Below are 57,671 nucleotides of genomic sequence, written 5' to 3'. Positions count from 1 at the left end.
GCAATTGGTTAGAAGCCAGTAACCAAAGTTTAAGTTAAAAAAACACCTATAAATACATCCTCCAATGATTCCAGATTCACGACTATGAGATGAAAATAAAATGAGAAACTATCGAGCAAAACCCGGAAGCAAATTGAGTCTGTCTCATTTTGACGCTGACGATACTGGTGACTACAAGAAGACCGACAAAAGCAAAGAAAAAGCTAAGGCTGTCACAGAAAAATTGATCGACAAACTTGGGGAACTGCAGGAACGCCTTTATGCCAACGGCAATCGGTCGTTGCTGATCGTGTTACAGGGGATGGATACCAGCGGCAAGGACGGAACGATCAAGCACGTGATGTCCGGCGTGAATCCGCAGGGTTGCGAGGTGGTGTCCTTCAAGACGCCATCACCGGAAGAACTTGATCATGATTTCTTGTGGCGCGTACATCAAAAAGCACCTGCCAAAGGCCAGATCGGTATTTTCAACCGTTCGCACTATGAAGATGTACTGATTACCCGTGTGCATGGATTGATATCGGACAAAGTGGTGAAACAACGATTTAATCAGATCAAAGAATTCGAGGAATTATTGTCCGAGAGCGGAACAGTGATTCTCAAGTTTTTCCTGCATATCTCCAAGGATGAGCAAAAAAAAACGACTGGAGGAGCGTATTTTTAATCCGGAAAAACGTTGGAAGTTTAACGAGGCGGATCTCGAAGAACGCAAATTATGGAAAAACTATTTGGATGCGTTCGAGGCCATGATGGCCGCCACGAGTACCGATCGAGCACCCTGGCATATCGTACCAGCCAACCACAAATGGTATCGTAACTGGGTTATCGCTGATCGTATCGTTAACGCATTGGAAGATATGAAGCTGAAAACACCTTTTGCACCGGCAGGAATCAATTTTGATAAGTTAAAGATTGAATAGTAAAGTATCTGTCCCTACTGCTGCACGCAGTGGCATTAGACAAGGAATCGATATGGAAATTGAACTGAAACTGGCCTTGCATCCACGCCACACTGCGCGTATCCGGCGACATCCCTTGTTGAACAAAATCGCGCCCAAGCAACGCCCGCTGCTCAGCATTTATTTCGACACGCCCAAGTTTGATCTGATGCGGCGCGGCATCGCGTTGCGTGTACGCCGGGTGGATGATCAGTGGATTCAAACATTGAAAGCCGAGGCACAATCCGTCAGCGCGTTGTCGACCCGCCCGGAATGGGAAATAGCGATCACCAACGGCAACCATCCGGATTTTTCTGTGCTGCCAAAAACAGCACTAGATTTACTGACTGGAATCAAGCTAAAGCGCATTGCGCCGGTATTCACGACCGAGTTTGAACGCACTACCTGGCAAATTGGCAATTCTGCCGCGCAAGCCGAAGTCGCGCTCGATATCGGAAAAATCTATGCGGGAGAAATGTGCCGGGATATTTGTGAAGTGGAAATTGAGCTTAAATCCGGAGAGCCTACATTTTTGTTCGATGCCGCAACACAATTACTCGAACAGGTGCCGCTCCACATCGAACCGCGCAGCAAAGCGGAACGCGGCTATATCCTGAGCGGCGCGGTGATTCCTGCGCCAATCAAAGCAACGCACGCGGTAATTCGCAAGCATCAAACTGCCGGTGAAGTTTGGAATGCGACGATGCAAACTGCGCTGGTGCAATTGGTCGCCAACCTGCCCGGTTTTCTGGAAAATGCGCACGACATCGAATATCTTCACCAACTTCGCATCGCATTGCGCCGTCTGCGGACCGGCGTACTGCTGACGAAATCGATAGGCATGGAATCTCCAAACTGGGATCAGCCGTTACGTGAATCACTGCATACGCTCAATCCGGCGCGCGACTGGGATGTGTTCTTACAGGAGGCTCTATCTCAAACCTTGGCGGCACTGGGAGGATCACCGGGGAATGCACCAGTTCAGGACACAACGTTTGCTCTGATGCGTGACGCTGCTGCGCACGCTCGCCAGCGGGCACAAACATTGTTGCTCAAACCCATTTTCACCCGGCTTGTACTCGACATCGGCCGCAGTCTTCTGGTTACGTCATCCAGCGTGGAAATAGGAGATGCTAAGGCCTGGGCAGAGAGAGTTCTTGAGAAATGCTGGCAAAAGCTAAGCAAACGCTGCCACGGCTTTGCCAGACTGGATGCTTCCGAACGTCATTTGGCACGTATCGCCGCCAAGAAGATGCGTTACACGGTAGAAGCTTTCGCGCCGCTCTACGGAAAACACGCTCACCATTTCATTACCGCTTTGTCGGCATTACAGAATGAGTTGGGACGTGAAAACGACATGCGGGTCGGTGTGCAATTACTGCGCGCATTGCCCAAAAAATCCGTCACACACAGCTTCGAGTTGGGCCGGCTCAGCGGCGCGTTAGAATTGAAAGCCTCTCAGCAGGCGCATTTATCCAATTCTGTCTGGCGGCGATTGGCAAGATCGAAATTGTTCTGGCACTAGCTGTTAACTGAATTACCCATGCACATGCACTAACCAAGCAATAGTGCAGATTAATGTAATACACGTTGCCAGTGACATAAACGCGTTGCGGCGATATTTTTGCGCCAATAAGGCTTGCGGATATACCGAGATAATAAATGGCTGTGCTGCGTTTCCCGGTTTTGCAATGATATTAGTATCCGGTTCCAGAACCAGTTGGTCATGAATTTTCTGCGCTTCTGACTGCGCCACTTGGCGAGCGGATTCCCACTCTTCCTGATCGATTCTGCCATCCTTGTTGGTATCGAACCGGTTTCGCAATGCTTGCTGATCTTGTTTCCAATTGTTAATCAGATTAATCATCACATCCTTGGCTGATTGCTGCGTCGTCGCAGACCAGGTGCTGAATTGCCCTAAGATATACAGCGGCTGGCCCGGTAGTATCAACCATTCACTGTAGCGGCAGTTGTTTGTCATCGCATTCACAATCGACTGGCTTTCCAGTATCTGAGTTCGGGTTGGCCATTCGGTATTGCCATACCAAACCAATTTCTCGTTGCCGTTGACTTCCGCGTCATCCGGATCCACATAGCAACTGCTTACACCATCTGTCAGCTTAAACCGGTAATCACTGTTATTTTTGTAAACAACATTCCAGCGTGTTTGTGTGCGGCCATTCTCTGTAAACGATTCCTGTTGTTCGATCAGACTGCGATACCAGAGACACGGGTGGTTCGAAAGCGGCGCGTAAATCGCCTGGTCATCAACAAGCTGTCCTTTTCCTTCCAGCTCAATATAACCTTGGTGCGCGGAACGTAGTTTGGCGGTAGGCGTATCCTCAATGATTCGCAGTCGCTTTCAATTGCGAACAAACAAGTAAAAGCTGATCAAGACGGTCAGTAGCAATGCCTCCACAACAAACTGATATTCTTCCGGTGAAAGCTCTGCTACCAGGATATTCATCTAGGAATCGTGCGTTAGCCAAACAATTTGCCGATACTGATATCCTGTTTGTCCGCATAACTAAACTCGAGCAAATCGCGTGGCTTGAATTTAAACCAATTGGCGATAATGGCATCGGGAAACTGCTCAATCCGTACATTGTTAATTCTGACCGCCTCATTGTAGTACTCACGGCGATCCGCGATGCTATTTTCCAATCCGGAAATCCGCGCCTGCAAGTGCCGGAATTTCTCACTGGCTTTCAACTCCGGATAATCTTCCACCACTGCGAACAAATTTCCCAACCCAACCCGCAGCATATTTTCCGCAGAACCCAATGCACCGATGTTGCCAGCCTCTCGTGCAGAGGCAACCTGCGAACGGGCTGCAATCACTTGTTTGAGTGTTTCCTGTTCAAACCCCATATACTGCTTACAGGTTTCAACCAGCTTGGGAAGTTCATCGTGGCGCTGCTTCAACAAAATATCAATATTCGACCACGCCTGGGAAACGCTATGCTTAATATCAACCAAGCTGTTATACAGCATGATTCCGTATACGAGGACCATGGCTATCCCTGCCAGGGAAATATAGATGGTGATATCCAATGTATACTCCAGTAAGTTACATTGACGCAATATACCTGAGTAAGAATCCAGGAAATAGCTCGAAAAGAAGCCACTAGTGGCTTTATTTCCTTTTTTTGCATACCAATACCTTGCACTGCTTGCGAAAATGCTATTGACGGATGACACAGAGCTTATCTATGCTACGCCGGCTTAAGAAAAATACAATCACGTATCAGGAGTCACCTATGAGTGTTTCAAAAGAAATAAGTCAATTAATCCAAAGAGTAATGCTGGCATTACTCTTCATCGGCTGCTCGGAATTGTCAGCGCAACCGGAAGACGCCAAAGCAGTAACGATCATACTCGGCGAACAAGGCCCTGATGGATGCGAATTACTCGGCAAGGTGAAAGGTTCATCCATAGAGAACGATAGCGAAGAAGACAATACTCCCTATGTCGACCGGCTGATTAAAGCCAGAAACAACTTAAGAAGCGAAGCGCAGAAACTGGACGGCAATAACGTGCATATTATCTATTCCAATAACACCGGGAAATATGATATTCCCGGGGTTGATAAGGAAATCATATTCATTGGAAATGTTTATCGTTGCGAATAACCCCGGAGAATATTGGTTAATTTAGGGAATGCTGGATTAACCTTCTCAATCTTTTGCTTTACTTTGGTAATCCGTCAACACACCCACTGCGATAATGACCAGACCGGCGGCGATATAAAAATTCCGCGCGATCTCTTCATTGGCAAAACCGAGAATAAAAGGCACCGCAATCAGCGAAGGGCCGACGATGCGTTCAATCCAGCCATGGATGGGAAATGGAATGATCTTGATGACGCCGAACGGAAAATCAGAAGCCAATGTAACGATCAGATGAATTACCGCCAGGCCATATGCAAGCATCGCTGGTACTTGGCTTAAATCTAATAGTGTTGGGGCAAGTAAAAATAGAATGACAGTCAGAAAATCAAGATAGCCGTGCAACGAGGTGAAATCACTTTCATGTTAATACTCCTTTGTATTAATGGGTGGTTCCCCCAATGGAAACCATGTGCCATACAGTAATACAACGCTGCCGCGGTGTCTGTTCGCTATCAAACAAACTAGAAATTACTTGGTTTGATAGGAATCACTGAGCGCAGCGTCATTGATACAAATCTGATCACGCGTATAGTCGAGCATACCGCGGTTCCTAAAATCATTCAGAATTGTGTTCACAACCGAACGACTGGCACCGATCAAATCCGCCACATCCTGCTGTGTTAAGTGAATTTCCAATGCATAGCCATGCGTGCACTGGATTCCAAACATATCGGCCAGCTCCAATAACGTTGCGGCAAGGCGCATCTCAACCGGTTGCGTCAGAATTGTCCGGAGTTTGCGTTCGATTTTCTGCTTGCGGACGTATGTCTCCTCAAAAACATGCCACGCCAATTCCGCATGGTTTGACAGCAATGCTTTGAAATCGACATAGGCCAAACGATAGTAACTCACTTCCCCAAGTGCTTGTGCAGTCTCTTCCATTTCCTGGTGAACGGAATCGCCCTGCAAATGGCCAATGACATCCCCTTTTCTCAGCAGCACAATGGTAATTTCGGTTCCCTGCGCTGTCAGATGAGAGAGTTTCACGATACCGCTTTTTATCCAGAAGACGTAGGTGCAATGATCCCCCTGACGATAAAGGAAATCTTTACTTGCCGCATGGATTTCCTGGATCGAAGGATAATCCTGCTTTAATTGCTCGAAACCATGCTCAAAAAACGTATCTATTGATCCCGATTTATCGCTGTGTTCTGACGAAGACACTCACCGCTCCCTTGAATTCTGAATTTAACAACTTACGCGCTCTTAATGACTGGAAGATTCACAAGCACAATACAATCTTACAATGAAAAGCGCTATTATCCTGCAAAACGCAATGAACGTGAAAAATAGAACAATGCAAGATAATAATAAACAAGCAGAACTACCGCCGTCACTGGATCGCGTACTTGTATAAGTGTCAACATGACTGTTACTGCGCCTAATTTACGATCCGGCAGGAGGAAACCATAATGTCAAAATTTGTTGTTTGTGCACTGTATAAATTTGTATCCTTACCTCAATACAAAGAGATACAACAGCCGTTGCAGGCGAAGATGGTTGAGAATCAAGTGAAAGGAACGTTGCTGCTGGCGGAGGAAGGGGTCAATGGCACCATTTCTGGCAGCCGGGCAGGTATTGATTCTGTTTTAGGCTGGGTGGAGACGATACCAGCGTTTGCTGGCATCTCGGTCAAGGAGTCCATGACCGACGAGATGCCGTTCAAACGCAGCAAGGTAAAGCTAAAGAAAGAGATCGTCACAATGGGGGTTGAAGGAATTGATCCCAAGCAATTGGTTGGAACCTATGTGGTACCTCAGCAATGGAATGAATTAATTAACAACCCGGAGGTTTTGTTGATCGATACACGCAACCAATATGAGGTTGCAGTCGGTGCGTTTGCCAATGCAATAAACCCCCACACCACAACTTTTCGTGAATTTCCACACTATGTATCCCAACACCTGGATCCCTCTGTGCATAAAAAAGTGGCAATGTACTGCACCGGTGGAATTCGTTGTGAGAAATCCACTGCGTATTTAAAACAGCAGGGATTTGAGGAGGTATACCATTTGCAGGGCGGCATTCTAAAATACCTGGAGGAAATTCCACAGGCGGAATCCTTATGGCAGGGTGAATGCTTTGTGTTTGATGAGCGGGTTACCGTGAATCATCAGCTTGAGAAAGGCAGCTATGATCAGTGTCACGCTTGCCGTTTGCCGATTTCAGAAGAAGATAAACTCAGTGAGCACTATCAACAGGGAATTAGTTGTCCCACTTGTTACCATGACCGCTCGAAAGAAGACAAAGCCCGCTACCGAGAGCGAGAAAAACAAGTAAAGTTAGCTGAGATCAGGGGCGAGATTCATATTGGGGAAATCAACTGCAAAAGCAAGTGATTGCTGCGCTTGATTTAAAGCGTTTGTGCCTTGGTTTACTTATGCCGCATAGGGTGTTGCGAAGGCCTCGGTACAGCATGGCACGCATGATCGCTGAATTGGGTGTCAAACCACTTTCTGAATCTGCAACCATTCTTCAGGAAAGTAGAATACCAACAGAAAACGCCCCAAAGCTGAAATATTTTTATCTTCATCCTGCATTAGCTCGTCAAGATGCTGAACAGACTCAGAGAATGCAGGAAAATCACCTTTCTCGGCCATGCGTTTCGTCAATAGTGCGGAAAAATTATCTTTTTCATTTTTGGGCATCGAAATTAATACTGTCATGCCAGGTGTTGTTCTCTAAACATTTCGGAGTTTACCGGCCTGCCGGTCAGATATCCTTGTATCAGATTACACCCTTCCTGCCTTAAGAAACCCAATTGCGCATCATTTTCTACTCCCTCAGCTACTACCAGCAGGTTCAGCCCTTCCGCCAGACTCAGAATCGTGCCAACAATGGCCATATCTTCAGCGCTATTAATCACATCATCTACAAAAGATTTGTCAATTTTTAATACCGATAACGGAAATTTCTTTAAATAAGCCAATGATGAATAACCGGTGCCAAAATCATCAATCGCAATTTTTATTCCTGCCGCGTGCAGCTGAGCCAGAATCGCCCCTGATTTCTGCGGATTATCCATTAACACGCCTTCCGTAATTTCCAGCATCAGGTTTTCCGGCAGCAATCCGGATTCACTCAATGCCCCGTCAATCATTTCCAGAAAATCTTCCTGTACAAATTGACGCGGAGATACGTTGACAGAGATATAAAAATCTTCGAGACCGGTTTCCTGCCACTTTTTTGCTTGATGACAAGCACTGCGCAAAGCCCAAGCACCGAGAATCTTTATCAAGCCACTGTTTTCCGCCAACGGAATAAATCGCATCGGTGAAATAAAGCCGTGATTTGGATTCTGCCATCGCATCAGCGCTTCGGCACCTCGTAATTGGCCGGTTTGTGCACAAAAAATCGGCTGGTAATGCAACATGAACTCACCATTCTCAATACCTTCATACATGGCTGACTCAAGCGACAAATCACTTCTCTCCGTATCATCAACCTGATCGCTATAAATATTCCAGTTATTTTTACCCTGTGTTTTCGCTCTATACATCGCCATCTCTGCATTTCTATATAAGTACACAGAATTATCGCCGTGCTCTGGGTACATTGAAATGCCAAGACTAGTACTGATGTGTAATGCATGTTCACGGATACGAAAAGGCTGCTGCATAGCTGTCAATATTTTCCTGACTATCAATTCAATATTGGATTGCCCAACCCCCATCATGATCAAGGAAAATTCATCGTCACTCACGCGAGCGACCGTGTCACTATGCCGCACAGCATTCTGCAAGCGCTCCGCAACAGCTTTAATTAATTCATCGCCAATGCTGTGTCCCAACAAGTCGTTAACTTTCCTGAATCCATCCAAACTTAAAACGATCAATGACAGAAAGTTCTTTTCCCTGTGCGCAGTATGAATACTCATACTGATACGATCGTCTAGTAATACCTTACCAGGTAATCCAGTCAGCGCATCATGCGTGGAAAGGTAAACCAGCTGATTCTCTTTATCCTTCCAGTGTGTCGCATCGAACGCTGCGATAAAATACTCATCTTCTGGCAACTGGAGTACGTAACAATCCACCCACACCGGCAATACACGCTGCCGCAGGAGACGGCAAACAAAAGTCTGTCTCTCTCCACTATGCTTCGCTTTCTCCAGAACTTCCGTAAATATCCCCCTATCTTCAGGTTGGATAAATAGCTCAATAGACTCTTGCAGCAACTCTGCAGGTAATCGCAGAAATACTTGTGACGACGCGGATGCTTGCTGAATGACTCCATGCGCATTAATGCGCGCGGCAAAATCACTTATACATGAAAGTAAATCGTAAAAAGCATGTGAACTCACTATCAAAAAACTCCCTATCGGCCGGCAACTTAGTTAAGTATGAAAGCTGCCTTATAATTACTCAGACATACCCGATTGATATTTTGGTAAATACAACAACACCAATAACTTATGGAACAATCCCATTACCGCACTTAATGATTGCTGGCTAAAAATATGAATGATTCAGTTTCACACCGCTTCCAGAAACATTTCAAATACGCATACGACACAACGTATATTACGGCGTGCAAGTCGATTCACTTGAGATTTGGCACTACAAATACTGGAATGATTAAGAGAACATAGGACATTCTCTTAAGGGCCTAAAATAAAGAATGTTAATTTGCGCTCGGAATAAGCATGAACGATATCTTAGCGCTTAAATTAGCGCCAATCTCTTGGAAGACCCAAGACGTATAAGTTCTCTTTGACATACATTGGACAGGAATTTCCGCTGTGACTTTTTTCACAAAACTTTTGTGAAAATTCATACCAGAAGCTAAGTAATTCTCCTTAAACTACAGTATTTTAATAAATTTTCTCCGCGCGCTCCTGCACCTATCCCCGCGGCAAGATCACGGGGAATCGCAAGGTTGATATTGATCTATGCGCTTAAAGCGCTTCAAACACACCTGCTGCACCCATGCCGCTGCCAATGCACATAGTTACCATGCCATACTTTTGTTTATGGCGACGCAATCCATGCAGTAGCGTTGCCACACGAATGGAACCGGTAGCGCCCAACGGGTGGCCCAGTGCAATTGCACCACCCAGAGGATTTACTTTACTGCGATCCAATCCCAGATCATGAATCACAGCAAGACTCTGCGCAGCAAATGCCTCATTCAATTCAATCCAATCCAGATCACCCAGTTTGATACCCGTTTGCGCCAGCACTTTGGGTATGGCTTTGATAGGTCCAACGCCCATAATCTCCGGCGGTACGCCCGCTACCGAGAATCCGATAAAACGCCCCAACGGGGAAAGATTAAAACGTTTCATCGCCGCTTCGCTCATCAACACCACAGCACCCGCACCATCGGACATCTGCGAGCTATTCCCTGCGGTCACGGAGCCTTTGGCAGCAAAAACCGGCCGCAATTTAGCCAGCGCGGGCAGATTCGTATCGGCGCGTGGGCCTTCGTCCGTATCTTTGACAACAATCTCTTCATGCACTTGATGTGTGACTAAATCAGGGCGTTTCTCGTCTACCCGGTACGGTGCGATTTCCTGTTGAAACTCACCCGTTTCAATGGCTTTTAAGGCGCGCAGGTGGCTGGTCAAGGCAAATTCATCCTGATCTTCACGCGACACTTTCCATTGTTCGGCTACTTTCTCGGCCGTCATACCCATACCATAAGCGATTGCGACATTTTCTTCATGTTGGAACATGGCCGGATTCATGGAAACTTTGTTGCCCATCATCGGTACCATGCTCATGCTCTCCGTACCCCCTGCAATCATCACGTCCGCTTCCCCCAGCCGGATACGGTCCGCTGCCAGTGCAACGGATTGCAGACCGGATGCGCAGAAACGATTGACCGTCATACCGGCCACACTGTTCGGCAAACCTGCCAACAACAATGCCACGCGCGCGACATTAATGCCCTGCTCCGCCTCCGGCATGGCGCAACCGACAATCACATCGTCAATCGCCGCCGGATCCAATCCTTCGCATTGTTTCATTACAGCATGTAACACATGCACCAGCATGTCATCGGGACGTACATTCTTGAACATACCGCGCGGTGCTTTGCCAACCGGTGTACGTGCAGCGGCTACAATATAGGCTTCTTGAGTTTGCTTAGTCATTGGTTTCTCCGTGGATCATCGATCTTGGAATACGTCTAAAGTGAATCCTGTCGTAAATTTAGTTTCTCAGTGGCTTACCGGTTTTAAGCGTATGTTCGATACGCGCCTGGGTTTTTTCGGTTGCAAGCAATTCCATGAAGGCAGCACGTTCCAGCTCCAGGAACCAGTCTTCATCGACCAGGCTACCCGGTGTCAAATCGCCACCGCACATCACATGTGCCACCTTATTAGCAATCAGATTATCATGCTCGGAGATAAATCCACCTTCGCGCAGGTTAACAAGCTGACTTTGGATCGTCGCAATCCCGGTGTTACCAGCCACCGGAATTTCCCGGGCTCGCAATGGCGGGCGATAGCCTGCTTCGGCTAAAGCCAGCGCCTGCGCTTTGGCGACATGCAGCAACTCAAAACGATGCATCACCACGGTATCGGCAAGGCGCAGATAACCCAGTTCTTTCGCCTGCTCGGCGCTTTTCGCCAGTTCCGCCATTGCTACCGTCTGGAAATAATATTTCAATTGCGGAAAAGGGTCGCCGTCTTTGGCATTTTGCGCGGCTCTCATGGCAAACTCTTTACACCCGCCCCCAGCCGGCAACAATCCAACGCCCACTTCCACCAAGCCGATATAAGTTTCCAGCGTAGCCACGGCGCGGTCACAGTGCATGACAAACTCGCAACCGCCGCCCAATGCCAGCCCATCTACGGCGGCAACGGTTGGAATCATCGAATAACGCAGTGCTTGCGAAGTTTGCTGAAACAATTTGATCATTCCATCAACTTCAGCCAGTTTCTTGGCCATTAATACATCAGCAAAATCCAGCTCACGTGCCACCTGAAGCACGGTCGCCTGGGTCGACTTCCTTAATTTCTTTAAGAATGACTGAAAAGCGGTGGGTGGCTGATGTGGAGCAGGCGGCGTGCTGCCCTGTTGCACATCCGGTTTAGGCCGTTCAGTGGCCTTCTGCAAATTAGCACCGGCTGAAAATGGTGGTTCCGTTTGCCAGATCACCAATGCGCGCCAGTTTTGTTCGGCTTCTTTGATCGCCTGTTGCACACCTTCCAGTACATCCACGCCTATCGTATGCATTTTGCTCTTGAAGCTGAGAATGGCGATTTGATCGCCGGTATGCCATAGCCTTACCGCATCGGTTTCAAAGATGGTTTCGCCGTAAACCGCTTCCTCGCCGATTAACCGGTCTGGAAAAAGCTGACGTTGATACACCGGCAGTTCTGAACGCAGTTGTGTTTTTCCAGATGCCGGGGCAAAAGAGCCTTGCGCCGTGTGCACGCTTTGCGTGCCGCTTTCGGCAATTGCCGTCACCCATTGCGGTAATGGCGCTTGGCTCATGCTTTTACCGGCCGCAATATCCTCTTGAATCCAGTCGGCAATCTGCTTCCAACCGGCTGCCTGCCAAATTTCAAAAGGTCCCTGATTCCAGCCAAATCCCCAGCGCACGGCCAAATCCAGATCGCGCGTATTATTGGCAATCGTTTCCAGTTGCACAGCACAATAATGAAACAAATCGCGAAAAATTGACCACAAAAACTGCGCTTGCGGCTGCTGACTATTGTGTAATGCAGCAAACTTTTCAGCCGGGCTGCTATATTTCAGCAAACGTTTCAGATCCTCATCCACTTCCGCAGCCGATAAACGATAAGTTTGTGCCACCCGATCATGCACATGGATTTCACTTTTTATTTTTTGATACACACCGCGTTTAACTTTCTCTCCCAATGCACCAATCTCAATCAATCCTTGCAGCCAATCCGGCACAGCAAAATAAGAATGCCATGGATCTTCCGGTAAAGTATCGCGCATCGTATTGATGACATGCGCCAAGGTATCCAGACCGACGACATCCGCGGTGCGGAATGTAGCGCTTTTTGGGCGGCCGATCAGTGCACCGGTCAGTGCATCGACCAGATCAAAACCAAAATTAAAGGCCCGGCCATGATGCATCGTCGCCAGCAAAGAGAACACGCCGATGCGATTGGCAACAAAATTCGGCGTATCTTTGGCACGAATCACTCCCTTGCCCAGATAAGTCACTAGAAATTCTTCCAGATGATCGAGCATTTCTGCATCACTGGTTTTGCAGGGAATCAATTCCACCAAATGCATGTAGCGTGGCGGGTTGAAAAAATGGATACCGCAGAAACGGTGACGCAATACTTCCGGGAAAGCCTCAGCTAATTGGTTGATTGACAACCCGGAAGTATTACTCGCGAAAATGGTTTGTTCGCCGAGATATGGGGCAACTTTGGTATATAAATCCCGTTTCCAGTCCATGCGCTCGGCAATCGCTTCGATCACCAGATCGCAATCCTTGAGCAATTCAAGATGCTGATCATAATTCGCCGGTTGAATACAGGTTACTTTGGCTTTAACCGATAGCGGCGCAGGTTCCTGTTTTTTGAGTTTCTCCACCGCCTTGGTCACATTGGCGTTGGGATTATCCGCATCACCCGGTAACTCAAACAGCAACGTTTCGATGTTAGCATTCACCAGATGTGCTGCAATCTGCGCTCCCATCACACCAGCCCCCAGTACCGCCGCCTTGCGCACTAAAAAATTTTTATCAGCCAATTTCGCCTCCTGCTTGATCCGGTTATGGAATAAAACCTTGTTCATGCCGCCTATGACCGAAAGAGTACAAGCATGAGCCCCAAAGCGCAAGCTTGTTGGTTACAAGTGTATATCTTGCCCCCAAATCGCCTCTCTACAAAAGAAACCCGCGCGCAGGGTAAAACGTTATTGTTGACTCATATAAAAGTAACCGATAAAGACACCAGGTTATCCTATGGATTGCAGCTACTCCAGAATGATTCCCCATTTTGAGCAAATTTACCTGCCGCCGCAACCAGATCTCGGGGCATCATGCACTATCAGCATTAGCATCAACACGGTCCCTTCTGCCCAAACCCATTCGGATAACGACAGTGAAAGGGATGGGTGGGACCAAACCTGGCGTGTTGCTTAAGACTCATGCGAACGGGTTTCTGGGATGTGTCTGTACCAGGCTTTATGGAAGCTGATACCGTTGCCCATTGCGGAAATTTTCGAGAACATTACGACGATAGCCGTAACGGTCAAACCTTTTGGCATTCTCCGGTAAAGCTGTGGATTCGACGTTATTAACCAGAAGCACTAATATAATGACCGTTATTAATTCCCACCTTTACTTCGGTCAACATCCACTGCTGTTACCAAGCTACTACGATTTCCCCAAGCATTCCGGATATACGACACCACCAGAGCTATTTCTTCATTACGCAAAACCTGCTGGAACGGCGGCATTCCATAGGGCCGAGGATTTCCTGCTGTCGTAGGTGGGTATCCGCCATTCAACACACTGCGAATGGGATTCAATGGCGAACTCATCATCACACTCCGATTATCTGCCAACGTTGGATAAATACCCGGAACACCTTTTCCATCAGAACCATGGCACGTTTTACAATGCTTCTCATAGAGTTGTCCACCAAAATCCATATGCTTCTGCAAGCTACCTGACATCACCAAGAAACGGACGCCAGACGTATTGCCACCTTCATTCTCCGTAAATGACTTTAGATAGATTGCCATGCTGTTAATATCGTCCTGCGACAAATATTGAAGGCTTTGTTTTATAACGGTCGCCATAGGACCTGAAGCCGCGGCACTTTTTGTTATGCCAATTGTCAGCAATTCAACAATTTCTTCGATTGGCCAATCACCACTACCCGCTTCCTGATACGAGGACAAGGAAGGCGCGTACCAATTCATACCCATTATTTGCCCGCCAGCCAGCATATCATCTTGGCTAGCTCCAAACATATTGCGGCTTGTATGACAAGCATTACAATGACCTAATCCCTGTACTAAATAAGCACCGCGATTCCAAGCGTCACTTCGGGATTGATCCGGCTCATAAACACCTTCTTTAAAATACAATGTACGCCAGATGGCGAGCAGTGGTTTTAAATTATAGGGAAAGAAAATATCATTGGGTGGATTGGATTGTGAAATGGGCGGTGTTGATTGAAGATAAGCAAAAATTGCATTAGCATCTTGCCGCGTTACCTTGGTGTATTCGGTATAGGGAAAAGCAGGATATAGGAACCTCCCATCACGCGACTTACCCTGATGTAGTGCTTGCCAAAAATCTTGTTGACTCCAAAGACCAATTCCCGTTTCTTTGTCAGAAGTAATATTGGGTGTGACAAAAATACCAAATGAAGTAGATAATCGGCGTCCGCCCGCAAACGGTTGACCACCCTTAGTCGTATGGCATCCCATGCAATTACCAATGCGGGCTAGATAGGCGCCATGCTGCACTTCGATAGAGCGATCGGGTTCCTCAGCAACAGCGCCCGAAACCTGTGTTATCGAGAAAAATAATAGCGATACCATGCATACCAATAACAAAGCATCAAATTTATAATGACTTATATGATGTTTTGGCTGCAACGATGCACTAATTCAGGTAAAAGCGCATTAAATGGTCTTGGCTCTCCTGAAGCAAACTGATTTGCTAACCATTTCGCAATTGCATTGACTTCAACATCGGTCAACTGTTTAGCGATTTCAGACATACAATCCGGCACCTGACCTCGCATACTGCCTCCATTTCTCCATCCGCCTAGCTGTGCCGTAATATAAGCTCGGGGCAATCCCAGCAAACCCGGAATAGCAGGTTCTATACCCATCAAAATATCTCCATGACAGGCGCTGCATGCCGGAATATTCCTCCCTGGATAGCCCACATAAATAAGATGCTCTGCTAGTTCGATTTCTTCAGGTTGCATATGAATCTGTTCAGGTGCTAGATATGGCAACCGTAGAGAAGAAAAATATTGGGCTATTTCATATAAGTATTCATCTGACATGTTTTCCAACAGAATAGCCATCGGCTGATAATAGCGCCGACCATCCCTGAAATTTCGTAATTGATTAACAAGATATCCTTGTGGTTTACCCGCTATGCGAGGGTAATAAGCGTCGCGTCCCACTTTATCTTCAGCACCATGGCAAATGGTGCAAGCCTTAACACGTTCAGCCATCGTATCTGGTACTTCAACAGATGTGCCGCCATAAACAGATGCCACACAAGTCATGCAGAAAGGTACCAGCAAAATAAAACGCAGCATTTAGGATTTCCTTCCATATAGGTAATCAAATTAATGGAGAATGATTAGCGCATCTCTGTCATTATTTTAATCAATATCTTGAAAAGCTTTGTACTGATTCGGCCCGGCAATATCAGAGCGCTCAAAAATGTCATTGAACGACCTGTAATTCTTACGAAAGGCAAGCAATTCAGATTAGATCTGGCTATGCCTGGTAAAAATGAAACCAAGCAAACGATAGTCTTTGTCATTCGGTTAATTTATCTGATTATAAAAACTTTCCGTGAATGATCGACACATCTACTGATCGGATACAGCGCACCTACTTACTCGTCATGACCGTCTCTTTACTTCCTGCACCTTCCAGAATACGCATGACAAGATCGGATGTCGAAATACCGGATGTATATGTCAGTTCTTGAATCATTTCTGCCGGTAATGACTCGCACAGTTTGTATTTGTCCAAGCGCTCCTGCTCAGACGCGCACGCGAAGGTATAAATGTCGAAACCATGCTGTTGCATAAATTCTTTGGTGACACGCGCTGGCGTATCCGTCATTACGGCATCTACATATTTGCAAGTGGCAACAACAGCGGCACGCTCCGCTTGTTTCATGACGGGAAGTTTTCCTTTATTTTCCGTAACACGTTCATTGGAAACCACGCACACCGTCAAATGCGTACCCAATGCACGCGCCGCTTGTAAAAAATTCACATGGCCTTCGTGAAACAAATCGGCCACCATTCGCGTATACACGCGCCGTTGCGACTGATTTCGCGGCCACACTGGGATTTCCCGGTTTAACCGCACCATGGCTCGCTCCATCCACTGACGGCTACGCAATGCGAGCACGTCGTCAGGATCCTTCAAAGCAATCTGATGCGCATAACACCAGGCTTTAGCCAGATCCCCCGATAACCAGCGCTGCACAAGCCGGTGATACGCATAACAGCGCACCAGTAAGGTAAAATTTTCCAGATTGCGTGCAGATATCACGGTATCCCAGTTGGGATTTGGCGTGCGCCAATCGCCATAAAATGCCATCAGGATTTTTTCCGGTTGCCGCGGAAACCAGGCTTGGCCATATTCTGAATTGCGCTGAGTCAAATCAAACTGGGGGAAAACGGATACCCGCTGATATTCATCCGGATAACCCGGTAGTGAGAAACCGCCCACGATCTGTTTTCCTCTGGCTTGCAAGCCACAGACATCCAATGTTATTCCCAATTCCGGGTGCACGTAATCACGATAATTGGCGTAGTCAATCCGCATCGGCGATCGTTCCCACCCGGCTTGCTCCAATGCAGCACAGCAAGCATCCCAGGATTCCATTCGCACGGCGATGTCGAGATCTTTATCAAAATCCAGTAAACATCCGTTACGAACCAGCCCCAGTAAAGTACCCGCAAAAGGAAATGCCGGAATATCCAGCTTGGCTAATTCTGCGCAAGTCGTCCACAGCAACGCCTCGGCCTTTCCGGAGGCAAATAGATTCTCAGCAGCTTGCGATATTTTCAATGGCTCTTTTTGCGGCGGGATTTTTCCGGATTTAGCCAGCGTCATCAGATGATTCAGCGCGTCGGTAAAATGCGCATGCGCGGATGATAAATCCAATAAAATAAAGCTCGCGGTTCCCAGGACATGCGCCCAATGCGCTTTGTGAAAATCACTTTGCACATGTGCATAAATTTTTGCTGCATAAGCGGGAACATCTGCCGTCCGACCTGTGCGCATCGCCAATGAACACCATAATCGAGCCACATCCTGCGACAGCGGATTCTCAATTTTCAGCGGATCGAGTATTGCATCAGCGTCATTGAACTTACCGGCGGCGATTAAACCCTTCGCTTTCAATAATAATTCTTCAAGCTTCGTAGTCATTTTCAGCAATCCATTATCCTATTTTTTCACAGGCACTTAGTCGCATCCGCTCCAATATCAAGCGCAATTAAGGATTGCATTTTAACCATTATTCAATATAATAGGAATCATTCTCATTATTATTTAAATGATTTAATGGGACAAGCCAGAAAATAAATTTATTTATAGAACTCACATATTAGAATTAGGAGATAACATTATGGGAATAACCAAAACACTTCGTGAGAATCTCGGATCAGGAACTATCAACTCTACCCTCGAGTATATCGATGGCATTCCTTTTGTAGGACTTGGATCCGCCGGCTTTGATGACGATGATTTTCTCTTTATTGGTGATGACTTAGACAATTTTGACCTCATTGGCGGTGCCGGTCATGATGAAATTAAAGGCGAAGGCGGCAAGGATGTTCTGGAAGGCGGTGCTGGCAATGACATCCTGAAAGGCGGAGATGGAAATGACGATCTAGATGGGCAAGAAGGTACCGAAAAACTGTTCGGTGGTGATGGTAACGATATTCTTCGGGCAGGTGGTAGCATACCAGCCAATACACCCGTCCCCCCTGGTCAACCAGCCGGAGACTACGACAGACTCGATGGCGGCAGTGGCAAGGACACATTTGGATTTTATGGCGTAGGAACTTTTGAGATTGCCGATTTTACAATCGATGAAGATCGTTTGTTCTTTGATTCCGAGATTCTAGGAATCCATTCATTTTCTGAATTGGCGCCATTCATAACCAACGTTACCGATAACGGTGATAGCGGATTTACCGTTGAGTTTGTCGGGGGCGCGGCAACTATTGAGCTTGTTGGCGTCAACATCAATTCAATTACAACCGATATGATTGTATATACGCTCTAACAATCAGTAAAAGTCTCGCCGCTTTAGTCGGTAGCGAGACTTTATTTTCTTGCATCGGATTGATAGGAACGAAGATGCATAATCCCATCCCGTCTCTTCAGCCGCTATCCAGCACACCCAGCAAACCGGTTTTGCTCAAACTGGTTTGCTGATAAACCCAATCCATACAAAGAATGCAGCGAGCCAGAAATTATAATTTAGCATCATTTCTAGATCCCTCCTGATTTAATATAATTTTCTTAACACGATGACTGTTATAAGAATCCTCTTGAATGTAATTGTTATCACTCATTCAAATACCTATGGGCACCTCTAAAAATCCAAATTTCGTCACAACACACTTTGTTACTCTAAAAAAATGCTTCCTTACATATCATGCAGTTAAGAAAATACGGATGGTATCTGAATAGACATGTTACGAACGTAAACAGGAAAAAATATTTCTTACAATGGTACATTTACAAAAACTACCATACCTTGCCGTAAAATTCTTACGGCAAGGTATTTTCATTCCTAGATCAGTTCATTTTCATAATCTGCAATAATCTCATTGATTATCGACCGAACAGAAATTGCTCTATTAGAATTATTAGCTTGAATAGATTCCTTCAGATCTCTGATCGCATTTTCCAGCTTTACACGATGCAGTGCATCCAAACGTAGCTCGAGATCAGACAAAATGATACTGGCATACAACGATAATCTTTCCGAAGCAAGCAAAGCCTGGTTCCTATCGGAACTAAAATTAACCTCAATCTGGTTCATGCTTCGTTTTAACTGACCGAGGATACCTTTATTGATTTCACTGACGACTGAATCGGCAACTACATTTGCCAGATCACCTGTAAATTGCGCATGAAGATGACTGCTACCTGAAGGATTATCTTGGGATATAAATGCATCGACCGTACGATAGAAATATTCGCCTTCGATTTGCTGTTCCTTGGCTTTATCGATATCTGAACTCCGATTGGTAATAATACCCTCCACTTCTCGCAACACCCCAATCAGAAAACTTCTTGCCAACGGAATGATGATATTCTCGCGTGCCAGCGATAAAGAAAAACGATCATCGGCATTTTCTTTGTTGAGCGCTCGTTTGCCTTGAGCGAATGCAGACAAGATTTGATAATCGAGATCCGGGTCCCTGCCAGTCGTAATGGATTTCTTATCCGCTGAAAGTACTTTGTCTTCTCGGTTCGCTGTTTTGGCGATAGCTGTATACGCCGAATAGGCTCTATCCCATTCGAGAGCTAGCGCATCCGTCGATAAACCCACAAATTGTTCCGCCACCAGTGTCACGCGATTATAGACAACCAGGGCAAACACTCTTTGCAATGATTTATCGATTACTTGAAGTGCCTGAGCAAGTTGACTTCCACTTTTTGCTTGATCAATTGCATTCAAAACATCCTGATCTATCTTTGTCCCATAGATTTGATCGACGATTTTCGTAAGTTGCTGTAAATCATCTATATATTTCGCAGCAATTGCGTCAACATCAATAGGACTCTTAGCTCTTAATTCACTAATTACCAGAAAATTTGCAACGGCATTATCGATAATGGCAGTATGATGCACTATTTCATATTTGGCACGATTGAGTTGATTCTCGTACTTTGTCAATATTGCAGTAACTGCATCACGCGCTTGTGTGGATTTAACTGCACTCAGCTCCTTGCTTGCAGTCAATAGATTTTCCAGTTCTTGTTCCAGATTACTGCGTTCACCAGCTCCTAACCGTAACTCCAGATCCGGTAAAAAAACTCTGGCAAAGTACTTAGCACCCGCTGCTTCCGCCAACGCATGCGCACTATCTCCCGATGTTATCGCACTCGCTTGACCGTTCATTTCGGCTACCACACGAGAGATAAAGCCTTTACCTAACTCACTTACTATCTCATCAGCAACAACCTTTGAAAACTCGCCTGTCAATTGTGCTTTTATTTTTAAGCTACCTGCAGGGTTCCCCCTTGCTACCAACGGTTCAATAATTCGATAAAAGATTTCACCTTCTTTTTGTGCAATGCGCGCTTCATCTGGGTCTGTAGTGCGATTATTTAGGATGCCAGAGACTTCGCGTAACACTCCAATGTAATAGGCTCGAGCGAGAGACATCCTAATGCCATATCTGGCAGCTTGAACGGTATTGAAATCTTCGTCAGGATTGCTTTTATTTAGTGCCGTTCTTACGTTAGAGAAAAAATCATTAATATCAACATCCAGACCTGGTTTACTGCCAGCTTCAAGCGCTTGTCTATCCGCCGTCAATACTTGATTTTCCCTTGCGACGGTAGCAGAAATCGCTTGAAATGCTGCCACTGATTCATCCAACATTGCAATCAATGTGGGCGTTGTTGCGGTTTTAAACTCATCCCGAATAGCGGAAATACGGTTCCAAATAATTTGGTAAAAAACACGTTGTAAAGTCTTGTCGATCACTTGAGCTGCCAATAATGGCTCATGATCGTTTTTAATATCATCGATTGCAGCCAGAACATCGCTATCCAATGTCAAGGAATTGACGGTATCGATCTCCTGCGTCAATGTTTGTAAAGCGCCCGCATGAGCAGTTGCCACTGCTTCACCGTTAATCGGGAATTCTTTACGCAGTGTTCCAATCGTCTTGAATGCAGCAACAGCTGCTTCAATAGCCGCAACATTGGATTCTGCGGCTGCATTGCTCATAGAAAATGTAATAAAACACAAACTCACCATCAACAACCTGCTTAGTGAATTTATGTATCTCTTAAATAAAAACATTATAAAAAAGCTCCTCTAAAATTAATTTTAATAAATGCAAACGCTAATCATAATGATAATTATTACTAATAGCAATCAAAAAACTTCTTTAGTTTTATACCGCCTAAAAGTTGGCGATTAATGTTGCCCTGACAGCAATGGGAGAGCCGGGCGTAATATTAAAGTCGTTTTGTGCTGCAGCGAAATATTTCGTGTCAAATAAGTTCTCAATATTCAACTGACCGCGAAACCGTTTTGTAAATTGTGCAAACAGTGCTGCGTCAACACGGGTAAAATCAGGCAAGCTGACGCGATTAGTCAATGAAGTAAACATACTATCCCGGTGAATCACACCAAATGCTGCACCAATACTGGGCGTAATGTCATACCGGCTCCATACAGAGAATGTGTGACGGGGCAGCTCCGCAACCGAGGCGCCTTTTTTAGCAATGCCAAATATATCACCGGTAATTTCCCCAACCTGGTAGGCATAACCACCCATCACACTCCAGTTTGAAGTCAACTGACCAGCAAGGCTAGCTTCAACACCTTCGGTACGCTGTCCTTTGGTTAAAAAAGTTTGCCCTCCGACAACCGAGTTAATGACATTACTACGATCCAGTTGATACACAGAAGCGGTAAAAGCCAAATCAGGACGAATATCCCATTTGACACCAGTTTCCAGCGTCGTAAATTTTTCCGGCTTGAGTGTTTCAATAGTGACATTTAATGATGTCAGTTGGTCACCTGCTCGTGGAACATAAGCTTGGCTATAACTTGCATAAAATGAGACAGGCTCAATCGGTTTATAGATCAAACCAAATCGCGGCGCAATTAAATCATCTCGCGTCTTTAAATGATCTCTTGGACCATTCTTTTGCTGGAAATTCACTTCAAACAAGTCATAGCGCACGCCCACAATCGCCTGAAGTTTTGGCATTATTTCAATCTGATCTTGAATATAAAGTGAGGTTACATTCACAATGCTACGATTTAGAGCATCCACATCCCCACCGGCATCTCTGTTTCTAAAAGTAATCGGCACATTGGTAATCGAATTACTCAGAGGAACAAACAAGTTAGTATTGGCAAGATTATTATTAAATAAGCCTGTTTCACGCCTGTTATGGGTATCCTGGCGACCTATTTCAATCCCCGCCATCAGTGTGTGCGAAATAGGTCCGGTATTTAAGGAGTAAAGCAAGTTCGTTTGATTAAATACATTCTCACGCGTTGATGCATTGTTATATGCCCCCAGCGATACTTGTTCAGTCGAAACATTAAATCCACCATTGGCAAATACATTTTGATAAAACTTATCATAAGTTGCATAATTCGTCCGGTTCTGTAGCGTAATCCCAGAATCAAATTTATGCTCAATCAAAGAATTGAACGACAACACGTTGATGTTCGCATTGCTACGATTAGGATCTCCAAAGAATTGTGATCGACGAACATCGACCGGTCCCGTTACTTCTCCACGAGCGCCTAGAACCGAGGTAATACCCCGATCAGCAGTACGATCATCATGAAATCGCTCCATACTCGCAACCACTTTAGTCCGATGCGTTGGTTTGAGGGTTACTGTCGGGGATATTCCAAGCCGCTCCGAACTTACGCCATCACGAAAACTACCAGCATCTTCGTATACCGCATTTAAACGAATTGCAGCGACATCATTAATCACATGCCCGACATCTGCCGTCATTCTTTTTTGATTAAAAGATCCGCCTTGGAAACTAAACTCTCGCACGGGATCCCAATTGGCTTGCTTGGTAACACGATTAACAACGCCACCTGAACCGCCACGACCAAAAATCATACCATTGGCACCTTTGAGCACCTCAACACGCTCAATATTATAAAGATCGCGGTAGTACTCGACGTCATCACGGATACCGTCAGTAAAAAAATCGCCGGTCGAACGATTACCTCGAAACACGAGTGCATCGCGATTGCCCTCACCCTGCGAGACGCCAACACCGGGCACATAACGGACTGCGTCAGCAATACTTCGGATTGATTGATCCTTAATCAGTTCATTGGTTATAACCGTAATGGATTGCGGAACATCGCGCAACAAAGTATTGGTTTTCGTTGCTGTAGTGGTACTGACTGCCGCATACCGGTTGGTATTGCTGGCAGTAATCTGTATTGAAGGTAATGTGGTTACGACAGGGTCTGCTGAGGATGCCGGCACTTCCGTAAGTGCATAGCTATCATCCTGTTTCACCACTTGCAAACCAGAACCAGTGAGCAATTGATCCAAGCCCGATTTAATCTCAAAATTACCAGTTAATCCTAGCGTTACTTTTCCCTGTAATTTCACAGGATCAATAGCAAGTTTTATTCCTGCCTGTTGTGCAAACTGGATTAGTGCTTCGTGTAAGTAGCCGGCTGGGATACTATAGGTTCGTTGCGCAGATGGAGTAGCGCTATTTAATGATTCTGCAATAACTGGTTTAGACAGGAAAACTATCGTCAGACTCAGACTGATTAATACTGCACAAAAATAAATACTTCGAATAAAGCCACGGATAGTCATAATATTAGGGCGTAATTATTTTTGTAGTTTTTACCAAACCCTGGAGCAGATAACTACTATTCCAGCATGACGTATAAGGCGACAAAAGTGATCCAAAGATAAGAATGGGTCTAATAAAAGCAGTTTGGAACAGGTAAGTCCTGTTCGTAATTAGCCAAGACATCCTTGATCTCGCACAACAGGAACATTTCTGAAAATCCTCAGCAAGACAAAGCTTTTGCTGAAATCACGACAATCGACAATCGTTAATTTAAGAAAGGACCATACTATTACAGCTTCTCTTCCTTAGGCCGCAGTTTCACACATACACACTGATTGAGAAATCAAATCCGGCAGTTTGGATTTTTGCACCAGTGTCTGATCCAGAACTTGTTTAGCATGGCATGCACAAATACCGCACTGTTCAGCAACTCCCAAGGAAGCCTTCAAATCTCTCATTCGATCAGCACCCTGATAGATCGCTTCGCGTAATGCACTTTCTGTTACTCCCTTGCAAACACATACATACATATTAAATACCTTGAGATCTGTATTCAGAAAAACCAATATTTATAAAATAAACATCAAAGAATTATTACTAATGAGAATGATTCGTAATTATACAAGAATCTTTATAAAAAGCAATCCCACGCTCTTCTCCAAACAAAATTTGTAGTACCAGAAATACCGCCATTGCACTACGACGCAATTAGGACGGAAACCTGATAAAGATTAGGAATAGCTATTCCCAAGGCAGGATTGATAAACTGAGAAATGTGCAAGAGGATTGCAAAAAGCGCGAATGATTTAGTCTTAGCATGAGTAACTGGTAAAAAACAGTAGCAGTCACAGTATCAAACAAGGCCTATCAAACTTTAAATTAATCTCCCACGTCTAATTTTTCATATTGCCCTACTAAGCTTCATAGAACAAAATTCTTTGCTGCGACATCTCTTTTTGAAGAAGACTTAAGATTAACTATGATCGTTGCTACTATTCCGAAGGATCTGTAATAAAACCGATTCTTGCCATACCAGCCTTGGCTGCAATGCTCATCACTCGTGCGACATGTTCATAATGTGCCAGTTTGTCCGCGCGAATATGTAATTCTGTTTTAGGCGCCTGAGTCACCTTCGCAGCAAAGCGCGGTGACAATTGTTCCAATGTTACGGGTTCACCGTTCCAAAAAAGACTGCCATCCGCACGGATAGCCAACTCAACATGCTCTGGCTGAGTAATATTGGGAGCACTTTCAGCTTTTGGTAGATCGATTTTGACTGAATGCGTAAGGAGCGGCGCTGTAATAATAAAAATTATTAACAAAACCAACATGACATCTACCAGTGGCACCACGTTAATTTCCGCCATGGGCGCCTGACGGCCGCTATCCTGCATACTACCGAATGCCATCATTGCCCCCTTTCAACAACGGCATCCGTCATTTCTGTGACGGCTGCTGACGGTGTTTGCAGTAAAGAAACCGGCGCATCATTGTTATCACCCACAGTAATCAATATGAACAGATCATGCGCGAAAGCTTCCAGTCGCGCGAGCCAAATACGATTACGGCGCACAAAAGTGTTATAGGCAAGCACTGCCGGTATCGCCACCGCCAGCCCTAGTGCTGTCATGATCAATGCTTCACCGACAGGGCCAGCCACTTTATCCAATGTGCCCTGACCTGAAAGCCCAATTTGTATCAGCGCATGATAGATTCCCCACACCGTTCCAAACAAACCAATATAAGGCGCTGCAGAACCGGCAGTTGCGATCAGAGTCAGGCCATTCTCAACACGGGTAGCCTCCTGATCAATTCCGTTCCGCAATGTACGTGTCAGAAACTCACTGGTACCACCAGCTGCAGCCAATTTATGTGAACTGTGAATCTTGGAATCTGCCGCCGCATCAATACCCAGCTTGGCAAGCTCTGCAAATGCATTATTCGGTGCGGCATTCTTAAACTCAACATTCACCGCTTGCAGGGAATCGAAACTCCAGAAATGTTTTAAGAAAGCCTCAGCACGGCGTTTTGCAATAAGATTAGTGATACTTTTTGTGATGATCAAATACCAGCTCGCAACTGAAAGTGACAGCAGTAACACCAGCACACTGATACCAACGCCATCGATTTGGGCGAGAAAGTGAGAAAAGCCGAGTCCTTTTTCCATTGATTAATTTCCTTGCAGTACAAAATTAAAGGGTTGTAAGGCAACAGCCCGAACCGGCTGGCCATTTCGCAGCGATGGATTACATTGCCAGCTTTTCACTGCGGTTAATGCAGCCGCATCAAGACGTTCATAACCACTGCTATTAATAACTTTTGCCTCGTCAATATGCCCAGTTTCATCGAGTTCCACGCGCAGCACCAATTTACCCTCTTCGCCCATACGCCGTGAAATGGCAGGATAATCGGGCGCAGTCAATTTAGGGCAAGAAACAGACAATTCCGATGACAACGTAACTGGCCCTGTTTGCATTTGTGTTGGCGGCGCCTCAACCACAGGCTTGGATTCTTTTGCTTGTTCCACTACTGGCTCCGGTAGAGACTCAACTTGTTTCTGCTCCGATGCCACAGGTGACTGTGTTATGAGGCGCTCTTGTTTTGGCTTAACCACAGGTTTTTTTGCCGGTTGAAGTTTAACGGGTGCAGGTTCTGGCAAGGCTTTAGGTACAGCATTAGGCGGTGATGATGCAATTAACTCGGCAAACAATGTGACCATTTGTTCAGGCGGTGGAATTAAACGCTGATTCCATAGAAAATAAAATAATACAGCGTGCACTATGAGTACAAACAAAAATCCGGGTAATGAGATAAAACGTTGCCACGACCCTAAATACTCAATATTTTTCCGAGATAATGATTGCATTACAGAATAACAAATCCAGACAAACTGCTTACTTACTTGATCTAAGATGGGTTGGATGCCAGTGATTTTGCTTTTTATTTATGAACCCTAAATTACAGCCCCGCCATATTATAGTTGTTATAATATACACATAAGTTCAGGTTACGCTTTGTAATCTAATATAATAACGCAAACGATAATAATTATCAATCACTGAAACTTATACTGAATTATTTTTTAACATGCACTATCTCGCTACTTCCTTACCGACTCCTATTTGGCTATCACATCACAACGCCATCACTCTTATCGATCCAAGTCAAATATGACCAACTCAACACCCGGCTTCTGGCGGCGAATAATCTGTATGATTTATGAGTTTCTTCTTTTATTGGCCGTTTTATTTCTCGCCAGTTTTATTTTCCACCTCATTTTCAGCGATACACAAGCCACATACTTTAGACCACTGTTTCAGTTTTATCTGCTCATTATTATGGGATACTACTTTTCTTGGTACTGGACACATGGCGGACAAACGCTGGCTATGCAAACCTGGAAGATGCGTCTTGTCGCCACAGATGGCAGCAGCTTAACGAAAAAACAGGCCATTACACGCTACCTATTTGCATTAATAAGCATTTTCTTTTTTGGTTTTGGAATTATCTGGGCGCTATTTGATCGCGATCATCAATTTCTTCATGACCGGTTGGCAGGGACCCGCATCATTAAAAAAGAAAATTAGAATTAACGAAAATTTCACACTTTCAAGGGTTGTCATTAAATCTCATCCACCCACCTAATCAATGCACAGAATTTCAAACTTTGTTTTTAAGAAACAATGTATAATGAATAAATTGTTATAATTTTACTAACGCGCCAAGTTGCACATAAAGATTGGGTTCCGCAATCCGTAAAATATAAACACAAACCATACTTTCATACAGATCTTCACTCAAACAGATGCGTAGCCAAATTCTCTCAGCAACCGTTAATCTAAAACTCTTATTCAGAGAATTCACAATTCAGGCTAATAGTTTAATTATCTTAGTTGCAACGCTCTCTATTTTGATAATTGACTTACAACTACCACTGGGTGTCGCAGCCGGCGCACCCTATGCATTAGTCATATTTGCCAGCCTGTGGGTGTGTGGGATTCAATTTACCTACTTTATTGCTGCATTGGGAATTATATTCACAATAATCGGCTTCTATTTATCGCCTGGCATAGTAGTACCGATGAATATTGTTCTGTTTAATCGGGGCATTACTTTATTATTGATCATCTGTTCCGCAATCATGGTCATCAAAATCAAAAAGGCGAATATTGATATATCCAGCTTAATGTCTCAGATACTGATCGACCCAATTACCGGATATAAGAATAGACAAGCGTTTGAGTCTGAATTAGACACTGAAATACTGCGTTGCAAACGCTATCATCGAAATCTATGTGTCGCTATTATTGACATTGATCTTTTAAAGCTATTTAGTGATAACTATGATTTTAGAAATAAGAATGATTCCATTAAAAGAATCTCCCACGAGATTAAAACCGATATCCGAACATCCGATCTTTTCTACCGTATAGATATTAATGTATTTGCTATTTTATTTCATGAAACAGAATTAACCGAAGCCAAAGATGTATGTGAAGCAATTCGCAAAAAGATTTCTGCCAAGATAGATAAAAACACAGAAAACAAAATCACAATAAGTATCGGTATTGCTACGCTGAATGAAGCAGATAAAAGAATAAATTTGTGTAAACGTGCAGAAGAGGCATTATTTATTTCAAAACGTAACGGAGGGAATTTTGTTTCAACCTTGCCGGAAGTTGCCAATAAAGAAAAACCCAACGTAGCTGCTATCTTATCGCGATCAAGATCTAATTGATTAAATTTTGAGATTTTTCTCGAACAATTCCACTCTAAGGGTTGAAGCCAGGAAAGACACTATCTTGTTCAGTCCTACTCAGATACCTCAGATTTAAACAATAAAATGCATTTACCGATGCACTAGAGAAATCACTTCAGATTCTCTTATATAATTTAGCGTATCAGACAGACAAAACCTTTCGTTTCTGAGATACCCATGAGTTTAATAAATAAACCAATGGCCAAGAAAAGCAGCCATTCCTTCTCACCCAGAGTAGCCCGATTATTGCGTGAATCCGGTTGGTTGATCCTAGTGGGTGCCGCACTTTATCTCATATTGATATTTTTTAGTTATGATCGCGGAGATGCAGGTTGGTCACATAGCGGCGATTCCAATCAAATTCAGAATGCAGGCGGACATGTTGGCGCCTGGCTGGCTGATTTTCTGCTGTACCTGTTTGGCGCCTCCGCATGGTGGTGGGTCGCTTTCTTTCTCTCAGCCGTTAGCTGGAGCTACCACCGCATTGATACTGCCGGAATTTTTGACCGGCACTCCGTGTTACTCTCAGCGGGAGGTTTTTTACTGCTGCTATCTGCCAGTAGCGGATTGGAGTCGCTCAGGTTTTACACCATCAGTGTTTCGCTGCCGCTGGTGCCGGGCGGTATGCTAGGTAGTACTATCAGTCATTATCTCTCACAGATACTCGGTTTTATCGGTGCAACACTAACATTATTAATATTCATCGCAATCGGTTTCAGTCAATTTACCGGCCTATCCTGGGTACGTTTTGTAGAAAAGATCGGTGAAAGCATTGAGAATCTCTTATTACTGACAAAAGAACTATGGGAAACAAGAAAAGACAAATTTGCAGGCATTGTTGCATCGCACGTTCGCGAGAAAGTCGTCGAGAATGAAAAGAAACGCATAGAAAGCAGCCCGCTCCTGCATATTGAGCCGCCCACTACGAATATTATTAAATCGCAACGTATTGTCAAAGAAAGGCAGCCTTCTCTATTTTCTGACTTACCCGATTCGCCTTTACCCCCTCTGCATCTTCTGGATGAGCCGGAAAAAGACTTTGAAGTGCTATCCAAGGAAACCATCGAATTCACATCCCGTTTAATCGAACGAAAACTCAAGGAATTTGGCGTGGATGTCAAAGTAGTCGCCGCTTTCCCCGGTCCAGTTATTACACGCTATGAAATTGAACCGGCGGTCGGTGTCAAAGGCAATCAGGTCATCAATCTGATTAAAGATCTGGCACGTGCATTATCCGTGGCCAGTATCCGGGTGGTCGAAACCATTCCGGGAAAAACCAGTATGGGACTCGAAATCCCCAATCCCAAGCGACAAATTGTGCGACTGCAGGAAATCCTCAGTTCACAGGTATATGCCGACTCTGCTTCACCACTGACCATTGCGTTAGGTAAGGATATCAGCGGACGCCCGGTTGTATCGGATCTGGCAAAAATGCCTCATGCACTGGTAGCCGGAACAACCGGCTCAGGAAAATCCGTCGCGATTAATGCGGTCATTCTAAGCCTGGTCTATAAAACTACTCCAGATCAAACCCGCTTGATCCTGATTGACCCGAAAATGTTGGAATTATCCGTGTATGAAGGCATTCCGCATCTGCTGACGCCCGTTGTAACCGATATGCGCGAAGCCGCCAGTGCACTACGCTGGTGTGTCAACGAAATGGAACGGCGCTATAAGCTGATGTCAGCGCTGGGTGTACGCAATCTCGGCGGCTACAATCAAAAAATTCGTGATGCCGTTAAAAATGAAGAACCTGTGGTTAATCCATTTGCGCCGCCAGAAGCACCGGAGTACCTGGAAGAATTACCGCTCATTGTTGTGGTGATTGATGAATTAGCCGATTTGATGATGGTCGTGGGTAAAAAAGTTGAGCATCTGATCGCCCGCCTGGCACAAAAAGCAAGGGCATCCGGTATACATCTTTTATTGGCAACGCAACGCCCTTCAGTCGATGTGATTACCGGCCTGATCAAAGCCAATATTCCGACCCGGATTGCCTTTCAAGTATCCAGCAAGATTGATTCACGCACCATTCTCGATCAAATGGGTGCCGAGGCGCTGCTGGGCCAAGGGGACATGTTGTATTTACCGCCGGGTAGCGGCTACCCGCAGCGCATTCACGGTGCTTTTGTTGCCGATCACGAAGTACACAGAGTGGTTGAGTATCTGAAAGAGCATGGCGAACCAAACTACATCGAAGATATTTTAAAGATTGATGACGAAGAAAGCGATGCCGGTAACTCGCTTGATATTAAAAAGCCGGCAGAAGGTGAAGCAGATCCGCTCTACGACGAGGCTGTGGCTATTGTCGTCAAAACCCGCCGCGCTTCGATTTCTTTGGTGCAAAGGAATTTACGTATCGGCTATAATCGCGCAGCGCGGCTCATCGAAGAAATGGAGCGAACCGGTTTGGTTTCGTCCATGCAAAGCAACGGCAACCGGGAAGTATTGGCTCCGTCACGCGGCGAGTGATCTAATTCTCGGCGATCATGCTTAGCACCCCCCGACAACATCACAACAGGAACATTATGGTTCGTTCAAGCTGTGCCTTTTTTTTCTTGTTATTCGTTAGCCTGATACCGGTACGCGTTGAAGCGGCCGCCATCGACAGTCTAAAAACCTTCATCCAGGAAACCCGTACGGTACGCGCAAATTTTTCTCAAACGCTGTATGACAAAAACGCCCGCACCATACAGGAATCAAACGGTACCATGCAATTTGAACGCCCGGAGAAATTCCGCTGGACGTATGATAAACCGTATGAACAACTCATCGTAGGCGACGGCACGCAGGTTTGGTTTTATGATCGCGACCTCAATCAGGTTACCGTGCGGCAATTCAATATCGCTATCGGCAGCAGCCCGGCTGCGCTCCTTGCCGGTAGCAGTGCCATCGAAGATAATTTCGAGCTGATTGAACTCGGCCTGCAAAATCAGATTGAATGGCTTGAGGCCATTCCAAAAAGCAAAGAAAGCGCTTTTGAGTTTATCCAAATGGGATTTTCACCGGAAGGCGCACTTAAGATTATGGCGTTACGCGATAGTTTTGGCCAAACCACATTACTGGTATTTTCAGATCTGGACAAGAATCCCAGTTTACCGGCTGATTTATTTAAATTCATACCTCCTGATAATGCAGATGTCATCAGCGAGTGATACCGATCTGTTTTCATCCAACAAACCCAAAGCGCCACTCGCCGAACAGCTACGCCCCAAGCATCTGAACGATGTCATCGGGCAAAGCCACTTGCTCGGCGCCGGGAAGCCGTTGCGCCTGGCTTTTGAATCGGGAAAACCGCACTCGATGATTTTATGGGGTCCGCCGGGAACAGGAAAAACCACACTGGCACGTATCATGTCAACCGAATTTAATAGCGAATTCATTGCCTTGTCTGCTGTGCTGTCAGGTATAAAAGATATTCGCAACGCAATTGAACAAGCCCAATTAGTATTGCAACAAAGCGGGCGGCATACCATTCTTCTTGTCGACGAAGTACACCGTTTTAACAAATCACAACAAGACGCTTTCTTGCCGTACGTTGAACAAGGCTTGATCACTTTTATCGGCGCCACGACCGAGAACCCCTCGTTTGAAGTGAATAACGCACTTCTGTCGCGTGCCCAGGTTTATGTTCTCACTGCCTTATCCGAACAAGAATTGTCTCAGCTATTTGAACGCGCACAAAAACTGGCGCTCGGTAATCTGCAATTCTCGGACGAAGCACGACATCTCTTGATCGAATTCTCCGATGGCGATGCGCGACGCTTGCTGAATCTGCTCGAGCAAATCAGCACGGTGGCTGAAACTAAAACTAGTTCAGAAATTAGCAAAGACACTGTTCTCAATGCATTGTCGCGCAATGCCCGCAACTTTGACAACGGTGGTGACGCGTTTTACGACCAGATATCCGCCTTACACAAATCCATACGCGGATCTTCCCCCGACGCGGCACTCTACTGGTTGTGCCGTATGCTCGATGGCGGAACCGATGCCTTGTATATCGGGCGACGTTTGGTTCGCATGGCAACCGAAGACATTGGCCTGGCAGATCCCCGCGCCTTGCGCCTGGCGTTAGACGCTTGCGAGACTTACGAGCGTCTGGGCAGCCCGGAAGGCGAATTGGCATTAGCGCAAGCGGCTTTGTATCTCGCTTGCGCGCCCAAAAGTAACGCGGCCTACCTAGCTTACAATAAAGCACGTGCCTTCATTGCACATGACAAATCACGCCGTGTGCCCATCCATCTGCGCAATGCGCCAACCCAATTGATGAAAGAAATCGGTCATGGAAACGCATACCGCTATGCGCATGATTGCCCGGAGGCATACGCGGCTGGAGAAAATTACTTCCCGGACGAAATGCCGGAGGTCAGTTTTTATCAACCAACGGTCTACGGATTGGAGCAAAAAATACTGGAAAAACTGACTTATTTGCGCAATCTGGATAAGCAAGCTAAGCATAAAATATAAAGGGCATCTCTAGAAATCCAAATTTCGTCACAACACTTTGTCGCTTGAAAAAAATGTTTCCTTACATAGTATGCATATGCTGCGTAACCATTTTTTTCTCGTGCCCCGTGTTGTTTAGAACTTTGAATTTTTAGAGGAGCCCTAAAAATCATTTCAATCTACACCGGCTATTTTGGAGTTTTTGTATGTTAGATATTCAACAACTACGGACTGATCTGGATACTGTCACCCGGCAGCTTGCCAAAAGAGGTTATGCCTTTCCGACCGAAGCGTTTAATGCCTTAGAGGCGGAACGCAAAACCATTCAGACCCAAACTCAGGAGCTGCAAGCACAGCGCAATGCGGCATCGAAAAAAATCGGTAATGCCAAGAGTAAAGGGGAAGATGTTTCGGTCATAATGGCCGAAGTAGCGCATCTGGGCGACGCGCTAAAGCAAGCCGAGACGCAATTGGAGCAAATTCAGAACAGCTTGCAGAAAATATTGCTCGAAGTCCCTAACCTGCCTCACGACAGCGTTCCGGAAGGAAAAAATGAAGAGCATAATCAGCAGATTCGCCGCTGGGGCGAGCCGCGGCAATTTGATTTTGCCATCAAAGATCATGTCAGCATCGGTGAAGGGCTAGGACTATTGGATTTTGAAACGGCTGCGAAACTCAGTGGCACACGATTCAGCCTGATGAAAGGCGGACTTGCCCGTTTACACCGCGCACTCGCTCAATTCATGCTGGATACCCATACGCAGGAACACGGCTACATGGAAGCGTATGTACCCTATTTGGTTAATCGGGAAAGTTTACGCGGCACGGGTCAATTACCCAAGTTCGAAGAAGATTTGTTTGCAGTCAACGCCAGTGGTGTAGATCATTCCGGGGCAGCCAATTCACCGGAGTTTCATCTCATCCCAACTGCAGAAGTACCTATTACCAATATGGTGCGTGATGAAATCGTACCACTGCAATCCCTGCCGCTAAAATATGTTGCACATACACCGTGTTTTCGTTCCGAGGCGGGCAGTTATGGCAGGGATACGCGCGGCCTGATCCGCCAGCATCAATTTGACAAGGTTGAACTGGTGCACATTGTTCACCCCGATCAATCCTATGAAGCTCTGGAGCAATTGGTCGGTCATGCGGAAAAGATTCTACAGAAATTGGCGCTCCCTTATCGCGTCATGGCACTGTGCACGGGTGACATGGGCTTTTCGGCGGCGAAAACGTACGATATTGAAGTCTGGCTACCGGCACAAAATACTTACCGGGAAATTTCCTCATGCAGTAACTGTGAAGCATTCCAGGCACGGCGCATGCAAGCACGCTTTCGCAATGAAAATGGGAAACCCGCGCTGCTGCATACATTGAACGGTTCCGGGCTGGCTGTGGGTCGCACGCTGGTGGCGGTGCTGGAAAATTATCAGAATGCGGATGGCAGTGTCTCCATTCCGGAAGTTTTACGTCCTTATATGAATGGCCTTGACCAACTCGGGAGAACCGGAGGAGAATGAAAAACGAAGTATCTTTTAATATTTTATAGGGTTCATCATCATGCACAATGAAAATACCAGCAAGCCAAACAACAGTGATATGGAAGCGTTAGAAGCTGAAGTTCGTGAGGCGGTAGCCAATGGTTCACATATTCAGGATATCGTACACCGTTTAACGCTGAAAGCAATGAACGCGCAGCGTGTTGATCTGGACTCCTTACAGCGGATCATCACTGCCGTCATGCAAGGCGCGCACGACGGCGCTTCGCAACAGTTACAGCAAGCAACCAATCAGGCGCATGCTGCAAAAACACAAATCACTGAAGCAGTCTCTGGATTGGATTCAGCGCTGGCAAAATTTGCCGAAGCTTCCAAGCTCGCCATTGAAGAAGCGGCAGGGCAGGCAAAAAAATTCTCTGATACAGAATTGGCACGCACCCGTTCTGACCTGGAAAGCCTGGAAAGCCTGTTCCTGGATACGCTGCATCACACAGCCACAGCCGCACAAGGGTTGATTGCCGATGTTCTGCTCGATTTGAGCCACCATGCCAAAAATACTGGCACTAATGTGGGATCGCAGTTGAAAGAAACATTGGCCACTTTCGCGCAGCAGATCGCTTCGGTGGGACATTCTCAAGTGGAAGCAGGTACCAGTTTGGCACAAAAGACCGCTGATTTTGTTAACAAATCTGCGAGCGGTGTGCTATCTGGAATCAAGGATCAATCCAAAACCGGCAAGCACTAAAGCAGCCGGTTTAACCGTGATCTTCGCCGCCCAACGCATCGATGACGTCGGTGATGAGCTGGCTCAACTCACCCGTCATAATGGCAAAGTCACTGGCAAATAACTCTTCATCCGATTCGGTAGATTCTTTCAGGATATCCAAAGGTGTAATCCGCCGAAGTTGAAGATTGTCCTGCAAAACAAATGAAATTTTGCTGTTCCAGGTCATCGCCAATTTGATCACTCGCTTTCCTGCCCGGATATGCCGCGTTGTTTCTTCGGCTTCCAAAACATGGCGGGTATATTTGACCGTTGCTTTTTCATCACTCATGCCTTGCAGTTCACAATCGCGATCAATCGTAAAAATGGATGGCAGGTCATCGCCGGACAGCCATCGCGTCATGGCCGAAGCAGGCGAAATTTGCGTATCCAGCGGCTCCAAAGCCAGGCCATTCAACGATTTCAGCAGTACCTCAACGAATTCATCGGCTTTGGTGGGACTCGCCGTATCGATAACCAGCCGGTTATTGACGCCATCAATCCAGGCATACGTCTTATGGCGTTGTGTAAAGGCACGTGGCAACAACTCAATAATCGTTGCTTCCTTAATGTCTCTAACCTGTTTCTTGCCCGGCTTGTAGCCCTGCGTTTGTTCAATTTGCGCAAGCCGGGATTTGGCATGTTGATTAATCACCCCGGCCGGCAATAATTTCTTTTCAACCCCCAAAGCGACCAACCACTGCTGGCCATAAGCATGCACAAAACTCTCTTTTTCCTCGCGCGGCACAACCCAACCACGGCTTTGCATCTCCATTTGCATGCAGGGTTGCAAGGCACGCTGTGAAAGTACCTCCTCGAGACTATTCAGTGTTATATTTCCGCTGGCGATACGATATGCTTGTAAGTTTCTAAACCACATAATTTTACTCAATTAATCGATTGTATTTAGCAATTCTCATTGCATGAAAAAAGTTTACTCTGCCAACAATTTGATGGAAGCACAGATAGTACTTGATCTGCTCGAACACGCCTATATTCCGGCGCAATTATTTAACCAACACGCGCAAAGCGGCATGGGGGAAATACCCTTCACGCATGCCTACCCGGAAGTTTGGGTCATGCGTGACGCAGACTATGAGCGCGGCAAACTTGTGATTGAAGCCTACGAGAAAGCTCCGGTGGCGACAGGAACCGTACACTGCCCAGCTTGCGGTGAGGAAAATCCGGCGAATTTTCAGTTGTGCTGGAAATGCGGGGGTGGTTTGGAGGTTGCGTTGCACCAAGATCATATTCGCAACTAACTTTCGTGCTAAAGAAAAATATTCTTTTGAAGTTATTTTGCACCATTTGGAAATTCAAGAAATAGTCATGACAAATAAATTTGCTTCGACATCTCAGCCTCACATCGCCATTTTTCACGTTGACTCTATTCCAGCTAATACCTTCGCAGACTTCACGCAATTGATTTCTTGCGACGAACTAAACCTTCAAATTGAATCACATGAAGAAAGTGGACCATATGCCACATTAGAGTGGCTGCTCCCAACCGCTGTCATCGTTTACATCAGCAAATCCTACTTCGATGGCTTTCTTAAAGAAATGGGAAAAGATCACTACAACTTACTGAAAGCAGGTTTCAAAAAGCTATCAGAAAAGATTATTGGACCATCAGCACCTAAAATCACTTTGCTTGGGTCATCTGGAAAAATCTCTAAGGAGCAACTTTACTCGCTTGTATTTTCCGTCCTGGCCGAAATTGATTCTGAAATTAAATTCAAGCTGCTTATTTCAACCGACTCATCTCAAGAGGAATACGAACAAGGTATTCAAGCATTCTTGGCATTTCTATATGATTTCCATTTGTATAAGCTAGATTCAAGAATGATTGAAATACTTAATTCTGCACGAGTAATAAATGGTGTAATTCTCTTGGCTTTCAATCAAGAAACCAAAGCAATCGAGGTAATTGATCCAATTTCAAATCGATTTCCACCCAATGAGGCATAGCGCTGCAGTGTAATGCAGTAAAATAAAGTGAATTTGCGAACCTCAATAAGTAACTTCACTGATTAGTGCTTTGGTTCTTATCGTTACCGCAACAAATTGCGATTGTATGACAGATTGGTTTACCATCCCTTCCTCGTTTTCATTCTTCCAAATTCAACTCCATGCTGCCATCGATAGAACAACGCCTCGCCAAAGAACTGGCTGTAAAACTGACACAAATTCTATCCACCGTTAAATTATTGGACGAAGGCGCCACCGTGCCTTTTATCGCCCGCTATCGCAAAGAAGCCACCGGTGGACTGGATGACGTGCAACTGCGCTTGCTGGAAGAGCGCTTGCACAGTTTGCGTGAACTCGAAAAAAGGCGGCTTGCGATCATTTCGGCGATCGAAAAGCAAAACAAAATGACCCCGGAACTACTCGATGCCATCACGCATACCGAAGACAAAGCTCATCTGGAAGATTTGTATCTGCCGTATCGCAAAAAACGCCGCACCAAGGCGCAAATAGCCCATGAAGCCGGTTTGCAAGCGTTGGCGGATTCATTGCTGAATAACCCGAGGCTCAATCCAGAAACCGAAGCGGCCAAATATCTTAAAGCGCCTTTCACTACCGAGGAAGGCGACAATCCCGGCGTTGCGGATACGGAACAGGCGCTGGAAGGCGCACAGCATATCCTGATGGAACGTTTCGCCGAACAGGCGCCGTTACTCCAGACGCTACGTGAATATCTGCGCAGGCATGGCATCCTGACTGCCAAAGCCGCCAAGGACAAAAAAGACAGCGACACCAAATTCACCGATTACCATGATTATGCGGAAGCGATCAGCAAAATCCCGTCGCATCGCGCGTTGGCTTTGCTGCGCGGTGAGCGCGAAACGGTTTTGAAGTTAAAGCTGCACTTGGATTCCGAAATCGAAGAAAAAACGCGCACGACCGCGCTCAACCCGTGCGAGCTGTTAATCGCCCGGCAATTCAGCATCCACGATCAAAAGCGCCCGGCAGATGCCTGGTTGATCGATACGGTTCACGCGAGCTGGCGCACGAAAATCTTTGCGCATCTGGAAACCGAGTTCATGAGCAATCTGCAGGAACGCGCCGAAACCGAGGCGATTCAGGTGTTTGCACAAAACCTCAAAGCCCTGCTGCTGGCCCCGCCCGCCGGTCCGCGCGTCACCATCGGCCTCGATCCGGGGCTACGCACCGGCGTAAAAGTCGCGGTCGTGGATGCCACCGGGAAAGTATTGGCCACCACCACCATTTATCCGCACCCGCCGAGAAATGACTGGGACGCTGCGCTGCAGACGTTAAAGCAATTGGCTGAGCAGCATCAGGCAACGCTGATTGCGATTGGCAACGGCACGGCATCGCGCGAAACCGATCATCTGGCCAAGGATCTGATTAAAAAATACCCGCAACTCAAACTCACTTCAATCATGGTATCCGAAGCCGGTGCCTCGGTGTATTCCGCTTCCGAACTCGCTTCTGAAGAATTGCCGGATCTGGACGTGTCGCTGCGCGGCGCGGTGTCGATTGCACGCCGTTTGCAAGATCCGCTGGCTGAGCTGGTCAAAATTGATCCCAAATCGATTGGCGTCGGCCAGTATCAGCATGATGTCGACCAGAACAAATTGGCGCGGTCACTCGATTCCGTCGTGGAAGACAGCGTCAACGCCATCGGCGTCGATGTGAATACCGCTTCTCCGGCGTTGCTGCGCTATGTCGCCGGTCTCAGCAGCAAGATCGCGCACAATATCGTCACGCTACGCAACACCAAAGGCAGGTTCGTTAAGCGCACAGACTTGCTGAAAGTCCCCAGCCTGGGTGAAAAAACCTTTGAACAAGCCGCCGGATTCTTGCGCATCGCCAACGGCACGAACCCGCTGGATGCTTCCGCCGTGCACCCGGAATCGTACCCGCTGGTCGAGCAAATCCTCCGTGACGTCAAATTGGATGTCCATGGATTGATCGGCAATCAACCGGTGCTGAAATCCATCCGCCCGGAAAAATACGCGAACGCGCAATTCGGCCTGCTGACCGTCAAAGATATCCTGCACGAACTCGAAAAACCCGGCCGCGATCCCCGCTCCACCTTCAAAACCGCCACGTTCAAGGAAGGCATTGAAACGATAAAGGACTTACACCCCGGCATGGTGCTCGAAGGCGTAGTCACCAACGTCGCAGCCTTCGGCGCGTTTGTCGACATCGGCGTGCATCAGGATGGACTCGTGCATATCTCCGCGTTGGCGGATAAGTTTGTCAAAGATCCGCATACGGTTGCCAAGGTGGGGCAAGTGGTTACCGTCAAAGTGCTGGAGGTCGATGAGAAGCGCAAGCGGATTGCGTTAACAATGCGGTTGGTTGATAGTACCACTACTGAATAATGACAATCATTTTATAGATCTAAGGAGAGAAAATGTTATTTGGTCTACTGATTGGCGTATTGCTATCTCTGATCGCATTTACTATTGCTCTTGCAATAGGCGAAAACATTCCATTCCTTCAAATAGCCCAAGCCACGGGCTCTATCGCCATCGGCATCAGTGCGATAGTCGCCTTGAAATTATACTTGACCACGATCAAGAGACACAAATCAGAAGATTTAAGAAAAGCATCACAGGAGTACCTTCAGGAAGCAATAAAACTTCTGGAGAGAACATACGACATTTTCACCGACAAAGGGACAAACACGGATCCTCCTCGTAATAACCGCTTACTATGGCTTACAACCGCCCGCATGTTTCTTCGCTACTACAGAATCAGAGATAAGATAGACCAAGAAGACCACAAGGAAATTGTGAAGGAGCACGAAGAATATTGGAGGTTCCAGCTGTACAACATACTTGAGCGGAATAAGATAAATTTCAGCATCGCGTATTTCCAGCCGAGCGGGAACATGTATGGGGGAGACCCCATACAGCGGGATTCAATTGGAGTTATTTTTGATTTTGCTCGATGGTATGACGACACCGAAGATCCATTGAAAAATATAGACGTTATAACAATGTATGCAAAAGGCGCAGTACCAATTGATCAGTTAGGTGTTAAAAGTTTCATTGAGCAGTATGAAAAATATACTGCAAAAATTAATGCTAGAAAGAAGGAGCTGGGCTATGACTCCTAATACTACACCGCTCCACTCGATAATGGACCCGTGAAGCGAGGTAGGGTGGATCAGCGAAACGCCATCCACCAACAACACAGATGCTGCGGAGAGAATAAAAATAGTCGGTGATGAAAAATTGATCTCCTTCAACACTCCTTAATAACACAACGAATTTCCGGGAATCACCACCTTCAGCCTGCAATAGGTTGCGGAACTCGATCAGAATGGCACTTTTCCGCGAAGCCTGGTTGCATGCGATGTTTCCGGCACTGGAACGCCGACACTTCAGAGCGAGGCTTATGTGTCTGGATCTATGATTTACGCTTCAAATTCTCAGAACTACCGTCTTCTTTCCGCTACGGCGTGTGTCGCCAGAATTATCACTCCGACAGGCAAATGTTCCGGCAGCGGAGATTGCTCTCTGTTGATTAACAACGCAGCTACAAAACACACATTTCACGATAGAATGTGCCGGCTACACAAGCATTATCATTCAGTTTATGATGTAATTGCCATCACACAAGGAGACGATCATGGCAAAAGGACAGCAACGCAAAAACAAAGAAGCGAAGAAGCCTAAAAAGGAAGCGCCGAAGTAATCAAAAAACTAAGGTTGTGAATCAAGAAAATTTTTGCTGCTTCATTTTTGATTCACGACTTAGATCCTGGCGGCTACTGAAATTCATAATGGTAGAAATTGCAGATAGAAACAGGAAATGTCGTTGCTCTATTAGTAATCTATCTAAATCTAATTAGGCATCCAAAATGCGTCCAATCTTCACCATTCATGCGGGAGAATACCTTGTTGCAAACGAACTTGAAAGATTATTTCCTCACCTGAGGATCTGGGTTCCATCCAAGGATACTGGCATTGATCTACTTGTCACTGATACCAGTCAGAATAAGCTCGCATCACTTCAAGTAAAGTTTTCCAAAGATCATCTTGCAACAGGTATAGAGCCGAGAGCAACACCAGAGATAAAATCCGGTGGATGGTGGACATTCAAGAAAGACAAGCTTGAATCTTCACCAGCAGATTATTGGGTTTTAGTCTTATCCGAATTTACAACACGTAAGTTTGATTTTTTAATTATTCCACCGCAACAATTGGCAACCAGATATGCCAGATTCGTAAAGACCGAGACAAATAATATACAGACTTACTTTTGGGTAACTAGAACTAGAAAATGTTGGGAGACTCGTGGTCTCAAAAAAATTGATCTAACCAATGTTTGTACAGACCAATTTGAAAGCGAATCACGCGATTTCACAAGATATCTAAATGCCTGGCCGTTCATCGATGCCTAATCTGTTGACCTCTCACGACCTCTCTCGGTAATTCACAAAACATCCGGTGCAATGCGCTTCGCTGATCGACACCCTGCATTCGCGCATTACTTCAACAACGGATGATCCTTCGGCAGTTGTTTGGCATACCACATCGTCAGTTTATGCCGCATGGTCTTCTCGGCGACTTGGTCTTCCGGTAACGGCTGCATGACTTTATCGTGTACCAGCAGGCGATAAATGTAGAGCAGTTTCTCACTCGCCGAATCGGTTGCTTCAAACTCGACCACGCCCCGCCCTTCCGCATACTTCACACCGGCCAGCATGGCTTCCTTGAATAAGGCGGCTTCATTTTTCAGTTTTTTCATGACGATCCTCGTTAGGTACGTGTAATCAGCGGAATGGTTCGATCTGAAAATACAGTGAATTTCATTTTATAATCAGTGCTATAAAGCAGTATACCGACTAACTTCCTGAGCAAATCGACGAAAGTCTTGCAAAGAATTTTGGCAAATTGCATACACAATTTCCCAATTTACCGCCTCATAGTGATGCACGGCGATATTTCTAAAACCGATCGCTTTTTTTAATTGCTCGCAGGTAGTTTGCGTAATAGCACCCAGTTCATGCAATGTGGTAAACACTTCCCCCATAGTTTGCGGAGAGGGTTGATTGGCCGTGCTGATGATGTGGCTGCCGATATCAACACAAAGCTGCACCGCTCGGGTGAGGTTAATAACCAAAATATCCTGCAGATCCAGACTCTGAATCAACACATTGATATTATCCGGTTTCTTGTCATCGATGCGCTGAATGCAGCGTCGCAACGACTCTAACTTTTCAGTAAGGATCACCCGATCCATCGATTACGCCTTTCAGTCAATATTCTCTGATGCAATGGAAGAAAATCAGCGACATTCAGTAAATGCCGCGTTAACAAATCCGCATAGGTAGTGTCGCTACCAATCAACCGGGTACCTTTGAACACCTGTCCCGTGATCGGTTCTGGCACGTGGTACAGATCGACAATATCGACCGGACAACCCAATTCGGCGCCAATGGTTTGTATTAGTTGCAGCTTGAAGTCCGCGCTGAGTGGCGCTTGTGCCAATATGCCCAGATCGATGTCACTGTCCGGACGCGCGTTGCCAGTCGCTTGCGAGCCAAACAATATCGCCAGTTTGATTTGCGGATATTGCGACAGTAATGCGATTAATCGGCTATGCACCCGCAACTTTCCCCCACGAATCGCGCAAGGTGACGGCGCGGTTAAATACCGGTTTACCGGGCTCCATATCAATGCGATCGGCGATGAAATAGCCGTTGCGCTCAAACTGAAAACTTTGTTCAGGCTGCACATCACAGAGTGATTGTTCCACATAGGCAGTGATGATTTCCTTTGAATCGGGATTTAACGATGTTTTGTAATCTTTGTCGCCGCTATCCGGATAGGGATCAGTAAACAAGCGGTCATACAGGCGTATTTCCGCCGGTTGCGCGTGCTTGGCGGATAGCCAGTGGATATTGCCTTTGACTTTGCGACTTTCCGATCCGGGGGTTCCACTCTTGGTATCCGGGTCGTAGGTGCAATGGATCGCCTCAATTTCACCCTGCGCATTTTTATCGACTTGCACGCATTTGACGATAAACGCGTAACGTAACCGTACTTCAGCGCCGGGAGATAAGCGGAAATAGCCTTTGGTGGGCACTTCCATGAAGTCATCGCGCTCGATATACAGTGTTTTGGAGAAAGGAATCGTGCGTTTTCCCCATTCCGGTTTTTGTGGATGATTCGGCGCAAAGCAATCTTCTTGGTGATCTTCCGGATAGTTGTCGATGATCAGTTTCAGCGGCTTGAGTATGGCAATGCGACGCACTGCACATTCATTCAGATCTTCACGCAAGCAGTCTTCCAATATGCTCATATCAATCCAGGAATCCGCCTTGCTAATACCGATGCGGTCGGCAAATAACCGGATGGAGCGCGGCGTGAAACCACGGCGGCGCACACCGGCAAGTGTGCTCAAGCGAGGATCATCCCAGCCGTCCACCAATTTGCTTTCCACCAGTTCAATTAATTTGCGTTTGCTCATCACGGTGTAGGTCAAATTGAGGCGGGCAAATTCGATTTGTTGTGGATGGCACGGCACTTTGCCGACCAGTTGATCCAATACCCAGTCGTACAATGGCCGGTGATCTTCAAATTCCAATGTGCACAAGGAGTGCGTAATTTTTTCCAGTGCATCGGAAATACAGTGCGTATAGTCGTACATCGGATAAATGCACCATTGGTTGCCGGTGCGCTGATGGTGTACGTGGCGGATACGGTAAATCACTGGATCGCGCATGTTGATGTTGGGCGAAGCCATGTCGATCTTGGCTCTCAGGACATATTGACCGTCCGGAAATTCACCGGCTTTCATACGCCGGAACAAATCCAGATTTTCTTCGATTGGACGGTCGCGGTAAGGGCTGTTTTTACCAGGACTGGTCAGCGTGCCGCGCATCTCGCGAATTTCCTCCGCCGTAAGACCCTCAATATAGGCTTTTCCCTGATGGATCAGATATTCGGCAAATTCGTATAATTGAACAAAATAATCCGAGGAATAATAAAGATGTTTGCCCCAATCAAAACCAAGCCAGGAGACACTGTCACAAATCGAGTCGACATACTCTTGCGCTTCCTTCTCCGGATTGGTGTCGTCAAAACGTAAATGACACACCCCGCCATAATCATGCGCAATGCCAAAATTAAGGCAGATACTCTTAGCGTGACCAATGTGCAAATAGCCATTGGGTTCGGGCGGGAATCGTGTTTCCACGCGCCCATTCCATTTACCGGTACGGTTATCCTCATCAATAATATTCCGAATAAAATTGGAAGATACTGACTCAATAGGTAAATTAGTTTCGGATTTCTCTTTCAAAGCTCGTCTCTCGGCATGTAATTGATATGTTACTGTAAAATACCACACATGGTATCTAATTATCAGAAGTTCGCTCGCATTGATTGTTCGGATGTCATCAGTGCGTCTTCCAGCAGATTATAGCGACGATTAACGTAAAAGCCACCACCCTTGAATAGACTACTCGCCACGGCACGCTTCAGTTTAGGGCCCATCTTTAGCCAATCATAAAATAACTCGTTCTAAATTTGACTTTTACCCGTGTCTGACATAGAATTCCCGGCTCTTTTTGATATAAGCAGGACAGGTTTTCGTGAAAACATTTTCAGCCAAACCGCACGAAGTAAGTCATGACTGGTTTGTCATTGATGCGACCAATAAAGTACTTGGTCGGCTTGCTTCGTTAATTGCCCATCGTTTACGTGGCAAACACAAGCCCATCTTTACACCGCATGTTGATACCGGTGATTATATCGTCGTTGTCAATGTCGATAAATTGCGTGTAACCGGTAATAAAATGGACGATAAAATCTATTATCGCCATACCGGTTACCCAGGTGGAATATATGAAACTAACTTTCGGAAAATGCATGCGCGCTTTCCAGGCCGCCCCCTTGAAAAAGCGGTTAAAGGTATGTTGCCTAAAGGACCGCTGGGATATGCGATGTTAAAGAAACTTAAAGTATATGCGGGTGACGAACATCCTCATTCTGCTCAACAACCTAAACCACTTGAAGTTAGAGCTTAATTTATGACCACTCAATATAATTATGGAACCGGTCGGCGCAAAAGTGCTGTTGCACGCGTTTTTATCAAGCCCGGCAAAGGTGAAATCATCATTAATAACAAACCAATTGATGATTTCTTTTCACGCAAGACCGGCCGCATGATTGTAAGACAGCCACTTGAGTTGACAAATAACACTACCTCATTTGATATCATGGTAAACATTCATGGTGGTGGTGAATCAGGCCAGGCAGGTGCAGTACGCCATGGCATCACACGTGCATTGATTGATTATGATGCAACACTGAAACCTGTATTAAGCAAAGCTGGTTTGGTTACCCGTGATGCACGGGAAGTTGAAAGGAAAAAAGTTGGCTTGCGTAAGGCGCGGCGACGCAAGCAATTCTCCAAACGATAATTCTTTATTCTTGTTTGAATATAAAAAGCCGCCTCTTGTCAGGCGGCTTTTTTATTTCAAAATTTACAAATAGACATACATCTTCTGAAAAGGACAACAGGAATCACGATGATCAATGTAGGCATTGTTGGTGGAACAGGTTACACGGGCGTGGAATTACTGCGTTTACTGGCACAACACCCAAAAGTCAAAATCAAGGCAATTACTTCACGCAGTGAAGCTGGCATGAGTGTCGCCGAACTATTTACTAATCTGAGAGGACATATTGATCTCAAATTCAGCGATCCAACCGATGCCAAGCTCAATAAATGTGATCTGGTATTCTTTGCCACACCCAATGGTATCGCAATGCAGCAAGCCGAATCCCTGCTGAAAGCAGGCGTTAAGATCATCGACCTGGCCGCTGATTTTCGTATCAAGAATGTAACTGAATGGGAGAAATGGTACGGCATGCAGCATGCCTGCCCTGATTTGGTCGCTGAAGCGGTATATGGGCTACCGGAAATTAACCGTGAGCAAGTAAAGAATGCACGCCTGATCGCCAATCCGGGCTGCTACCCAACGGCGGTACAACTTGGTTTTTTGCCGCTGATAGAAGCGGGAATCATTGATATGGATCACCTCATTGCCGATGTCAAATCGGGCGTATCCGGTGCAGGCCGGAAAGCCGAAGTACATACGCTGCATGCTGAAGCATCCGACAATTTCAAGGCCTATGGCGTTCCAGGACACCGGCATCTCCCCGAGATTAAGCAAGGTCTTGCCAATGTAGCCAAGCGGCCGGTCGGTCTGACATTTGTTCCGCATTTGGTGCCAATGATACGCGGTATCCATGCGACACTTTACGCCAAATTAACCAGCCAAACAGATTTACAAGCACTCTACGAGAAACGCTATCAGAATGAAGCTTTTGTCGATGTGTTACCCTCAGGTAAGCACCCAGAAACCCGCTCGGTGCGTGGTTCGAATATTTGCCGTATCGCCGTACATCAACCGCAAAACAGCGACACGGTCGTGATACTATCCGTAACTGATAATCTGGTAAAAGGCGCGGCAGGACAAGCAATACAAAATATGAATATTATGTTCGGACTACCTGAAACGCTCGGCATTAACCAAATTCCACTCTTACCGTGAGGTGCTATTATTTCTGATGAAAAAAATCTGATTCTGCTTACAGCAGAAAGACCTACATCAAATCGATACAGGCAACCTTGTTATGATCATCTACAGTCTCGACTGATAGATCTCATCGGTTTATCCTGCATGAATCACGCACGACTGAACCAAACATCCTGTGCAGATAAATTGAATATCCATTTATAGAGCGCCAAAGCAGGTGTATAAGTTTTTTCAAAAAAAACCAAAGATTCTTTCTCCTCGCGTTGTCGTGCGCCCGCATCTGTCATGGCAATTTCTTCTAACCGCTACTGTTATTTGCTGCTCATTCTTAACTTTGCTGTCATGGGGTATGTACGAAGCCGGCAGCCAATCAGTGAATGCGCAAGATGGCATAGATCAAGAAAAATTGGCGTATTCCAATGATCCAGGAACTTGCAGACAAACAAAAAAACAAAAACTATGCAACCAGATTGGTGATTTGATACAGCAATTACAAATCAGCAACACCGCCAATGAGAATCTTGCTGAACAAGTAAAATCACTTGCTAACGAGAATGATCATTTGATGGAGAAACAGGTATTTTTCCAGCATCTCATAGCCAGCAATACAAAAAACGGTCTTTCAATTTATCAATTTAGTTTGAAAGAAACACAGACTCCCGGCAAATATCGCTATGCGCTGACACTCATCCAAGGTGGGGAAAGGCCTAATGACTTCAAGGGAAACTTAAGATTCCAGGTTAAGCTGCTGCAAAACAATCAAAGTAAAATTATACCGCTCACCAACAAAAACGCTACGAAAGATTTCCCTGCTAATTTCAAGTTTTTTCATAGAATGGAAGAAAGCTTCAACGTACCACCTGATACCATTGTAGAAAACTTGCAAGTGCAAATTTATAAAAATGATGACAACAAGGTCATATTAACCGAAACTGTGCAACCGGCATTGTGAAGGAGAAGAAACATGTTCGGTAGAAAAAAGAAAAAAACGCTTCACCCCCACATCGATACCTTGATCGGTGCAAACACTCATATCACAGGAGATATTAATTTCTCAGGCGGCCTGCGAATTGATGGACATATTTCCGGTAATGTCATGGCAACCGATGATGAACACAGCACACTGGTACTCAGCACCGAAGGTAGCATAAAAGGCAAAATAAAAGTCGCCAATGTCGTTATCAATGGTACAGTAACCGGCCCTATTCAAGCACAAGAGTATTTGGAATTACAAGAGAAAGCAAAGGTATATGGTGATGTTCAGTATGGTTCTTTAGAAATCCAACTGGGCGCTTCAGTTGAAGGAAAAATGATCCATCAGAACAAACCGGACGCTGAGAATGCGCAACAGTCCGAGAAAATGATAACATTATTACCATCCGCAGCAGAAAAGCAACCCATCTCCATAGAAAATGATGCGTTATAATGAAATGCGCGATGAGCTATTGAGTATTTTAAAAACCTGTCGGTAAGAACAACTATGAAACTATAACTGTAGGAACTACTATGAACACTGAAACTAACACTGACACTCCTCTCTTGTTTACTGAAAATGCTGCATATAAAGTTAAACAACTCATTGAAGAAGAAGGAAACAATAATCTTAATCTTAGAGTTTTTATCAGTGGCGGTGGCTGCTCTGGTTTTCAATATGGTTTTACTTTTGATGAACTGATCAATGAAGATGACACCATTATGGAAAAAAATGGTGTAAAACTGCTGGTTGATCCAATGAGTTTCCAGTACCTAATCGGTGCCGAAATTGACTATCAAGAAAACATACAAGGCGCCCAATTTATCATCAAGAATCCCGGTGCTACCAGTACTTGCGGTTGCGGATCATCGTTCTCCGTATAAGCAATCTGCATTAATACGCATAAATTCAGGCTGGATAAATCGCTCCCAGAATTCTGTCTCCTTTGGCGCCGGTAACAGCAGCAAAACTTCCAGTTTTACCCAATATCGTTTGCTGTGCCAGCCAGGCAAATGCAAAGGCTTCTACCCAATCTGCCGCCACACCCAATTGATCAGTTAGCGCTACTGTCTTCCCTGGAATAACATCAATCAAGCGATCCATCAGTAAAGTATTATGTGCGCCGCCACCACATATATAGACTTCTTCAGCAGTCGAACAGTACTCAAGTATCGATCTGGCAATTGTTAGGGCTGTTAACTGCAGCAATGTAGCTTGCACATCTTCCGCTGTCTCATTACCCAGTAATTTTTTCTCCAGCCATTGGACATTGAACAAATCCCTTCCAGTACTTTTTGGAGGCTGACGCAAGAAAAATTCGTCCGACAAAAATGCTTTCAGCAAAGCAGGAATGATCCGGCCTGTGGCTGCCCATTGTCCTTTGCTGTCATATGTTTTTCCAGTATGGCGCAAACACCAGGCATCCATTAGGAGATTTCCTGGGCCGCAATCGAAGCCAATGATTGGAAGATAGGGATCAAGATTGGTTATATTGGCGATACCTCCGATATTGACGATAACGCGATGGTGCTCTGAATGCTTGAAAATAGCTTCGTGAAAAGCCGGAACCAAAGGAGCACCCTGACCGCCTGCAGCTATGTCGCGGCTTCTGAAATCCGCGACTACTGTTATCTGAGTTAACTCAGCCAGTAAAGCGCCATTGACAAGCTGAATCGTGTAATTTTTTTCTACCTCAGGACAGTGCCGAACCGTCTGGCCGTGACATCCTATTGCGACAATCTGTTGAGGTGCGATACCAGCGTTTTCCAACAAACCTTCGGTAGCTCGTGCATACAGACAGGACAACTGGTTACTAAGAGTTGCGGCACGATTGAGTTCATCATGACCGGGGAGATGTAATGACAATAATTGCTCACGCAATTTATCATGATAGGGGCAAAAGAAAGTTTTCAGTAAAACAGGCTTAGCACTACAAAAATCAACCAGAACGGCATCAACACCATCCAAACTTGTGCCCGACATGATGCCAATATAGAGCGAAACTGATTTCAACTATCCTTCAGTGCTTGGAAAAGGTTTCAATACTGATTTTCCATCAGTGCAATTGGTGGTTCTCAGTTAGAAAACCACCAATTTACACGGTATGTATACTCTATTATTCTAATGATGCGAGTTGGATGTTGCGCATAATATTTAAACGCGCGACCAACGAGTGAGTTTCCTTCTGGAAAGTATTCAAATCACGCTTAGTGATCGGTGGCGCAGTTGGCAGAACAACTTTTGTCGGATCACGCTGCACACCATCAACACGCAATTCATAATGCAAATGCGGCCCCGTTGCCATACCGGTCGAGCCAACATAACCAATGACATCTCCTTGGCTAATCCGTTTGCCTTTGCCCATTCCACTCGCAAAGCGGGACAAATGGCCATACGCTGATTCGTACTTACCATTATGCTTGAGAACAACCAAATTGCCATACCCTTTCTGTGAGCCGGAGAATGAAATGATCCCATTTGCCGTTGCTCTTACAGGCGTTCCCGTCGGTGCGGCATAATCAATGCCTCTATGCGCACGCCATTCCTTAAGGATTGGATGAAAACGTGCATTCGTAAAACCTGAGCTGACACGCGAGAAAGCGAGTGGCGAAAGCAAAAATGCCTTGCGCAAGCTTTCTCCTTCCGGCGTGTAATAGCCATCGGCACCGTTAGATGATTTGAAGTAGATTGCTTGATGGGATTTTCTCTTGTTGATGAACTCAACTGCTAATACACGGCCTGTTTTAGCGCGCTTACCATTATCATTCGAAAATGTTTCATAAACGACTGTAAAACGATCACCCTGACGCAAATCCCGATAAAAATCGATTTCCGATGCAAATATTTCAGTCAACTGCATGGCAATATTGTTGGGTATGCCAGCGTTATCAGTCGCAGCAAACAGAGAACTGTTGATTACCCCGGATTTCATATGAATCTGAGTATCCAGCTCAATCGATTGCTCAGTCATTTTGAATACATCCTCTGTTTTTTCCATCAAAAACAGTTCTTCGTTGCCAAAGAAATAGCGCAGCGTCAATAACTCGCCATCGGCCGTAGTCTGCGCATAGATGGTCTTACCTGGCTTCAGTTGACGCATCGCACGGCTTCCCCGTGCTGCCTGTAAAAATTCCGTCGAGTCCTGATTACTGACATCCAGCCGATTTAAAATCGCTGCGATGGTATCACCACGCCGAATGTTTTCCTGGCGCCAGAAAGTGTGATTGGTTTGGGTCTCGGAGAGAACATCTGGGATAGACAGATCAAGGATTACTTCTTCTACTTGAATTTCTTCAAGTGAGCGAGTATTGGGTGCAATTCCAAACGCAGTGACTATACCGAATAGTGGTATGCTGGATAAAGCCACCAGCCAGCGAATTGTTTTTTTTGTTAGTTTTGATGAATTTTGAGCTAGAATCCTTTGTTTACTGCTAAGTAGTAAATATAGCATCTATGAAGTACCTCCAGTCATTTGTATCATTTACAGACAGGCGCGAGTCTAACATGAAAATAGTCAATTTGTCCTAGAGTACAACTAAGAATGTCCTAGTATAATATTTCAATATATTAAAATATCAATAAAAATAAACAACTTACCGCCATCGTGAATAAATCAATAAAATCCCAGCTTGAAATTATAAAACGCGGAAGCCACGAACTATTAGTTGAAACAGAGCTGGAAAATAAGCTTATTTCTGGGAATCTCCTACGCATCAAGGCTGGTTTTGATCCAACCGCTCCAGATTTGCATCTGGGTCATACTGTCTTACTTAACAAATTACGCCAGCTACAGGATATGGGACACCACATCCTGTTTCTGATTGGCGATTTCACGGGCATGATTGGTGATCCAAGCGGGAAAAACACGACTCGTCCGCCGCTGACCCGTGAACAAGTCGCAGAAAATGCCAAATCTTATACCACACAGGTTTTTAAAATATTAAAACCCGAGCATACAGAAGTGGTGTTTAACTCATTCTGGATGGATAAACTGAATGCGGCCGATCTTATCAAATTGGCTGCTACACATACGGTCGCACGCATGCTGGAACGGGATGATTTTGACAAACGCTACCGTAACAATCAGGCAATCGCCATTCATGAATTTCTCTACCCCTTAATTCAAGGCTATGACTCTGTAGCGCTCAAGGCAGATCTTGAATTAGGCGGTACTGATCAAAAATTCAACCTACTGATGGGGCGCGAACTGCAAAAGCATTTTGGGCAGTCGCAACAATGCATACTCACAATGCCATTGCTGGAAGGATTGGATGGCGTCAATAAAATGTCCAAATCTTTGAATAATTATGTCGGCATCACTGAAAGTCCAAAAGAGATTTTTGGCAAGCTGATGTCCGTATCGGATCAGCTCATGTGGCGTTACCTCGAACTGTTATCTTTTGAATCATTGCAGACCATTCAGAAATGGCGTGAAGAAGTACAGGAAGGATGCAATCCACGGGATATTAAAGTAAAGCTCGCACAAGAAATTGTCACGCGCTTTCATAGCCAACGTGATGCTGCAGAAGCACTCGCCGATTTTGAGTCACGCTTTAAACATGGTGCATTGCCTAATGAAATACCGGAAAAAATCATTCAAACACAAGATAATGAAATGTCCTTGGTGCAAATATTAAAACTGACAGGATTAACTGCCAGTACCAGTGAAGCACTCCGCATGATTGATCAGGGCGCCGTTAAAATAAATGGCGAAAAAATAGAAGACAAGTCGACCAAAATAGCGCGAGGAAAATCCGTCGTAATTCAAGTAGGTAAACGAAAGTTCGTCAAAACCATCATCCAGTAATTTCTTTATCCGGTTTGATGCATTTTTCATGTCTCAATTATCCTGTGTGGCTTGAAGAATCCTTGCATATCAATTGTAAAATAGCGCAAATAAATTGCAAGTAATTACATAATCAAGTATACTGATCGGCTAAGGTTGATTGGGGCTGCTTTTAAGTCCGATCAAGTTTATCTGGTTTCATCGTTCCTGGCCTCTCTTCAATTTTTCAAGTTTCTCCGGAAAATGTGCAGCAATCTTGGTTAGCGGCGATGCTTTATTAATGCGCTAGCAAGGCTATGCACCATTTATGGCGTACTCCTGGCTCGTGCGTCCAATTCTCACTTTTTAGGAAAACGACGTGTCTTTTGAAGATCTAAACTTAAACCCATCTATTATTAAAGCAATTCAAGACGCAGGGTACACAACCCCTACTCCGATTCAGAAACAAGCCATACCTGAATTACTAGCAGGCCACGATATCATGGCATCTGCACAAACAGGAACCGGCAAAACAGCCGCTTTCATGTTGCCCGCACTGCATCTCCTGGCTACACCCGCAAAAACACCTGGCCGTGGCCCACGCGTTTTAGTACTGACCCCGACGCGCGAACTTGCACTCCAAGTCTCCGAAGCAGCCCTGAAATACGGCAAATACCTCCCACGTACAAAAGTCGTCAGCATACTGGGTGGCATGCCTTATCCATTGCAAAACAAATTATTATCACAACCTGTCGATATTTTAGTCGCCACACCGGGACGGCTCATTGATCATATACAGCGTGGCCGGATTGATTTCAAACGATTAGAAATGCTCGTATTGGATGAAGCAGATCGCATGTTGGATATGGGTTTTATCGATGATGTTGAAACGATTGCAGCCTCCACACCGGCCACGCGACAAACCCTATTGTTCTCCGCTACTTTGGATGGTGCTATCGATAAGGTTGCAGCAAAGCTTTTAAAATCCCCAAAACGAATTCAAGTGGCTTCTCAGAAAGCAAGGCTCGATAATATTGAGCAACGATTACATTATGTGGACGATATGTCGCATAAGAATCGTTTATTAAATCATGTGTTACGTGACGAAGCCCTCAAACAAGCTATCGTTTTCACAGCAACCAAACGTGACGCGGATACATTGGCCGACAACCTCTATGCGCAAGGTTACGCAGCAGCCGCGTTACATGGTGACATGAATCAACGCGAACGCACCCGCACACTCACCAAACTTCGCAGTGGCGGATTACGTGTTCTGGTGGCAACGGATGTGGCTGCTAGGGGTATTGATATCGCTGATATTACGCATGTGATCAATTTTGACTTACCTAAGTTTGCGGAAGACTACGTACACCGCATTGGCCGTACTGGACGGGCAGGTGCAGCAGGTGTTGCAGTCTCCTTTGCATCCAACAGGGATAGCGCACATCTGACAAAAATTGAACGCTATACCGGGCAACGCATTGCATCGCATATTATTCCCGGCCTGGAACCCCGTATCAAACAACGCCCTCAGAGCAGTGGTTTCAATGGTACGCCGAGCGTGGCCCAGAAACGTAAACGCACACCGTTGGCACAAAATGGCCGTCAAAACTTTAATGCGCCGCACGAATTCAAAGGCAATAGTAACGATAATGGAAACAATCGCCGTGGCCGCCCATTAGATCAGGAAAACCGTGGCAACTCTTTCCGCACCAATAGCAGTGCCAAAGCCGGTTATCAATTCGCACGTCCTAAGTAATACGCCGTAAAACGGTGGCGTTATTTTGAGGATACTGACTCGAATGCCTGTCTGGTGAAATACGTTAACTCTCAGGATGCTGGACATGGCATTTATTGTCGACAAAATAGTTTAACTAATTAGCTATAAGTTATTTTTATCATAAAAATAGTCTTTAAGAAAGGACCGGTTGGCAGGAAATCTGCGAGTCAATTTTGCGTCTAGTATTTTCATTACGCTGCCAACAGTTAAATACCTCCGGCAGAGAGCCGGAGGCTTATCGCTCGAGCCCCTCAAAATGGCTGTCTGTGAGCCGTTGAAGCGGCACCTCAATACCCAGCTTCAACTGATCATAACGTTCATCTTCCTTTTCCTGATCTCGAATATACCCTCTGACCATTTCTTCGTCTAACTCAACCGTTGATACGAAATATCCACGAGCCCAAAAACTTTCTCCCGTAAAATTCCTTCCTCTACCTAGTTGGTGGGCTATTGCTATCGCTACCGCACTTTTATCTTTGATAAAACCCACTACATGCGACACCGAGTACTTCGGTGGAATACTTTATGTACATATGAATGTGATCCAACATCAAATGGCCTTCCACAATCGCGCTCTCCTTCTGGTTTGCCAGATCGTGCAGAACTTCCCCTATATGCTTCCTGAGTTTGCCAAATAACAACTTCTTTCGCCGCTTCGGAATAAATACCACATGATATTTACAATCCCAGCGTGTATGATCCAAACTTTGGTACTCCTTCATCTTCGACTCCCCGTCTCGTGGTTGGGACGAGAACGTTACGACGACTGCCGTAACGGTCAAACCTTCGGGAGTCCCCCGGCAGAGCCGGGGGTTTACCTATTATTAATTAAATATATTTTTCTTGACAACTTTTTACCCATTCTAAATCACATAGCGCCATAAATTTCATACTGGTCTTGTTAACAAACCACTAATGGATCATTTCTAAAATATCATTTCAACTCTGCTTGAAGCTGAAGCCTATTGGGTGCGCAGTTGGTTCAAGGTCAATTTGACGAAAGAGGAAAAACACCGAATTGGCAAGCATTCGATTCCCAGGCTGGAAATTAAAAATCTCATTATGCTGTAACTACGAGAACAACTTAGTGTATGCATATCTTATTTTAATAATTTGTCATTTAAGTCTTGCGTGCTATTAGAAAAACTATATAATGAGAATCATTCTCATTAATATTTATGACCTAAGATGGATATTTTAAAATTACCCCAAACAAAAATAAAAAATTTGCATCAGTCTGAATTACCAGATTTAGGCGCATTGATTGATAGCGATGCCTTGTTCAAGAATGGCGATGTTGTATTTATTCTACATAAAGGAGAGCAATACTCGCTACGCCGCACACGGAATGGCAAGTTAATTCTGAACAAATAGTGGACTAAAGACGCATATCATGTATATTTATGCTTGTAGGTTGTTAACGGTATCGCTACGCGTGAGACTATCATGAACTGTGCAGTCAAGCAGATGCATGACTTGGACTTATGCCGGGTATTCAATGGAAAAATGTTAGGGCCATCATGCAAAGGTGGTGCCAAGCAAAGCGTAAAATACCAGAGCGATATCTTTTCTGCTGAATCCAACACATAAACAAGATATTTGTCTTAGGAGCTAAAAATGAAAGGTAACGTAGATATTATTCGCTGGCTGAATCAGCAGCTACAGCACGAACTGACTGCCATTAGTCAATACTTCCTTCACGCTCGCATGTACAAGAACTGGGGGTTTAATAGTCTTGGGAAACACGAATTTGAAGAATCTTGTGAAGAAATGAAACATGCTGATGTACTGATTGAGCGGATTCTTTTATTAGAAGGTCTGCCCAATTTACAAGATCTTGGCAAATTAATGATTGGTGAAACCACTGAAGAATGTATCGCATGCGATCTGAAACTTGAATATATCTCACGGGAGACCTTGCTTGCAGCAATAGCTGCTTGTGAATCAGTGCAAGATTATGTCTCACGGGAAATTTTTGAACGTATTCTGGAAGATACCGAAGAACATATTGACTGGTTGGAAACTCAGCTTGCTGTCATGCAAAAAATCGGTATCCATAACTGGCTACAAAGCCAGATATAGTTTTTCCCTTGCCGCTGGGGTTTCTCCTCCTTCTCCAGCGACACACTCAGCCAGCCAGCCTGCTCCTATCAGGTCAGCCAGCCAATTTTTTATTTGCTGATGATTTGTAGGAGATTCGATTATGAACTTTCTAAAGAAACTGGCTTTAGCTACCTCATCGGGTACTAACTTTCAAGATCCTCCACCTGATTCTACATACACAAACGACTTCTCAATGCGCTGTTTGCGCAATTTACAGAGACTGATCTTTAGACTGAGTAAATATCTGTTAATCCTTGAAGGAATCAATTTACTTAAACTGGGATTCAATTGCCCTAAACATAAGATCACCCAAACTACTCCGATTTCGCGTAAAAATTTTCCTGTTATCGATTGGGCGCCTCTGGTCAAAACTTCATTCCCTATTAAAACTTGCAACACTAACAATACCAATCAAAGTAATGTGTATAGTAGCAATGATCATTTAGCTGGACGATCTGTGCTATGTGTGGGTGGGCGCATCAAATTTTATCCGGAATATAGCCGACTAATAGAAAATTCCGGTGGCAGTTTTGTTGCATTTCATGGCGATGCAAATGATCGCTTAGATCATTTACCCCAACTCCTGAAAGACACCGACATGATAATCTGCCCGGTTGATTGTGTTAACCATGATGCTTTTTTTATTGTTAAACATTACTGCAGGCATTCCGGCAAGCCTTGCGTATTGCTGGATCGTTCAGAAGTAGATACTTTCTGTTTAGGAATCAATATATTAACTATCATGTCCATAAGAACCTTCAATTAGAAATCGGCAATTACAATTAATCCTTATTCCATTTCAGTAGTGCCCGGTTAAATGAGTTGCTAAAACGGTAGAGCCCAGTATTAACGAGAGTTACCGAGAAAATATTTTGGTGCCGATTTGAAATCATATTTCGTAAATTCAGGTTCGAGTAATCTCCAAAAGTTGAATCTTCTGGAGGTGACCTACGAGCTTTGGAAAAACGCTGTTCGCACAACTCATGAGTTTGTGCCATGAACGAGCTTTGCGAGAATCGTGGCTCGTCATGGCGGCAATTCGGGCGTGTGCAATCTGAGTTGTGCCGAGCAATTCCGCGCCATGACTTTTGCGCAGCTGATCTATCGCGAGAGTTTGCGGGATGAATCGCTCCGGGTTTTCCGGAGACCTTCTAGTTTGAGTCAAGCCACATTAGCTGACTCCTCTAATTGGTAATAATATGCCTTTTCAAATTCAGCCGG

General features: G+C 45.4%; 55 protein-coding genes and 2 pseudogenes. 30 read left to right on the top strand and 27 right to left on the bottom strand.

Features of this window, described 5'->3' with window-relative positions; translation table 11 throughout:
• The first annotated feature begins 100 nt into the window (after nt 1–100).
• The 3 genes from ACH10T_RS13360 to ACH10T_RS13350 are packed head-to-tail and all read left to right on the top strand — an operon-like array spanning nt 101 to nt 2,463.
• The gene (locus ACH10T_RS13360; RefSeq protein ID WP_394809749.1) at nt 101–664 is read left to right on the top strand and encodes a PPK2 family polyphosphate kinase; all 564 of its coding nucleotides are present in this window, start codon (nt 101–103) and stop codon (nt 662–664) included.
• Nucleotides 627–920 carry a hypothetical protein gene (locus ACH10T_RS13355; RefSeq protein WP_394809748.1) on the top strand — a complete coding sequence of 98 codons (294 nt, stop codon included), beginning with the start codon at nt 627–629 and terminating at the stop codon, nt 918–920. The genes ACH10T_RS13360 and ACH10T_RS13355 overlap by 38 nt, the downstream gene beginning before the upstream one ends.
• Nucleotides 913–2,463, top strand: a complete 1,551-nt coding sequence (locus ACH10T_RS13350) for a CHAD domain-containing protein (protein WP_394809747.1) — start codon at nt 913–915, stop codon at nt 2,461–2,463. Before ACH10T_RS13355 ends, ACH10T_RS13350 begins: the two co-directional genes overlap by 8 nt.
• 12 nt (nt 2,464–2,475) lie before the next feature.
• On the opposite strand, the gene ACH10T_RS13345 is transcribed toward ACH10T_RS13350, so the two are convergent.
• Both ACH10T_RS13345 and ACH10T_RS13340 read right to left on the bottom strand, forming a co-directional pair.
• Complete coding sequence (locus ACH10T_RS13345) at nt 2,476–3,147, bottom strand: GIDE domain-containing protein (protein WP_394809757.1); 672 nt, start codon at nt 3,145–3,147, stop codon at nt 2,476–2,478.
• Nucleotides 3,148–3,419: 272 nt separating this feature from the next.
• A complete protein-coding gene (locus ACH10T_RS13340; protein ID WP_394809756.1) occupies nt 3,420–3,953 on the bottom strand; it encodes a LemA family protein in 534 nt (177 codons plus the stop codon).
• 245 nt (nt 3,954–4,198) lie between these two features.
• Between ACH10T_RS13340 and ACH10T_RS13335 the strand changes: the two genes are divergently transcribed.
• The gene (locus ACH10T_RS13335) at nt 4,199–4,570 is read left to right on the top strand and encodes a DUF4156 domain-containing protein (RefSeq protein WP_394809746.1); all 372 of its coding nucleotides are present in this window, start codon (nt 4,199–4,201) and stop codon (nt 4,568–4,570) included.
• A gap of 45 nt (nt 4,571–4,615) precedes the next feature.
• Here the strand turns inward: ACH10T_RS13335 and ACH10T_RS13330 are convergent, their stop codons facing one another.
• Nucleotides 4,616–4,951, bottom strand: coding sequence for a hypothetical protein (locus ACH10T_RS13330; RefSeq protein ID WP_394809745.1), 336 nt, complete (start codon nt 4,949–4,951; stop codon nt 4,616–4,618).
• Nucleotides 4,952–5,077: 126 nt separating this feature from the next.
• A complete protein-coding gene (locus ACH10T_RS13325; protein WP_394809744.1) occupies nt 5,078–5,773 on the bottom strand; it encodes a Crp/Fnr family transcriptional regulator in 696 nt (231 codons plus the stop codon).
• A gap of 245 nt (nt 5,774–6,018) precedes the next feature.
• Between ACH10T_RS13325 and ACH10T_RS13320 the strand changes: the two genes are divergently transcribed.
• Complete coding sequence (locus ACH10T_RS13320) at nt 6,019–6,948, top strand: rhodanese-related sulfurtransferase (RefSeq protein ID WP_394809755.1); 930 nt, start codon at nt 6,019–6,021, stop codon at nt 6,946–6,948.
• A gap of 105 nt (nt 6,949–7,053) precedes the next feature.
• On the opposite strand, the gene ACH10T_RS13315 is transcribed toward ACH10T_RS13320, so the two are convergent.
• From ACH10T_RS13315 to ACH10T_RS13285, 7 genes are all read right to left on the bottom strand, one after another.
• On the bottom strand, nt 7,054–7,257 hold the full coding sequence (locus ACH10T_RS13315) for a hypothetical protein (protein WP_394809743.1): 204 nt from the start codon (nt 7,255–7,257) through the stop codon (nt 7,054–7,056).
• Nucleotides 7,258–7,271: 14 nt separating this feature from the next.
• Nucleotides 7,272–8,912, bottom strand: coding sequence for a putative bifunctional diguanylate cyclase/phosphodiesterase (locus ACH10T_RS13310; RefSeq protein WP_394809742.1), 1,641 nt, complete (start codon nt 8,910–8,912; stop codon nt 7,272–7,274).
• A gap of 594 nt (nt 8,913–9,506) precedes the next feature.
• Nucleotides 9,507–10,706, bottom strand: coding sequence for an acetyl-CoA C-acyltransferase (locus tag ACH10T_RS13305; RefSeq protein WP_394809741.1), 1,200 nt, complete (start codon nt 10,704–10,706; stop codon nt 9,507–9,509).
• Between the two features lie 58 nt (nt 10,707–10,764).
• Nucleotides 10,765–13,293, bottom strand: a complete 2,529-nt coding sequence (locus ACH10T_RS13300; RefSeq protein WP_394809740.1) for a 3-hydroxyacyl-CoA dehydrogenase/enoyl-CoA hydratase family protein — start codon at nt 13,291–13,293, stop codon at nt 10,765–10,767.
• Nucleotides 13,294–13,872: 579 nt separating this feature from the next.
• Nucleotides 13,873–15,099, bottom strand: a complete 1,227-nt coding sequence (locus ACH10T_RS13295; protein WP_394809739.1) for a c-type cytochrome — start codon at nt 15,097–15,099, stop codon at nt 13,873–13,875.
• 35 nt (nt 15,100–15,134) lie between these two features.
• On the bottom strand, nt 15,135–15,836 hold the full coding sequence (locus tag ACH10T_RS13290) for a c-type cytochrome (protein WP_394809738.1): 702 nt from the start codon (nt 15,834–15,836) through the stop codon (nt 15,135–15,137).
• A 301-nt stretch (nt 15,837–16,137) separates the two neighbouring features.
• Nucleotides 16,138–17,697, bottom strand: coding sequence for an adenylyltransferase/cytidyltransferase family protein (locus tag ACH10T_RS13285; RefSeq protein WP_394809737.1), 1,560 nt, complete (start codon nt 17,695–17,697; stop codon nt 16,138–16,140).
• A 199-nt stretch (nt 17,698–17,896) separates the two neighbouring features.
• On the opposite strand from ACH10T_RS13285, the gene ACH10T_RS13280 reads away from it, so the two are divergent.
• Nucleotides 17,897–18,559: a calcium-binding protein gene (locus ACH10T_RS13280; protein ID WP_394809736.1), complete on the top strand. Its 663-nt coding sequence runs from the start codon at nt 17,897–17,899 to the stop codon at nt 18,557–18,559.
• 513 nt (nt 18,560–19,072) lie between these two features.
• Here the strand turns inward: ACH10T_RS13280 and ACH10T_RS13275 are convergent.
• From ACH10T_RS13275 to ACH10T_RS13250, 6 genes are all read right to left on the bottom strand, one after another.
• Entirely contained in the window at nt 19,073–21,247 is a 2,175-nt protein-coding gene (locus ACH10T_RS13275) for a hypothetical protein (RefSeq protein WP_394809735.1), read from the bottom strand.
• A 178-nt stretch (nt 21,248–21,425) separates the two neighbouring features.
• Nucleotides 21,426–23,846, bottom strand: a complete 2,421-nt coding sequence (locus ACH10T_RS13270; RefSeq protein WP_394809734.1) for a TonB-dependent siderophore receptor — start codon at nt 23,844–23,846, stop codon at nt 21,426–21,428.
• A gap of 285 nt (nt 23,847–24,131) precedes the next feature.
• Nucleotides 24,132–24,356 carry a (2Fe-2S)-binding protein gene (locus tag ACH10T_RS13265; protein WP_394809733.1) on the bottom strand — a complete coding sequence of 75 codons (225 nt, stop codon included), beginning with the start codon at nt 24,354–24,356 and terminating at the stop codon, nt 24,132–24,134.
• Between the two features lie 462 nt (nt 24,357–24,818).
• Nucleotides 24,819–25,235, bottom strand: coding sequence for an ExbD/TolR family protein (locus ACH10T_RS13260; protein ID WP_394809732.1), 417 nt, complete (start codon nt 25,233–25,235; stop codon nt 24,819–24,821).
• Nucleotides 25,235–25,993: a MotA/TolQ/ExbB proton channel family protein gene (locus ACH10T_RS13255; RefSeq protein WP_394809731.1), complete on the bottom strand. Its 759-nt coding sequence runs from the start codon at nt 25,991–25,993 to the stop codon at nt 25,235–25,237. Before ACH10T_RS13255 ends, ACH10T_RS13260 begins: the two co-directional genes overlap by 1 nt.
• Nucleotides 25,994–25,996: 3 nt before the next feature.
• Nucleotides 25,997–26,692 (bottom strand): TonB family protein, encoded by a 696-nt coding sequence (locus ACH10T_RS13250; RefSeq protein ID WP_394809730.1) that lies wholly within the window; start codon nt 26,690–26,692, stop codon nt 25,997–25,999.
• Nucleotides 26,693–26,996: 304 nt separating this feature from the next.
• Here ACH10T_RS13250 and ACH10T_RS13245 point away from each other — a divergent pair, with 304 nt between their 5' ends.
• The 7 genes from ACH10T_RS13245 (at nt 26,997) to ACH10T_RS13215 (ending at nt 35,278) form a co-directional block, all read left to right on the top strand.
• Nucleotides 26,997–27,413 carry an RDD family protein gene (locus ACH10T_RS13245; protein ID WP_394809729.1) on the top strand — a complete coding sequence of 139 codons (417 nt, stop codon included), beginning with the start codon at nt 26,997–26,999 and terminating at the stop codon, nt 27,411–27,413.
• A gap of 218 nt (nt 27,414–27,631) precedes the next feature.
• Nucleotides 27,632–28,564, top strand: coding sequence for a GGDEF domain-containing protein (locus ACH10T_RS13240; protein WP_394809728.1), 933 nt, complete (start codon nt 27,632–27,634; stop codon nt 28,562–28,564).
• Between the two features lie 198 nt (nt 28,565–28,762).
• On the top strand, nt 28,763–31,057 hold the full coding sequence (locus ACH10T_RS13235) for a DNA translocase FtsK (protein ID WP_394809727.1): 2,295 nt from the start codon (nt 28,763–28,765) through the stop codon (nt 31,055–31,057).
• A gap of 56 nt (nt 31,058–31,113) precedes the next feature.
• Complete coding sequence (gene lolA, locus ACH10T_RS13230; protein WP_394809726.1) at nt 31,114–31,740, top strand: outer membrane lipoprotein chaperone LolA; 627 nt, start codon at nt 31,114–31,116, stop codon at nt 31,738–31,740.
• On the top strand, nt 31,718–33,052 hold the full coding sequence (locus ACH10T_RS13225) for a replication-associated recombination protein A (protein ID WP_394809725.1): 1,335 nt from the start codon (nt 31,718–31,720) through the stop codon (nt 33,050–33,052). Before lolA ends, ACH10T_RS13225 begins: the two co-directional genes overlap by 23 nt.
• A 185-nt stretch (nt 33,053–33,237) precedes the next feature.
• Entirely contained in the window at nt 33,238–34,554 is a 1,317-nt protein-coding gene (gene serS / locus ACH10T_RS13220; RefSeq protein ID WP_394809724.1) for a serine--tRNA ligase, read from the top strand.
• A 40-nt stretch (nt 34,555–34,594) separates the two neighbouring features.
• On the top strand, nt 34,595–35,278 hold the full coding sequence (locus ACH10T_RS13215; RefSeq protein WP_394809723.1) for a DUF6781 family protein: 684 nt from the start codon (nt 34,595–34,597) through the stop codon (nt 35,276–35,278).
• Between the two features lie 10 nt (nt 35,279–35,288).
• On the opposite strand, the gene ACH10T_RS13210 is transcribed toward ACH10T_RS13215, so the two are convergent.
• Nucleotides 35,289–36,176, bottom strand: a complete 888-nt coding sequence (locus tag ACH10T_RS13210) for a recombination-associated protein RdgC (RefSeq protein WP_394809754.1) — start codon at nt 36,174–36,176, stop codon at nt 35,289–35,291.
• A 43-nt stretch (nt 36,177–36,219) separates the two neighbouring features.
• Between ACH10T_RS13210 and ACH10T_RS13205 the strand changes: the two genes are divergently transcribed.
• The 5 genes from ACH10T_RS13205 (at nt 36,220) to ACH10T_RS13185 (ending at nt 41,678) form a co-directional block, all read left to right on the top strand.
• On the top strand, nt 36,220–36,558 hold the full coding sequence (locus ACH10T_RS13205) for a DUF2007 domain-containing protein (protein ID WP_394809722.1): 339 nt from the start codon (nt 36,220–36,222) through the stop codon (nt 36,556–36,558).
• A gap of 67 nt (nt 36,559–36,625) precedes the next feature.
• On the top strand, nt 36,626–37,264 hold the full coding sequence (locus ACH10T_RS13200; protein ID WP_394809721.1) for a hypothetical protein: 639 nt from the start codon (nt 36,626–36,628) through the stop codon (nt 37,262–37,264).
• 161 nt (nt 37,265–37,425) lie between these two features.
• Nucleotides 37,426–39,648, top strand: a complete 2,223-nt coding sequence (locus tag ACH10T_RS13195; protein WP_394809720.1) for a Tex family protein — start codon at nt 37,426–37,428, stop codon at nt 39,646–39,648.
• A 32-nt stretch (nt 39,649–39,680) separates the two neighbouring features.
• Nucleotides 39,681–40,388, top strand: coding sequence for a hypothetical protein (locus ACH10T_RS13190; RefSeq protein ID WP_394809719.1), 708 nt, complete (start codon nt 39,681–39,683; stop codon nt 40,386–40,388).
• 747 nt (nt 40,389–41,135) lie between these two features.
• Complete coding sequence (locus ACH10T_RS13185) at nt 41,136–41,678, top strand: hypothetical protein (protein WP_394809718.1); 543 nt, start codon at nt 41,136–41,138, stop codon at nt 41,676–41,678.
• 86 nt (nt 41,679–41,764) lie between these two features.
• On the opposite strand, the gene ACH10T_RS13180 is transcribed toward ACH10T_RS13185, so the two are convergent.
• From ACH10T_RS13180 to ACH10T_RS13160, 5 genes are all read right to left on the bottom strand, one after another.
• On the bottom strand, nt 41,765–42,025 hold the full coding sequence (locus ACH10T_RS13180) for a DUF5062 family protein (RefSeq protein WP_394809717.1): 261 nt from the start codon (nt 42,023–42,025) through the stop codon (nt 41,765–41,767).
• 78 nt (nt 42,026–42,103) lie between these two features.
• Nucleotides 42,104–42,520: a DUF86 domain-containing protein gene (locus ACH10T_RS13175; protein ID WP_394809716.1), complete on the bottom strand. Its 417-nt coding sequence runs from the start codon at nt 42,518–42,520 to the stop codon at nt 42,104–42,106.
• Nucleotides 42,508–42,885 (bottom strand): nucleotidyltransferase domain-containing protein, encoded by a 378-nt coding sequence (locus ACH10T_RS13170; RefSeq protein WP_394809715.1) that lies wholly within the window; start codon nt 42,883–42,885, stop codon nt 42,508–42,510. The genes ACH10T_RS13175 and ACH10T_RS13170 overlap by 13 nt, the downstream gene beginning before the upstream one ends.
• Complete coding sequence (locus ACH10T_RS13165; protein ID WP_394809714.1) at nt 42,878–44,584, bottom strand: glutamine--tRNA ligase/YqeY domain fusion protein; 1,707 nt, start codon at nt 44,582–44,584, stop codon at nt 42,878–42,880. Before ACH10T_RS13165 ends, ACH10T_RS13170 begins: the two co-directional genes overlap by 8 nt.
• Nucleotides 44,585–44,646: 62 nt before the next feature.
• Nucleotides 44,647–44,778 (bottom strand): hypothetical protein, encoded by a 132-nt coding sequence (locus ACH10T_RS13160; RefSeq protein ID WP_394809713.1) that lies wholly within the window; start codon nt 44,776–44,778, stop codon nt 44,647–44,649.
• A gap of 98 nt (nt 44,779–44,876) precedes the next feature.
• On the opposite strand from ACH10T_RS13160, the gene rplM reads away from it, so the two are divergent.
• The 3 genes from rplM to argC all read left to right on the top strand — a co-directional run bounded on the left by rplM (nt 44,877) and on the right by argC (nt 46,844).
• The gene (rplM, locus tag ACH10T_RS13155) at nt 44,877–45,311 is read left to right on the top strand and encodes a 50S ribosomal protein L13 (RefSeq protein ID WP_394809712.1); all 435 of its coding nucleotides are present in this window, start codon (nt 44,877–44,879) and stop codon (nt 45,309–45,311) included.
• Nucleotides 45,312–45,314: 3 nt separating this feature from the next.
• Nucleotides 45,315–45,707, top strand: a complete 393-nt coding sequence (gene rpsI / locus ACH10T_RS13150) for a 30S ribosomal protein S9 (protein ID WP_292929219.1) — start codon at nt 45,315–45,317, stop codon at nt 45,705–45,707.
• A gap of 108 nt (nt 45,708–45,815) precedes the next feature.
• Nucleotides 45,816–46,844: an N-acetyl-gamma-glutamyl-phosphate reductase gene (gene argC / locus ACH10T_RS13145; RefSeq protein ID WP_394809711.1), complete on the top strand. Its 1,029-nt coding sequence runs from the start codon at nt 45,816–45,818 to the stop codon at nt 46,842–46,844.
• Between the two features lie 134 nt (nt 46,845–46,978).
• Here the strand turns inward: argC and ACH10T_RS13140 are convergent, their stop codons facing one another.
• Complete coding sequence (locus ACH10T_RS13140) at nt 46,979–47,116, bottom strand: hypothetical protein (RefSeq protein ID WP_394809710.1); 138 nt, start codon at nt 47,114–47,116, stop codon at nt 46,979–46,981.
• A gap of 62 nt (nt 47,117–47,178) precedes the next feature.
• Here ACH10T_RS13140 and ACH10T_RS13135 point away from each other — a divergent pair, with 62 nt between their 5' ends.
• From ACH10T_RS13135 to erpA, 3 genes are all read left to right on the top strand, one after another.
• Complete coding sequence (locus ACH10T_RS13135) at nt 47,179–47,781, top strand: DUF6776 family protein (RefSeq protein ID WP_394809709.1); 603 nt, start codon at nt 47,179–47,181, stop codon at nt 47,779–47,781.
• Nucleotides 47,782–47,793: 12 nt separating this feature from the next.
• The gene (locus tag ACH10T_RS13130) at nt 47,794–48,255 is read left to right on the top strand and encodes a polymer-forming cytoskeletal protein (RefSeq protein WP_394809708.1); all 462 of its coding nucleotides are present in this window, start codon (nt 47,794–47,796) and stop codon (nt 48,253–48,255) included.
• Nucleotides 48,256–48,335: 80 nt separating this feature from the next.
• Nucleotides 48,336–48,686, top strand: coding sequence for an iron-sulfur cluster insertion protein ErpA (erpA, locus tag ACH10T_RS13125; protein ID WP_394809707.1), 351 nt, complete (start codon nt 48,336–48,338; stop codon nt 48,684–48,686).
• Nucleotides 48,687–48,711: 25 nt separating this feature from the next.
• On the opposite strand, the gene ACH10T_RS13120 is transcribed toward erpA, so the two are convergent.
• On the bottom strand, nt 48,712–49,815 hold the full coding sequence (locus tag ACH10T_RS13120) for an anhydro-N-acetylmuramic acid kinase (protein ID WP_394809706.1): 1,104 nt from the start codon (nt 49,813–49,815) through the stop codon (nt 48,712–48,714).
• A 103-nt stretch (nt 49,816–49,918) separates the two neighbouring features.
• On the bottom strand, nt 49,919–51,253 hold the full coding sequence (locus ACH10T_RS13115) for a peptidoglycan DD-metalloendopeptidase family protein (protein WP_394809705.1): 1,335 nt from the start codon (nt 51,251–51,253) through the stop codon (nt 49,919–49,921).
• A gap of 153 nt (nt 51,254–51,406) precedes the next feature.
• Here ACH10T_RS13115 and tyrS point away from each other — a divergent pair, with 153 nt between their 5' ends.
• Together tyrS and ACH10T_RS13105 are read left to right on the top strand one after the other, a co-directional pair.
• The gene (tyrS, locus tag ACH10T_RS13110; RefSeq protein WP_394809704.1) at nt 51,407–52,609 is read left to right on the top strand and encodes a tyrosine--tRNA ligase; all 1,203 of its coding nucleotides are present in this window, start codon (nt 51,407–51,409) and stop codon (nt 52,607–52,609) included.
• Nucleotides 52,610–52,946: 337 nt separating this feature from the next.
• Nucleotides 52,947–54,326 (top strand): DEAD/DEAH box helicase, encoded by a 1,380-nt coding sequence (locus ACH10T_RS13105; RefSeq protein ID WP_394809703.1) that lies wholly within the window; start codon nt 52,947–52,949, stop codon nt 54,324–54,326.
• Nucleotides 54,327–54,582: 256 nt separating this feature from the next.
• Here the strand turns inward: ACH10T_RS13105 and tnpA are convergent.
• Nucleotides 54,583–55,069: pseudogene (tnpA, locus tag ACH10T_RS13100) on the bottom strand (IS200/IS605 family transposase).
• A gap of 466 nt (nt 55,070–55,535) precedes the next feature.
• Here tnpA and hemP point away from each other — a divergent pair.
• The 4 genes and pseudogenes from hemP to ACH10T_RS13080 form a co-directional block, all read left to right on the top strand.
• Complete coding sequence (hemP, locus tag ACH10T_RS13095; RefSeq protein ID WP_394809702.1) at nt 55,536–55,721, top strand: hemin uptake protein HemP; 186 nt, start codon at nt 55,536–55,538, stop codon at nt 55,719–55,721.
• Nucleotides 55,722–55,964: 243 nt separating this feature from the next.
• Nucleotides 55,965–56,429: a bacterioferritin gene (gene bfr / locus ACH10T_RS13090; protein ID WP_394809701.1), complete on the top strand. Its 465-nt coding sequence runs from the start codon at nt 55,965–55,967 to the stop codon at nt 56,427–56,429.
• A gap of 121 nt (nt 56,430–56,550) precedes the next feature.
• Nucleotides 56,551–57,216 carry a DUF2325 domain-containing protein gene (locus tag ACH10T_RS13085; RefSeq protein ID WP_394809700.1) on the top strand — a complete coding sequence of 222 codons (666 nt, stop codon included), beginning with the start codon at nt 56,551–56,553 and terminating at the stop codon, nt 57,214–57,216.
• A gap of 217 nt (nt 57,217–57,433) precedes the next feature.
• Nucleotides 57,434–57,573 (top strand): annotated as a pseudogene (locus ACH10T_RS13080) (DUF4372 domain-containing protein); the annotation flags it as partial.
• Between the last annotated feature and the right edge of the window lie 98 nt (nt 57,574–57,671).

The organism is Nitrosomonas sp., from assembly GCF_043753625.1.
Lineage (GTDB): Bacteria > Pseudomonadota > Gammaproteobacteria > Burkholderiales > Nitrosomonadaceae > Nitrosomonas.
Note: the sequence above shows the minus strand (reverse complement) of the source record. Positions and strands in the feature narration are given on the sequence as shown.

Bases quoted from the DNA above. Each gene is read 5' to 3' on its own strand.
- ACH10T_RS13255 (WP_394809731.1), bottom strand. From the start codon at position 25,993: ATGGAAAAAGGACTCGGCTTTTCTCACTTTCTCGCCCAAATCGATGGC.
- serS (WP_394809724.1), top strand. From the start codon at position 33,238: ATGTTAGATATTCAACAACTACGGACTGATCTGGATACTGTCACCCGG.
- ACH10T_RS13240 (WP_394809728.1), top strand. From the start codon at position 27,632: ATGCGTAGCCAAATTCTCTCAGCAACCGTTAATCTAAAACTCTTATTC.
- ACH10T_RS13295 (WP_394809739.1), bottom strand. From the start codon at position 15,099: ATGGTATCGCTATTATTTTTCTCGATAACACAGGTTTCGGGCGCTGTT.
- ACH10T_RS13290 (WP_394809738.1), bottom strand. From the start codon at position 15,836: ATGCTGCGTTTTATTTTGCTGGTACCTTTCTGCATGACTTGTGTGGCA.
- ACH10T_RS13195 (WP_394809720.1), top strand. From the start codon at position 37,426: ATGCTGCCATCGATAGAACAACGCCTCGCCAAAGAACTGGCTGTAAAA.
- ACH10T_RS13250 (WP_394809730.1), bottom strand. From the start codon at position 26,692: ATGCAATCATTATCTCGGAAAAATATTGAGTATTTAGGGTCGTGGCAA.
- erpA (WP_394809707.1), top strand. From the start codon at position 48,336: ATGAACACTGAAACTAACACTGACACTCCTCTCTTGTTTACTGAAAAT.
- ACH10T_RS13190 (WP_394809719.1), top strand. From the start codon at position 39,681: ATGTTATTTGGTCTACTGATTGGCGTATTGCTATCTCTGATCGCATTT.
- bfr (WP_394809701.1), top strand. From the start codon at position 55,965: ATGAAAGGTAACGTAGATATTATTCGCTGGCTGAATCAGCAGCTACAG.
- ACH10T_RS13260 (WP_394809732.1), bottom strand. From the start codon at position 25,235: ATGGCATTCGGTAGTATGCAGGATAGCGGCCGTCAGGCGCCCATGGCG.
- ACH10T_RS13115 (WP_394809705.1), bottom strand. From the start codon at position 51,253: ATGCTATATTTACTACTTAGCAGTAAACAAAGGATTCTAGCTCAAAAT.
- ACH10T_RS13135 (WP_394809709.1), top strand. From the start codon at position 47,179: ATGTACGAAGCCGGCAGCCAATCAGTGAATGCGCAAGATGGCATAGAT.
- ACH10T_RS13210 (WP_394809754.1), bottom strand. From the start codon at position 36,176: ATGTGGTTTAGAAACTTACAAGCATATCGTATCGCCAGCGGAAATATA.
- lolA (WP_394809726.1), top strand. From the start codon at position 31,114: ATGGTTCGTTCAAGCTGTGCCTTTTTTTTCTTGTTATTCGTTAGCCTG.
- ACH10T_RS13285 (WP_394809737.1), bottom strand. From the start codon at position 17,697: ATGACTACGAAGCTTGAAGAATTATTATTGAAAGCGAAGGGTTTAATC.
- ACH10T_RS13355 (WP_394809748.1), top strand. From the start codon at position 627: ATGAGCAAAAAAAAACGACTGGAGGAGCGTATTTTTAATCCGGAAAAA.
- ACH10T_RS13215 (WP_394809723.1), top strand. From the start codon at position 34,595: ATGCACAATGAAAATACCAGCAAGCCAAACAACAGTGATATGGAAGCG.
- ACH10T_RS13205 (WP_394809722.1), top strand. From the start codon at position 36,220: ATGAAAAAAGTTTACTCTGCCAACAATTTGATGGAAGCACAGATAGTA.
- ACH10T_RS13360 (WP_394809749.1), top strand. From the start codon at position 101: ATGAGAAACTATCGAGCAAAACCCGGAAGCAAATTGAGTCTGTCTCAT.
- ACH10T_RS13200 (WP_394809721.1), top strand. From the start codon at position 36,626: ATGACAAATAAATTTGCTTCGACATCTCAGCCTCACATCGCCATTTTT.
- ACH10T_RS13315 (WP_394809743.1), bottom strand. From the start codon at position 7,257: ATGCCCAAAAATGAAAAAGATAATTTTTCCGCACTATTGACGAAACGC.
- ACH10T_RS13280 (WP_394809736.1), top strand. From the start codon at position 17,897: ATGGGAATAACCAAAACACTTCGTGAGAATCTCGGATCAGGAACTATC.
- ACH10T_RS13175 (WP_394809716.1), bottom strand. From the start codon at position 42,520: ATGGATCGGGTGATCCTTACTGAAAAGTTAGAGTCGTTGCGACGCTGC.
- ACH10T_RS13085 (WP_394809700.1), top strand. From the start codon at position 56,551: ATGAACTTTCTAAAGAAACTGGCTTTAGCTACCTCATCGGGTACTAAC.
- ACH10T_RS13225 (WP_394809725.1), top strand. From the start codon at position 31,718: ATGCAGATGTCATCAGCGAGTGATACCGATCTGTTTTCATCCAACAAA.
- ACH10T_RS13140 (WP_394809710.1), bottom strand. From the start codon at position 47,116: ATGACAGATGCGGGCGCACGACAACGCGAGGAGAAAGAATCTTTGGTT.
- ACH10T_RS13335 (WP_394809746.1), top strand. From the start codon at position 4,199: ATGAGTGTTTCAAAAGAAATAAGTCAATTAATCCAAAGAGTAATGCTG.
- argC (WP_394809711.1), top strand. From the start codon at position 45,816: ATGATCAATGTAGGCATTGTTGGTGGAACAGGTTACACGGGCGTGGAA.
- ACH10T_RS13180 (WP_394809717.1), bottom strand. From the start codon at position 42,025: ATGAAAAAACTGAAAAATGAAGCCGCCTTATTCAAGGAAGCCATGCTG.
- ACH10T_RS13245 (WP_394809729.1), top strand. From the start codon at position 26,997: ATGACCAACTCAACACCCGGCTTCTGGCGGCGAATAATCTGTATGATT.
- ACH10T_RS13275 (WP_394809735.1), bottom strand. From the start codon at position 21,247: ATGAGCAATGCAGCCGCAGAATCCAATGTTGCGGCTATTGAAGCAGCT.
- ACH10T_RS13235 (WP_394809727.1), top strand. From the start codon at position 28,763: ATGAGTTTAATAAATAAACCAATGGCCAAGAAAAGCAGCCATTCCTTC.
- rpsI (WP_292929219.1), top strand. From the start codon at position 45,315: ATGACCACTCAATATAATTATGGAACCGGTCGGCGCAAAAGTGCTGTT.
- hemP (WP_394809702.1), top strand. From the start codon at position 55,536: ATGGATATTTTAAAATTACCCCAAACAAAAATAAAAAATTTGCATCAG.
- ACH10T_RS13270 (WP_394809734.1), bottom strand. From the start codon at position 23,846: ATGACTATCCGTGGCTTTATTCGAAGTATTTATTTTTGTGCAGTATTA.
- ACH10T_RS13340 (WP_394809756.1), bottom strand. From the start codon at position 3,953: ATGGTCCTCGTATACGGAATCATGCTGTATAACAGCTTGGTTGATATT.
- ACH10T_RS13305 (WP_394809741.1), bottom strand. From the start codon at position 10,706: ATGACTAAGCAAACTCAAGAAGCCTATATTGTAGCCGCTGCACGTACA.
- ACH10T_RS13185 (WP_394809718.1), top strand. From the start codon at position 41,136: ATGCGTCCAATCTTCACCATTCATGCGGGAGAATACCTTGTTGCAAAC.
- ACH10T_RS13130 (WP_394809708.1), top strand. From the start codon at position 47,794: ATGTTCGGTAGAAAAAAGAAAAAAACGCTTCACCCCCACATCGATACC.
- ACH10T_RS13265 (WP_394809733.1), bottom strand. From the start codon at position 24,356: ATGTATGTATGTGTTTGCAAGGGAGTAACAGAAAGTGCATTACGCGAA.
- ACH10T_RS13160 (WP_394809713.1), bottom strand. From the start codon at position 44,778: ATGGGCCCTAAACTGAAGCGTGCCGTGGCGAGTAGTCTATTCAAGGGT.